This window comes from Caballeronia sp. INML3B (assembly GCF_023631305.1).
Classification (GTDB): Bacteria; Pseudomonadota; Gammaproteobacteria; order Burkholderiales; family Burkholderiaceae; genus Caballeronia; species Caballeronia turbans.
Map to the genome: position 1 here is coordinate 1 of NZ_JALQDI010000050.1, position 57,671 is coordinate 57,671.

At 60.6% G+C, this 57,671-nt stretch carries 47 protein-coding genes and 7 pseudogenes (1 of these 54 running past the window's edge); 22 read left to right on the forward strand and 32 right to left on the reverse strand.

The genetic code is table 11. From position 1 onward, the window contains the following. Window positions 1-564: 564 nt before the first annotated feature. The 5 genes from NCS58_RS22445 to NCS58_RS22465 all read right to left on the reverse strand — a co-directional run bounded on the left by NCS58_RS22445 (window position 565) and on the right by NCS58_RS22465 (window position 7,703). Entirely contained in the window at window positions 565-2,343 is a 1,779-nt protein-coding gene (locus NCS58_RS22445) for a GGDEF domain-containing protein (RefSeq protein ID WP_250538883.1), read from the reverse strand. Then, window positions 2,340-3,476 carry an extracellular solute-binding protein gene (locus tag NCS58_RS22450; RefSeq protein ID WP_086961656.1) on the reverse strand — a complete coding sequence of 379 codons (1,137 nt, stop codon included), beginning with the start codon at window positions 3,474-3,476 and terminating at the stop codon, window positions 2,340-2,342. Before NCS58_RS22450 ends, NCS58_RS22445 begins: the two co-directional genes overlap by 4 nt. Before the next feature lie 305 nt (window positions 3,477-3,781). After that, window positions 3,782-4,513: an OmpW/AlkL family protein gene (locus tag NCS58_RS22455; RefSeq protein WP_409219301.1), complete on the reverse strand. Its 732-nt coding sequence runs from the start codon at window positions 4,511-4,513 to the stop codon at window positions 3,782-3,784. A 127-nt stretch (window positions 4,514-4,640) separates the two neighbouring features. Next, window positions 4,641-5,378 (reverse strand): TenA family transcriptional regulator, encoded by a 738-nt coding sequence (locus NCS58_RS22460; protein WP_061121800.1) that lies wholly within the window; start codon window positions 5,376-5,378, stop codon window positions 4,641-4,643. Between the two features lie 6 nt (window positions 5,379-5,384). Continuing rightward, the gene (locus tag NCS58_RS22465) at window positions 5,385-7,703 is read right to left on the reverse strand and encodes an EAL domain-containing protein (protein WP_061121801.1); all 2,319 of its coding nucleotides are present in this window, start codon (window positions 7,701-7,703) and stop codon (window positions 5,385-5,387) included. A gap of 287 nt (window positions 7,704-7,990) precedes the next feature. Here NCS58_RS22465 and NCS58_RS34375 point away from each other — a divergent pair, with 287 nt between their 5' ends. The 4 genes from NCS58_RS34375 to NCS58_RS22485 all read left to right on the forward strand — a co-directional run bounded on the left by NCS58_RS34375 (window position 7,991) and on the right by NCS58_RS22485 (window position 12,120). Continuing rightward, window positions 7,991-8,329 carry a reverse transcriptase domain-containing protein gene (locus NCS58_RS34375; protein WP_250477656.1) on the forward strand — a complete coding sequence of 113 codons (339 nt, stop codon included), beginning with the start codon at window positions 7,991-7,993 and terminating at the stop codon, window positions 8,327-8,329. A gap of 286 nt (window positions 8,330-8,615) precedes the next feature. Then, the gene (locus NCS58_RS22475; RefSeq protein WP_143756454.1) at window positions 8,616-8,882 is read left to right on the forward strand and encodes a hypothetical protein; all 267 of its coding nucleotides are present in this window, start codon (window positions 8,616-8,618) and stop codon (window positions 8,880-8,882) included. A 304-nt stretch (window positions 8,883-9,186) separates the two neighbouring features. Continuing rightward, a complete protein-coding gene (locus tag NCS58_RS22480; protein ID WP_284502353.1) occupies window positions 9,187-10,404 on the forward strand; it encodes an MFS transporter in 1,218 nt (405 codons plus the stop codon). Window positions 10,405-10,566: 162 nt separating this feature from the next. Beyond that, a complete protein-coding gene (locus NCS58_RS22485; RefSeq protein WP_061121804.1) occupies window positions 10,567-12,120 on the forward strand; it encodes a methyl-accepting chemotaxis protein in 1,554 nt (517 codons plus the stop codon). A gap of 441 nt (window positions 12,121-12,561) precedes the next feature. Here NCS58_RS22485 and NCS58_RS22490 read toward each other — a convergent pair whose 3' ends face one another. The 5 genes and pseudogenes from NCS58_RS22490 to NCS58_RS22510 form a co-directional block, all read right to left on the reverse strand. Then, window positions 12,562-14,004: an MFS transporter gene (locus tag NCS58_RS22490; protein WP_061121805.1), complete on the reverse strand. Its 1,443-nt coding sequence runs from the start codon at window positions 14,002-14,004 to the stop codon at window positions 12,562-12,564. Between the two features lie 52 nt (window positions 14,005-14,056). Beyond that, complete coding sequence (locus NCS58_RS22495) at window positions 14,057-16,018, reverse strand: aconitase family protein (RefSeq protein WP_061121806.1); 1,962 nt, start codon at window positions 16,016-16,018, stop codon at window positions 14,057-14,059. 93 nt (window positions 16,019-16,111) lie between these two features. After that, window positions 16,112-17,005, reverse strand: coding sequence for a LysR family transcriptional regulator (locus NCS58_RS22500; RefSeq protein WP_061121807.1), 894 nt, complete (start codon window positions 17,003-17,005; stop codon window positions 16,112-16,114). A gap of 113 nt (window positions 17,006-17,118) precedes the next feature. Next, the gene (locus NCS58_RS22505) at window positions 17,119-18,342 is read right to left on the reverse strand and encodes a glutamine amidotransferase-related protein (protein ID WP_250477658.1); all 1,224 of its coding nucleotides are present in this window, start codon (window positions 18,340-18,342) and stop codon (window positions 17,119-17,121) included. A gap of 781 nt (window positions 18,343-19,123) precedes the next feature. Then, window positions 19,124-19,264: pseudogene (locus NCS58_RS22510) on the reverse strand (aldehyde dehydrogenase family protein); the annotation flags it as partial. A 350-nt stretch (window positions 19,265-19,614) separates the two neighbouring features. Here NCS58_RS22510 and NCS58_RS22515 point away from each other — a divergent pair. From NCS58_RS22515 to NCS58_RS22525, 3 genes are all read left to right on the forward strand, one after another. Next, the gene (locus NCS58_RS22515) at window positions 19,615-19,935 is read left to right on the forward strand and encodes a hypothetical protein (RefSeq protein WP_143756455.1); all 321 of its coding nucleotides are present in this window, start codon (window positions 19,615-19,617) and stop codon (window positions 19,933-19,935) included. Next, entirely contained in the window at window positions 19,910-21,295 is a 1,386-nt protein-coding gene (locus NCS58_RS22520; protein ID WP_250538884.1) for a UbiD family decarboxylase, read from the forward strand. Before NCS58_RS22515 ends, NCS58_RS22520 begins: the two co-directional genes overlap by 26 nt. A gap of 885 nt (window positions 21,296-22,180) precedes the next feature. Beyond that, window positions 22,181-22,333: a hypothetical protein gene (locus tag NCS58_RS22525; protein ID WP_250477660.1), complete on the forward strand. Its 153-nt coding sequence runs from the start codon at window positions 22,181-22,183 to the stop codon at window positions 22,331-22,333. A gap of 587 nt (window positions 22,334-22,920) precedes the next feature. Here NCS58_RS22525 and NCS58_RS22530 read toward each other — a convergent pair. Then, window positions 22,921-23,139 (reverse strand): annotated as a pseudogene (locus tag NCS58_RS22530) (tyrosine-type recombinase/integrase); the annotation flags it as partial. Window positions 23,140-23,147: 8 nt separating this feature from the next. Here NCS58_RS22530 and NCS58_RS22535 point away from each other — a divergent pair. Together NCS58_RS22535 and NCS58_RS22540 are read left to right on the forward strand one after the other, a co-directional pair. Then, a complete protein-coding gene (locus tag NCS58_RS22535; protein ID WP_311394675.1) occupies window positions 23,148-23,684 on the forward strand; it encodes a hypothetical protein in 537 nt (178 codons plus the stop codon). A gap of 83 nt (window positions 23,685-23,767) precedes the next feature. Further along, window positions 23,768-23,905, forward strand: a complete 138-nt coding sequence (locus NCS58_RS22540) for a hypothetical protein (protein WP_250477668.1) — start codon at window positions 23,768-23,770, stop codon at window positions 23,903-23,905. Between the two features lie 325 nt (window positions 23,906-24,230). Here NCS58_RS22540 and NCS58_RS22545 read toward each other — a convergent pair. From NCS58_RS22545 to NCS58_RS22555, 3 genes and pseudogenes are all read right to left on the reverse strand, one after another. Further along, window positions 24,231-25,546: pseudogene (locus tag NCS58_RS22545) on the reverse strand (MFS transporter). Between the two features lie 262 nt (window positions 25,547-25,808). Beyond that, window positions 25,809-26,552, reverse strand: a complete 744-nt coding sequence (locus NCS58_RS22550) for a GntR family transcriptional regulator (RefSeq protein ID WP_061121639.1) — start codon at window positions 26,550-26,552, stop codon at window positions 25,809-25,811. Window positions 26,553-26,675: 123 nt separating this feature from the next. Next, window positions 26,676-27,648: pseudogene (locus NCS58_RS22555) on the reverse strand (LysR family transcriptional regulator). A 106-nt stretch (window positions 27,649-27,754) separates the two neighbouring features. Between NCS58_RS22555 and NCS58_RS22560 the strand changes: the two are divergent. The 3 genes and pseudogenes from NCS58_RS22560 (at window position 27,755) to NCS58_RS22570 (ending at window position 29,593) form a co-directional block, all read left to right on the forward strand. Further along, complete coding sequence (locus tag NCS58_RS22560; protein WP_061121640.1) at window positions 27,755-28,489, forward strand: SDR family NAD(P)-dependent oxidoreductase; 735 nt, start codon at window positions 27,755-27,757, stop codon at window positions 28,487-28,489. A gap of 71 nt (window positions 28,490-28,560) precedes the next feature. Beyond that, a pseudogene (locus NCS58_RS22565) lies at window positions 28,561-29,158 on the forward strand (NADPH-dependent F420 reductase). A gap of 18 nt (window positions 29,159-29,176) precedes the next feature. Further along, window positions 29,177-29,593, forward strand: a pseudogene (locus NCS58_RS22570) (nuclear transport factor 2 family protein). A 27-nt stretch (window positions 29,594-29,620) separates the two neighbouring features. Here NCS58_RS22570 and NCS58_RS22575 read toward each other — a convergent pair. From NCS58_RS22575 to NCS58_RS22595, 5 genes are all read right to left on the reverse strand, one after another. Then, a complete protein-coding gene (locus NCS58_RS22575) occupies window positions 29,621-31,354 on the reverse strand; it encodes an alpha/beta hydrolase (RefSeq protein ID WP_061121641.1) in 1,734 nt (577 codons plus the stop codon). A gap of 95 nt (window positions 31,355-31,449) precedes the next feature. Further along, entirely contained in the window at window positions 31,450-31,851 is a 402-nt protein-coding gene (locus NCS58_RS22580; protein WP_061121642.1) for a phasin family protein, read from the reverse strand. Window positions 31,852-32,184: 333 nt separating this feature from the next. Next, window positions 32,185-32,871 carry a DUF3667 domain-containing protein gene (locus NCS58_RS22585; protein WP_250477661.1) on the reverse strand — a complete coding sequence of 229 codons (687 nt, stop codon included), beginning with the start codon at window positions 32,869-32,871 and terminating at the stop codon, window positions 32,185-32,187. Window positions 32,872-33,072: 201 nt separating this feature from the next. Next, a complete protein-coding gene (locus NCS58_RS22590; protein WP_061121658.1) occupies window positions 33,073-34,470 on the reverse strand; it encodes a mercuric reductase in 1,398 nt (465 codons plus the stop codon). Window positions 34,471-34,538: 68 nt separating this feature from the next. After that, complete coding sequence (locus tag NCS58_RS22595) at window positions 34,539-35,078, reverse strand: carboxymuconolactone decarboxylase family protein (RefSeq protein ID WP_061121643.1); 540 nt, start codon at window positions 35,076-35,078, stop codon at window positions 34,539-34,541. 119 nt (window positions 35,079-35,197) lie between these two features. On the opposite strand from NCS58_RS22595, the gene NCS58_RS22600 reads away from it, so the two are divergent. Further along, a complete protein-coding gene (locus NCS58_RS22600) occupies window positions 35,198-36,169 on the forward strand; it encodes an AraC family transcriptional regulator (protein ID WP_061121659.1) in 972 nt (323 codons plus the stop codon). A gap of 28 nt (window positions 36,170-36,197) precedes the next feature. Here NCS58_RS22600 and NCS58_RS22605 read toward each other — a convergent pair whose 3' ends face one another. Continuing rightward, on the reverse strand, window positions 36,198-37,313 hold the full coding sequence (locus NCS58_RS22605) for an NADH:flavin oxidoreductase (protein ID WP_250538885.1): 1,116 nt from the start codon (window positions 37,311-37,313) through the stop codon (window positions 36,198-36,200). A 105-nt stretch (window positions 37,314-37,418) separates the two neighbouring features. On the opposite strand from NCS58_RS22605, the gene NCS58_RS22610 reads away from it, so the two are divergent. Then, the gene (locus NCS58_RS22610; RefSeq protein ID WP_086961624.1) at window positions 37,419-38,189 is read left to right on the forward strand and encodes a LysR family transcriptional regulator; all 771 of its coding nucleotides are present in this window, start codon (window positions 37,419-37,421) and stop codon (window positions 38,187-38,189) included. A gap of 76 nt (window positions 38,190-38,265) precedes the next feature. On the opposite strand, the gene tnpB is transcribed toward NCS58_RS22610, so the two are convergent. The 7 genes from tnpB to NCS58_RS22645 form a co-directional block, all read right to left on the reverse strand. Beyond that, window positions 38,266-38,619, reverse strand: coding sequence for an IS66 family insertion sequence element accessory protein TnpB (gene tnpB / locus NCS58_RS22615; protein WP_061121645.1), 354 nt, complete (start codon window positions 38,617-38,619; stop codon window positions 38,266-38,268). Beyond that, window positions 38,619-39,059: an IS66-like element accessory protein TnpA gene (gene tnpA, locus NCS58_RS22620; protein WP_086961626.1), complete on the reverse strand. Its 441-nt coding sequence runs from the start codon at window positions 39,057-39,059 to the stop codon at window positions 38,619-38,621. Before tnpA ends, tnpB begins: the two co-directional genes overlap by 1 nt. 287 nt (window positions 39,060-39,346) lie before the next feature. Next, window positions 39,347-39,835 (reverse strand): MaoC family dehydratase, encoded by a 489-nt coding sequence (locus NCS58_RS22625; protein WP_086961628.1) that lies wholly within the window; start codon window positions 39,833-39,835, stop codon window positions 39,347-39,349. Window positions 39,836-39,980: 145 nt separating this feature from the next. Then, complete coding sequence (locus NCS58_RS22630) at window positions 39,981-40,283, reverse strand: hypothetical protein (RefSeq protein ID WP_250477662.1); 303 nt, start codon at window positions 40,281-40,283, stop codon at window positions 39,981-39,983. Between the two features lie 307 nt (window positions 40,284-40,590). After that, a complete protein-coding gene (locus NCS58_RS22635; RefSeq protein WP_250477663.1) occupies window positions 40,591-41,427 on the reverse strand; it encodes a transporter in 837 nt (278 codons plus the stop codon). Between the two features lie 274 nt (window positions 41,428-41,701). Then, a complete protein-coding gene (locus NCS58_RS22640; protein WP_086961630.1) occupies window positions 41,702-41,986 on the reverse strand; it encodes a hypothetical protein in 285 nt (94 codons plus the stop codon). Between the two features lie 593 nt (window positions 41,987-42,579). After that, complete coding sequence (locus tag NCS58_RS22645; RefSeq protein ID WP_250477664.1) at window positions 42,580-43,338, reverse strand: IclR family transcriptional regulator; 759 nt, start codon at window positions 43,336-43,338, stop codon at window positions 42,580-42,582. Between the two features lie 173 nt (window positions 43,339-43,511). Here NCS58_RS22645 and NCS58_RS22650 point away from each other — a divergent pair, with 173 nt between their 5' ends. From NCS58_RS22650 to NCS58_RS22665, 4 genes are all read left to right on the forward strand, one after another. Continuing rightward, entirely contained in the window at window positions 43,512-44,357 is an 846-nt protein-coding gene (locus tag NCS58_RS22650) for a sugar phosphate isomerase/epimerase (protein ID WP_061121648.1), read from the forward strand. A gap of 39 nt (window positions 44,358-44,396) precedes the next feature. Further along, window positions 44,397-45,749 carry an aromatic acid/H+ symport family MFS transporter gene (locus NCS58_RS22655; protein WP_250477665.1) on the forward strand — a complete coding sequence of 451 codons (1,353 nt, stop codon included), beginning with the start codon at window positions 44,397-44,399 and terminating at the stop codon, window positions 45,747-45,749. Window positions 45,750-45,770: 21 nt separating this feature from the next. Next, on the forward strand, window positions 45,771-46,805 hold the full coding sequence (locus NCS58_RS22660; RefSeq protein ID WP_061121650.1) for a Gfo/Idh/MocA family protein: 1,035 nt from the start codon (window positions 45,771-45,773) through the stop codon (window positions 46,803-46,805). 553 nt (window positions 46,806-47,358) lie between these two features. Beyond that, complete coding sequence (locus tag NCS58_RS22665) at window positions 47,359-47,613, forward strand: hypothetical protein (RefSeq protein WP_061121651.1); 255 nt, start codon at window positions 47,359-47,361, stop codon at window positions 47,611-47,613. Window positions 47,614-47,754: 141 nt separating this feature from the next. Here NCS58_RS22665 and NCS58_RS22670 read toward each other — a convergent pair whose 3' ends face one another. Both NCS58_RS22670 and NCS58_RS22675 read right to left on the reverse strand, forming a co-directional pair. Then, on the reverse strand, window positions 47,755-50,259 hold the full coding sequence (locus tag NCS58_RS22670) for a spermidine synthase (protein ID WP_061121652.1): 2,505 nt from the start codon (window positions 50,257-50,259) through the stop codon (window positions 47,755-47,757). Window positions 50,260-50,346: 87 nt separating this feature from the next. Continuing rightward, window positions 50,347-51,078, reverse strand: a complete 732-nt coding sequence (locus NCS58_RS22675; protein ID WP_061121661.1) for a protein-L-isoaspartate(D-aspartate) O-methyltransferase — start codon at window positions 51,076-51,078, stop codon at window positions 50,347-50,349. Window positions 51,079-51,724: 646 nt separating this feature from the next. Here NCS58_RS22675 and NCS58_RS22680 point away from each other — a divergent pair. Both NCS58_RS22680 and NCS58_RS22685 read left to right on the forward strand, forming a co-directional pair. Next, window positions 51,725-52,189 carry a DUF4440 domain-containing protein gene (locus tag NCS58_RS22680; RefSeq protein ID WP_061121653.1) on the forward strand — a complete coding sequence of 155 codons (465 nt, stop codon included), beginning with the start codon at window positions 51,725-51,727 and terminating at the stop codon, window positions 52,187-52,189. Window positions 52,190-52,455: 266 nt separating this feature from the next. Continuing rightward, window positions 52,456-54,315 carry a sulfatase-like hydrolase/transferase gene (locus NCS58_RS22685; RefSeq protein ID WP_061121654.1) on the forward strand — a complete coding sequence of 620 codons (1,860 nt, stop codon included), beginning with the start codon at window positions 52,456-52,458 and terminating at the stop codon, window positions 54,313-54,315. A 338-nt stretch (window positions 54,316-54,653) separates the two neighbouring features. Here the strand turns inward: NCS58_RS22685 and NCS58_RS22690 are convergent. Further along, window positions 54,654-54,908, reverse strand: a pseudogene (locus NCS58_RS22690) (SDR family NAD(P)-dependent oxidoreductase); the annotation flags it as partial. A gap of 419 nt (window positions 54,909-55,327) precedes the next feature. Here NCS58_RS22690 and NCS58_RS22695 point away from each other — a divergent pair. Both NCS58_RS22695 and NCS58_RS22700 read left to right on the forward strand, forming a co-directional pair. Then, window positions 55,328-55,657 carry an FAD-dependent oxidoreductase gene (locus tag NCS58_RS22695; RefSeq protein WP_061121655.1) on the forward strand — a complete coding sequence of 110 codons (330 nt, stop codon included), beginning with the start codon at window positions 55,328-55,330 and terminating at the stop codon, window positions 55,655-55,657. A 284-nt stretch (window positions 55,658-55,941) separates the two neighbouring features. Beyond that, on the forward strand, window positions 55,942-56,541 hold the full coding sequence (locus tag NCS58_RS22700) for a porin (protein WP_061121656.1): 600 nt from the start codon (window positions 55,942-55,944) through the stop codon (window positions 56,539-56,541). Here the strand turns inward: NCS58_RS22700 and istB are convergent. Both istB and istA read right to left on the reverse strand, forming a co-directional pair. Next, entirely contained in the window at window positions 56,466-57,254 is a 789-nt protein-coding gene (gene istB, locus NCS58_RS22705; RefSeq protein ID WP_250478534.1) for an IS21-like element helper ATPase IstB, read from the reverse strand. The genes NCS58_RS22700 and istB overlap by 76 nt on opposite strands. 2 nt (window positions 57,255-57,256) lie before the next feature. Then, on the reverse strand, window positions 57,257-57,671 hold the 3' end of the coding sequence (istA, locus tag NCS58_RS22710; protein WP_061121662.1) for an IS21 family transposase. 1,112 nt of this gene lie beyond the right edge of the window; only the last 415 of its 1,527 coding nucleotides appear in the window; its start codon lies off the right edge, out of view; its stop codon occupies window positions 57,257-57,259.

Below are 57,671 nucleotides of genomic sequence, written 5' to 3' on the forward strand. Positions count from 1 at the left end.
CTCTGGCAGCGATGCTAACCCGCGTCTGATTCCGCGCGCCAGGCCAGCCCCTGCCTCGCGGAGTCATACTGACTAATGGATCGGGCGATCGGCCAAAATCGTCTAGATGTAGCGCGGCGTTCGCTATGTTGCCACTGATCGCAGGCGCTTTTATCGCCATGACCGTGCGCTGTCGACTCCGTGCGAGTCTGCGCGTCCATCAGGGAAGGGGAATGCGTGACTTCTTCGAGACTTGCCTACACCGCAGGGGCAGCACGTGCGGTGTGATCTATTTACACAGGGAGGTTCAGTGACCGCCAATTGAACTCCCGCTGACCACGGTCGATCCCGGACGAACGCCGATGAGACCGTTTTACCGGCGCGAAGTCGGGCCGAGGCGCGAACGTTCGAACGCAGTTGCGGGTCCCGCTGCGGACCTGCGCAAGGCTCTTCGGTGAGTAGCCGCGGGGGCCCCCCAAGCACGCACATTAGGCCCCCCCCGGAAGTCATCGCGTACACGTTTCGGTCTTCAATTCGCGCCCGGATGTTCACGCGGGCGTTTCCACAGCGTCGAACTGCCGAGAACTAGGTCTCGTTGGTAAGCGTGTTCACATATGCGGTCTTGACATGCTGCTCCCCGGACAAGTCACCATAGCGTTGCCAGAATCCGCGCCCTTTCGACTTCGCGACATACATCGCGGTGTCTGCATTGAGAAGTAGATCGCGCGCGGAGATGCCGTCTTGTGGAAACTCGCTGATACCGACACTTGCGCCCACGACCACCTTTCTCCCGCTCACGGGAAGGTCGCTATCGAGTGCTAGCACAATGTCCGCAGCGAGATCCGCCGCCGAATCGGAGGAATACGCGCCTTCCACCAAAACGACGAATTCGTCGCCGCCCAGTCTCGCCACCGTATGTCCCTTCGAAAGCACTTGTTGCAGACGGCCCGCCACGGCCACGAGCACGGTGTCGCCGAATGAATGACCGAACTGGTCGTTGATCTGCTTGAAGCGGTCCAGATCGACGAACAGCACGGCGAGCCTCTCGCCGTTTGCGGTCGCGTCATGCACTGCCGTGTCGAGCTTTTGCATGAACAGCATGCGGTTGGGCAGGCCCGTGAGCACGTCGTGATTGGCCAGATGCGCGAGTTGATGCTGCTTGTCGTGAAGCGCATCCACCTGGGATTTGATTTCGCGCCGCATGTGGTCGAAACAGCGCGCGAGCATGCCGATCTCATCGGTGCGTTTGAGCGGCAATGCTTCGGTCGCGTTGTCGGCAAAGAAATGCGTGGCCGCATGGGTGAGTATCTGCAGCGGCCTCGTCAGCGCGCGCGCAAACAGGATGGCGAGCAGGAGCGCTGCCAAGCTCGAAAATAGGATCATTCGCACGATCTGATCGCCGAGCAAATTGGCGCCGGACAGCACGTCCGAGAGCGGCTTGCCGAGCCCGAGCACGATGAAGCGATTGCCCGCCGACGCGCCGAACGGCCGCCTCACGAATGCGAGCACCTCGTCGTGCGCCTGCTCTGGGTTGGCGAGTCCGTTGATCAGCACGCTGTTTGCCGTGCGCTCGAAGAGCGGCTTTGTCGCGGCGAAGCTGTCCTGCATGAACACGCGGCGCCCTTTGTCGAAGCCGAACGACTGCGAAGAATCGGGATGAACGAGGAAGTCGCCCCATTCGTTGGCGAGATACACCTCATAGTCGGCGGGCAAGTCGGTCCGCAGCAGTTTGAGCAGGACCGCGAGATCCACGTCGAGCACCACCACGCCTACGACGACGCCTGCGGGCGTGGCGATGGGCGCGGCGAGGCGCAGGATGGGCCTGCCTTCGGCGTAGTGCGCGCCGTGTTCGCGATTGATGGTGATCGGGCCGATATAGACGCGTCCGGGCGCCAATGCCAAGGTGTCGAAGACGTACGCGAACTGGCCTTTTTCCTGCAGGTTGCCTTCCCGGACCTCGACGATGCCGTGTCCGTCGCGATCGAATCGTATTCTTTCCAGCCCGAAACGATCGCGCGCAATGAGCCGTGCCTGAAGATACCCAGGATGATGGAGCATGAAGCTCGAGAAGACCTGTGCAAGCCGCGCCCGGTCCTCCTTCGTTTTCAGGTCGTTCGCCGATTGTGCGATGAGCGCCGAGGACGGCATGGTGGCGAGCACGAGCACGTCGGCAGCCATGTCGTCGATGGAAACCGAGAAGCGCTGGCCAAGCAGCTCCGTCGCAGTGAGAAGATTGCGCCCCGCCTCGCCGGCCAGCATTGTGCGATTGGCGCGATACGCGTAGTAGCCGGTCGAGCCCGACGCCAGCACGCCAATCAAAGCAAGCAGCAACGACAACTTCACCATCAGTCCTGGCCGCATCATCGAAAGCGCTCCGGCCGGTCGCCCGACACGATCCGGCTCCAGAGCGACTCGCGCTCCTCGATGTTTTCCACGGGCTGGATCCAGATGAGATGAGCGCTGTCGCTGCTGTGTTCAGGTGGAAGGATCAACGTGTTCGCCAGGCCCTGTCGCTGGGTGAGCAGGGCGCTCACGTCGGGTTCGAGCATGTAGTTGATCCAGGCTAGCGCGAGCGGCCGGTTCGTGGCCGATTGGGTCATGGCCCAGCAATCGAGCCAGGCGAGCGCACCCTCTTCGGGAATGACATAACCCACATCCGCACCGGCCTTGCGCAGCAAGGCGAGTTGCTGGGTACCGTAATTGCCGAACATGAGCGCGGCCTTGTGCTGGATGAAGTACGCCGTGGCTTCCTCGGGCACGGTGTAATAGGTGAGCAGGTTACGGCGCAAGTCGACCAGTTTTCGCGCGATCTCTCGCATCTGTCCGTCGGTGAGCTGGAACGGATGCGGGTAGCCGAGTGCCAGCGCCGCGAACGAAAAGTTGTGTTGCGCGCTGTTAAAGTCGAGCACCTTGCCCTGATAGCGTGGGTTCCAGAGCTCCTTCATGGAGCGAGGCGCAATGGGAATCTGCTTGCGATCGTAGATCAGTCCCATCGACGAATACGTGAACGGGATCGCGTAGATCTTGCCGTTCGCGGTGAGTCCGTCGATCGACGAGACCGCGCGAAACCGCGGCAATTGACGTTGCGTGTTGGGAAGCTCTCCCAGATTGAGCGGAGAGAGCAGATTCTCCAACGTATAGCGGTGTATCTCCGCGGTGTTGGCAGCCAGCACGTCGAACGGCGGCTTGCCGCCTGTGTGCATCTTGTCCGACAAAGCTTCGTCCGAGTCTACGAAGGTCACTTGGACGCGCGCGTTGAAGCGACTTTCGAACTTCTTCACGACGTCGTTGTCGGCATAACCCGGCCACGCGAGCACCCGCAGCACGTTTTCTTGGGCGAAGGTCGGCAGGCCACACAACGTCAGCGTGAAGAAAGTGAGCGCGGCAACGGGGGGGCGCGAAGAAAAACTGACGCGCCGAAATATGCGCTTCGCAATCTCGCATCCCCAAGAGAGCAGGATGCGTCTCCGATTGGGCGGTGAGGAACCAAGGCTCATTTGGTAGACCTTCGAACTGTGACCTGATGCGTCGTTCTAAAGCATCAAGCCCGGCTGGATTCGACAAGGCTGAATGCAACGGCATCCGATATCCTGAAACGGCTCCATTGCGTTAACGGTTTCGTGCAGGCGATCTTTAGCCGCGCCGGCTCGTCCGGACGTTTGCACCGCTCATTTACCGACTGTTGCCCAACCGATGCTGAGTTTCCGAGGGGCCTCTACGAGTCACTCCCGCCCGCACCACTTTGTACCGGAGTATTCGCCCCTACATTGCTGACATAGCCCATAGGCCTGCATTGGAAGACTCAGAACGTGTAGCCGACCGATAAAAACGTCACGATCGGATCCAATTTCAGCTTGGATTCGCTCTTGACTTGCCCCACGGCAGAATTCGTCGTGAGTGTTGCGCGTGCGGACAGCCACATGTACGACACGGAGAATGCCGCCGACCAGTGTTTGGTGAAGTTGTACGAAAGTCCAGCGTTCACAACAGGTGCGAACGAGTTGCTGATATGCACGCTCGTGGGCCCCGTCAATGCCGTGCCTGTCTGTGGCGAATAGAGGAACGCACCGTTGGCCATTTGCTGGCTCAGCTTTACGTCCGAGAACCACACATACGAGGCGCCCGCGCCGACATAAGGGCGGAACTTGCTCTGCGCGCTGAGGAAATAGTATTTGAGCAGTAGCGTCGGGCTCCACTCGCGGGCCGTACCCAGTTCGCCCAGCGGCCCGAGCGTGCCTTCGCCGTTGAGATGAAACTTCGGCGGTACGCCCGTCACCGCTTCGACCGCGATGTGGTCGGTGACGAAATACTGAAGGGTCAGTCCGAATGTATCTGCATCGCTTACTGACGCGCTTGCTCCTTGTTTCGTCACCGTCTGACCGAGCGCGGTGACGTTGAAGGGGCCACTCGAATCCTGCGGTGCGAAGTGCATCCAGCCGGCACTGACCTGGATATCGCCCGCCGACTGCGCGTTCGCGCACGTCACGCCCGCCATGCTCATTGTTGCGAGGGCCGCGCATGTAATGTGTTTCAGCATCATTTCTTCTCTTCTCGTTTCAGATTTCAATCGGTAACAGGCGAGCGCGTTCACATCGCCTCAGCCACCAGGCCCGAGGCGAAGTACGCACAAAAGAAAGCAAGTGAACCGGTAGTCTCTAAACCTACAGACAGCAGTCGAGGCTTACCTTGAAATACTCGTAGCTCATTTCGATGCTGCGCTTCACCGCGTGTACCTCGTCAACGCCGGGCGCGTTGCCGAGCAGTGTCGCGACGATCTCGAGCGCTTCCCACGGATGTGCGTCGTCATAGTGCGCGTGCAGACTGAGCCAGCGCATGGCCTTGCGGCGCATCGAGGTGGGGAAGCTGTTCGCGTAGGTGTCACTGCTGCAAACAAGCGTCGACCATTCGCCCGTGACGCCCTCGATTGCGAAGTTGGTTGCGGCGATGCTCGCGGCAAGCGGGTCCCCGCTGCTGCTCTTCCAGCACCAGTGCGAAAGTGCGTAGGCGAGGGAAGGGCCGCCGCCTTTCATCAATGCGCGCTTATTGACGTCGTGCGCGGCTGCCCAGTCGACCCAGTAGTCCGCGTGGTTTTGCTCGACGCGGATGTTGCGGGTCAAATAGCGCCGCGCCAGATCCTCGCCGCGAGAATGCCCGTAGCGCAGCTTCTGAAGATTCATCGCCATGTACTGCGGAAATTGCTCGACAACCGGCCAGCCGTTGACGAGAAATGCTTCGGCCTGCCGCGACGTCAGCCTTGCTTCGCGCATCGCGGCAAAGATGGGATGGCCGATGATGGTCTGCTTGGTCTGATTTGTTTCGGTCAGCACGTCGCCCAACCAGGCTGGGTAGCTGGCGATGTCCTTCAAGTCGCCAACCCGCTGAAAAGTGGGATCCAACATCTCCTCCTACGTCATTGCAAGAAATTCAACGTTCTGCGCCCAAAGAGCCGGTCGGCCCACATGGAACCCCTGAACGAAATCCACGCCCATCGTGCTTAATGCGCGCAGGATCGCTTCGTTCTCGACGTATTCCGCGATGGTCAGACGCCCCATCGAATGGCCGATGTCGTTGATCGCTGCCACCATGTCCTTGCTAACGGCATCTTTGAGCATGTCCTTGATGAATCCGCCGTCGATCTTGATGTAATCGACCGGCAGGTGCTTCAGATAGCCAAACGAAGACATGCCCGCGCCGAAGTCATCGAGCGAAAACTTGCAGCCGCGCTTCTTCAACGTGCGGATAAAACGCGCGGCGGCTGCGAGATTGGCGATCGCGGTGGTTTCGGTCACTTCGAAGCAGATGGACTCAGGGGCGATGGGGCTGAGTTCGAACTGTTCGGTCAGGAATTGGAGAAAGCGCTCGTCGCCGATCGAGGCACCCGACAGATTGATCGCGTATTGCACGCCCTCGGGATTGCCTATCCTGGCGAGCGTCGTGAACACGGCGCGCACAACCCAGCGGTCGATCGCGGACATTAGTCCGTACCGCTCGGCAGCGGGTAGAAAGGAGAAGGGCGATACGATCTTACCGCCGTCACCGACCATGCGCAGCAGCACCTCTACGTGACGCGGATGCTGCGCGGACTCGTCGATGCCGTCCGCCCGCTGAACCGCGCGGATCTCCTGTGCGTAGAGGCAGAAGCGATTGTTCGCCAACGCGTCCTTGATGCGACCGCACCATGACATGGCGCTCGCATGACGAGTGAGTTCCTTGTCGCCGCGCACGGCCAGATGCACGCGATCGCGCCCGCGCTCCTTGGCGAGATAGCAGGCGATATCGCCGAAGCGCATCGCCGTTTCCATGTCGAGCCCCCGCAAATCGACCAAGCCGATGCTCACGCTCGTCGACAACGTGTGTGTTTCGCACGACCACTGGAACGCGGCGACCTCCTGTCGTAGGCGCTCGGCAATGCCCGTCGCAGTTTGCTCGTCACAATCGGCCATGAGCGCGGCGAACTCATCGCCGCCCAGGCGCGCGACCGAATCCTCCTCGCGAAGACACTGCCTGAAGAGTGCCGCCACCTCGCGCAGCATCGTGTCGCCGGCCGCATGGCCGTACGTGTCATTTACCACCTTGAACTGGTCGAGGTCGAGCACCATCAGCATGCAGGGACGCTGTGTGCTTTTGACGTCCGATTGCGCATCGAGCGAGGCGGACAGACGTCGCTCGAACTCGGTACGATTGAGCAAGCCCGTCAAGCCATCGTGCGACGCCTGCCACGACAGATTCGAGACGTATTCGCGCTCACGGGTCATGTTCCGCAACAGCAGCACGGCACCCGTGATCGTGTCGGACGTATCGTGCACGACGGACGTGATCGCTTGCACAACGGTCTCTGTGCCTTCTCGGTTAGTCAGCACGAGATCGGTACTCGGGTCCCATGGCTCGGTGCCGCGCAGTGCCTGTTCGATCGGGTCAACGGGCCGCCGGTCCCATTCCCGTGCGATGGAGACAAGCGCAGTCAACTCGTGCTTCACGCAACTGCCTGCTTCACGACAGAAGAGGCGCTCTGCGGCGGGGTTAATGAACTCAACGAGGCCCGATGGCCCGACGGAGACGACGGCCTCGCCGATCGAGCCCAGCGTGGCTTTCGCGCGCGCCTCGCTTCGCCTCAACGCGTGCTCCGAGGCGAGTCGCGCGGTAATGAAGCGGCGTGCGTACCACACGGACAGTGAGACCAGGAGCGCCGCGACCACGACGTTGATGGCGAACAGTAACAATGCTGTTTTTCGGAATGCGGAGCCGAGCACGTCGGCGAATGCCCGCGAAATGGGTGCAATCGCCGAATTGATGTTCCAGATTTCGCCCGTCAAAAGCTCCACTTCGACCTGGCCGGACGCGCCAGTGAGCTTGGCGAGGCGCAGTTTTTGGGCGGTCGAGACGAGCTGATCAACGAGCGCATCGCCGCGTGTCCAATATGTCACCGCGTGTTCGAAGTAGCTGACGCGGCGGAAGGTCCGAAAGACCCAGATGACTGAGCTAACGTCAGCCGCGTCGACGCCGCTTTCGAGCAGTGCCATTCGAGCCGAGCCGAGATCGGGATAGGCACCTTCGAGCGCGAGTCGGGCACGCTTCAGATTAAGCGGGTAGGCGATCGCGCTTTCATACTGACGAAAGGAAGCTTCATCGCCGGTCTGCGCATAGCGGATGAGATATAAAACTGCGTCCTTCTGGCCTTTCGACCACGTGCTCTCACCACCGATATACGCGCGAACGGACGACATAATCGAGAGGCTCGTAGCGACAAGAGCCAGCAGCGAGGCAACGACTGCCAAAAAAGGCCACGTAGTCTTCAACAACTGTCGATTGGTCTTCGATGACGCTGGCATACCGAGCCTTGTTATCGGTTTCTCTGTGCATAGCGAAGAAAATACAGTCCCGCCGCAAAGACCGTCGAATTGTTTCGAACGATCGTGTTTTGCGGTGAGATGCTGTCGCTTCGATCTATAACGGCACGAGGAATATGAACTTGAGGCCCTATTCGAAAACCCTCGAGGGTCGAATAGTACTCGTGGTAGCCGCCATCAAAGCGTTTGATAATAAGAAAGAGTGGCAACCGTTGTTTTTATCGCATGAGGCAACCGAGTCGCGACAGAATGCGCTCGCGGCATTGCGGAGTAAGGTCGAGCGGAAGGACTCGTTTCCACACTTACCCCTGTACTTTCTCAAGCAAGACATCATGGAAGACATGACGCGTTGGACGCCGACTTCCGGCATTCCACAAGGGGCGGTTGTCAGCCCCCTGTTGGCAAATCCGTATCTGCACGAGCTTGACGTGGAAATGCGCCAGGCAGGGCTGGTCATGGTGCGTTACGCGGATGACGCCGTGGTGTTATCAGCCGGTGCCTGATAGCCCCAATTTACGACGACGAACTGAGATGTGGGTATCGCGCCGAGCTATTCATCGGAGAGGATTCCGATGAGCCGCAACGCGTTGTGCTGTTCGGACGGCTTACGGGCGCATGAAGACGCTCTTTCCGCGCGTGACACGACGGCTCGCGCAGCGCGCCGGCACGCCAATCGATTCTGTTGCCTAGAGGGCCAGCTCTCGCGACACAGTCGACATGGCAAGCCCAGCCGCCGCCCGTGGCACGCCCATTGCGCATTAATGAGGCCAAAAAGGAAGGAGAATGGTCATGAGCAGCGATCGTCTGGAAGGACCGGGCAGCACCGATAAGCCGCTCGGCGATGCCGGCAGCGGAGCCAGCGGTGGTGGCTCGCTGGGCAACCAGCCAGGACCGGGCGCCGCCACAGGCGGTGATCCCGCCCAAGGAGTGCGTCAACCAACTTCCGGCGAGGCCGAACAGTCTCCTGCACAACACCGGTCGAAACAGGAAGTCTCACCTGAGTCGGGCAACAGTACCGAGTCGCCCCGCAGAGACGCCGCGCTCAAAAGAAAGTGACGATGACCGATCGCTTCGTCATGTTGGCATTGAAAAGGCTCGCGAACGGCTGCTTCCTTGTTAGGAGCGATCCATCGACATGACGAAGCCAGCGCGGCATCGTCTATTTCGATTCCGCCGGCGGCATCATCGTACGATGCACTGCTGCGTAGCCCAGCGGCGCTCGCCGTTTGGCGATCACGACAACGCGTAACAGAACCTCTCGGACCAACGCGACAGGCGCGGCCGCTGCCTGACCGCTTCCAATCAAAACGCTTGAGATGAACATTCTCCATCAGCGAAGGAATGTGGTGTAACGCAATCGATGCACCCGACAAGCGTGATACGCACCAAAGGTTTCTTACCACTCTGGACGGCCGGAGCGGTCTCAACGTCGATGATGTGGCTGGAAATGCTTGCAGCGGCGCTGTTCACCTTCAAGGCGACCAATTCGGCAGTAGAAGTCGCGCTGGTCTCCGCGTGTCGAAGTCTCCCGCTGCTTTTGAGCGGCGCGGTCATGGGCGTCGTCGCCGATGCGATGGATCGCAAGAGAATAGTGCTGCTCGGATTGTTGCTGGCGAGCGCTTCGTCGGCGACAGTAGGAATCTTGTCTTTCCTCGGGGTTCTGTCGACATGGCACCTTTGCGCTGCCGCGCTCGTGAGCGGTGTCGTCTATGCCACCGAGATGCCTGCGCGTCGGCGCATGATCGCAGAGACAGCAGGTTCGGCGATGGCCTCTCGCGCGGTCGCTATCGACAGCATGACCAACTTCGCGACGCGATGCATTGGGCCTCTGCTTGGAGGCCTGATATACGGAGCACTCGGCGTCGCGACATCCTATTTTCTCTCCGCGACGGCGTCGCTTTGCGCCGCGGCGTGCATCTTTCGACTTTCGACCGTGCATGCGCCATCCGGGCGCCTCTCCCTGACGCGGTTCCGCGAGGACCTCAGGGAAGCGTGGCAATACGCGCTCGACAGTAAAACGATCATGGCGCTCTTGATCGTGACGACAATCACGAACTTATGCGGCTATAGCTATAACGTTCTACTGACACCGCTCGGAAGGGACACGTTCGACTTGTCGGCCACGATGATCGGCGTGCTTTCGTCGGCGGAGCCTGCGGGATCTTTTGTCGCGGGCGCGATCATCGGAGGCACTCGCCTGCGAGGGCGTTCCTTTGTCTGGTTGATAGCCGGATCGAGTGTGTTTTTCCTGGCTATTGCGATCGCTGGGTTCGCAAGTTCTTTCCGATGCTCGCTGGCTTCATTGCTCGTCATTCTCTTCATCGGCGGCTTTGGTAGCGCCGCCTACAACATACACCAGACGACTATCGTGATCGAGTCCGTGCCCGGCGTCATGCGCAGTCGTGTGTTCGGTCTGGTCACTGTCGGTATCGGATGCTGGCCGCTCGGAACGCTGCTAGCGGGCCTCTTTGCGACAATACTTGGACCGACGGGAGCCTTGATCGCGCTGGGCGTCACAGGTATCGCCGGCAACAGTGTCCTGACACTTCACGCGGTGAAGGAGAGGTCGCATCGGTAGAAGGGCGAAGGGTCGCTTGTGAGCCAACGCGTCCGCGGAAGGCATGCCGAAAAGCCGCGAAAGTACCATAAAGTAAAGCGAAGGCAGTCCGTAAACAGCATGAAAGCAACGGCTTTCCCATTGGGGAAACCCTTTCGCATCTGTCTACGGAGAATCACAACCATGAAGGTAGTCACCAAACTGGGCCTGGGCTTCGGCATCGTGCTGTCGATGTTGTTCGCGGTGCTCGCCTTCGGTCTCGTCAGCATGTCGCAAATCCAGGCCCGCTTCGATGAAGTCGTCGAAGTCAACAATGCGGAAGCGAAGCTCGCACACGCGCTGAGCCTGTCGGTGAGCGACCGGATGATCGCGCTGCGCAACATCGCGCTCCTGACAGATACCGCCGCAGTCGAGACGGAGAAAGCACGCATCCGCACGCAGGCGCAAGGCTATGCGCAGGCCTACGACGCACTCGGCACGCGCTTCAGGGAAAGCGACCACACCTCTGCAAGCGAGCGCGCCGTTTTCGACAAGCTGCGCGCGAACGAAGCGGCCGCAGCGCCGATCATCGAAAAGGCGATCTCGCTTGCCGAAGCGCGCGAGCAACAGGCCGCGATTCGTGTGCTGATCGACGAGTTGCGACCCGTGCAGCGCGACTGGATGAGCACCACGAAGGACATGATCGCGCTGCAGGATGAACAGAACGATGTCGCCAACCGCGACGCCGACGCCGCCTACGCCCGCGCCAAGGCGATCATGCTCGCGCTCGGCGCGGCAGCCGTGCTCACCGGCATCGTGGCCGCGCTCGTCATCACGCGCGGTCTCACGCGCGCGCTCGGCGGCGAACCGGGCGAAGCGATGGCACTCGCCGCGCGCATCGCGCAAGGCAATCTGCGCGATGGGATCGCCGTCGACGGCCGCAGCCCCGACAGCCTGATGGTCTCGCTCGAAACGATGCGCGCGCGTCTGAACACGATCGTTCTCGGCATTCAGTCATCGAGCGTGGCGATCGCCGAAGCGGCCAGCGAGATCGCGCAAGGCACCGTCGATCTGTCGAAGCGCACGGAGTCGCAGGCCGCATCGCTCGAGGAAACGGCGGCGAGCATGGAAGAACTCGCGAGCACCGTCGCGAAGAATGCCGACAACGCCGCCGAGGGCACGCACGCCGCGACGAAAGCTTGCGGCGACGCGACTCAGGGCGGCGACACGGTCAATAATGTGGTCGCGACCATGCGGAGCATCGCGCAGGCTTCGTCGCACATGGCCGACATCATCGGCGTGATCGAAGGCATCGCGTTTCAGACCAATATCCTCGCGCTCAATGCGGCAGTCGAGGCCGCGCGCGCGGGCGATCAGGGCCGCGGCTTCGCGGTCGTCGCCGGCGAAGTGCGCGCACTCGCGCAACGCAGCGCCGTGGCCGCCAAGGAGATCAAGACGCTCATCGACGATTCGAACGCGCGCGTGTCGAACGGCTCGGCGCTCGTCGAGCATGCGGGCGGCACGATCGAAGGGCTGGTCGCGTCCGTGAGTCGTGTGACGGCCATCATGAGCGAGGTGGCGGCGGCATCCGGCGAGCAGCGCATGGGCATCGATCAGGTGAACGTAGCCGTCGCGCAGATGGATGAGGTCACGCAGCAGAACGCGGCGCTTGTCGAACAGGCGTCAGCCGCCGCGCAATCGCTCGCCGAGCAGGCCGAAACGTTGCGTCAGGCGGTCGCGGTGTTTCAAGTCGAGTGAGCCGCGCGGTCCGAGTCGATCCTCGCCAAGCGCGAAGTTCTTGCTGATGCGTCGCGGCCGGCTACGCTGCGGCGCATAGGCAAACCCGAATGCACGGAGATTTGGGTTAATGATTCGGGCGTCAGTCAGCCACGCGTTCGATCGTGGCCTTGAACGCGTGGGCCTTTGCGAGAGCATCCAGACCCGAAACGAGCTTTCCCGGATTGACCAGCGACTTCGAGCGAGCGGTGGAGCTTGTGGTCGATGCGTTGAAGGCCGGTTATCAGCGTAAGGGGCAGTGACTGGCAACCGGTGCGACGGGCGAGCGCCGCCCGCCAAGGATGCCGGGCGCATCCATGGTCTAGCTTTACGCATGCCATATGGACGTCGAATCCAGTGTGACCTTCGGCGAGCTGCAGTTGCCAATTCACGCCTGCGGCGCCTGACGCACGCGAGACGCACTCAGTGCGAGATGCTTTCGAGCGATCTTCCGAGCGTGCGCGGCCCCATCAATCCGATGGACAGCATCACGAGCAGCATCGCGCCCGCGATGAAGCCGAACACGCCGGTCACGCCCGCTTCCTTGAGCACGAACGCGATCACGAACGAACTGAACACCGCCGATAGCCTGCTCCACGAATACACGAAGCCGACGGCGCGGGCGCGGATTGTCGTCGGATAGAGCTCCTGCTGATACGTGTGATAGGTAAAGGAGATGATATTTCCCGCGAGGGTGAGCAACACGCCGAGCGTGACGATCATCACCGCCGCTGATGCCTGACTGAACAGCAGGCCCGCGACGATGTTCACGCCCGCCATGAACACGATCACATGCTTGCGCTCGAAGCGATCGGCGATCCAGTATCCGAGCAAGGGTCCGATAGGCGCGGCGAGCCCGATCACAGTCGTATAGAGCAGGCTCGATGTAACCGTCACGCCCTGCCTGACGAGCAAGGTCGGTACCCAGTTCGCGAATCCGTAGAAGCCGACCGTCTGGAAGATATGAAAGACGATCAGCATCAGCGTGCGCTTGCGATATGGCGGCTTCCACATGTCCGCGAAGCCTGCCTTCCTCGCGATCGGGTCGGACGGGCCCGGCTCGGGCAAGGGCTTTCCGAACTGGAGCGAGACGTTGTCTTCGAGGCGGCGCAGGACTTTATCGGCTTCGTCGATTCTTCCCTTGCTTGCAAGCCAGCGGGGGCTTTCCGGAAGATTGCGCCGGAAATACCACACGAAGAGCGCGCTCACGCCTCCGGCCAATGCGACCCAGCGCCACCCGTCGAGGCCGAACGGCTCGTGCGGCACGAGCAGATACGAAAGAAACGCGACGACCGGCACGGCTGAAAAGCCGACCGCCTGGCACACCGCGAACGCCCTGCCGCGCAGATGCTTCGGCGCAAGCTCGGACAGGTAAGTCCCGATGGTCACGAGTTCCACGCCGATGCCCAGCCCCGACACGAAGCGCCAGAAATTGAGCCAGAGCGCCGTGTCCTGAAACGCCATCACGGTGTTCGCGGCGACGTACCAGAGCAGCGAATACGTGAAGATCGCGCGACGTCCATAGCGGTCCGCTAGAAAGCCGCAAGCGATCGTGCCGATGAAAAGCCCGCAGAACAACGCCGCTATGAAGCTCGCAACGCCCGTCGTGCCGAAGAGGCCCGCGGTAGTCGCGCTCAGGATGCCGCTCTTCACGAGACCCGGCGCGATATAGCCGGTGAAGAGCAGATCGTAGAGCTCGAAAAAGAAGCCGAGGCTCAAGAGAAAGACGAGCTTCCACACCGCGCGCGTCGCGGGAAGCCGGTCGATGCGCGCCGAGATGCCCGCTGTGTCCGCGATTGCGGGCGCATCCGATAGCGCGTGCCCGGCGGCGTCGTGCAGACCCGAGGTGCCCTGCATGATGGCCATTGTCGTCTCCTGTATGTATTTTGATGCCGCATCGTTGGCGGCTCGATCGTGCTCACTTCGTGAAGCGCTGCTGCAACTCCGCGAACGATGCGATGCGGCCCAGAAGCGCGCTCGCCGCGACCGTCGGCGGGCTTGCGAGCCACACCTTCCCCGGCCCGGACCGGCCCGGAAAATTTCGATTGATCGCGCTGATGGTGACTTGCGTTGCCTGTGTCGATGAACCCGGCCCGCAGTTCGCGCACGCGCCGCACGAGGGCTGAAGCAGAATCGCGCCGACGCGCTCGAACGCATCGACGTAGCCTTGCGCGACGCAATAGTCGCGCACGTCCTGCGTGCCGAACTGCAAATAGAGCTTCACATTATCGGGCACACGCAGGCCGCGCTTTGCCGCCCACGCGAGCACGTCGTGATAGTGATCGAAGTCCTCGCGCTTGCCCGCCGTGCATGAACCGCCGTAAGCGATATCGACGCATGGCCGGTCATCGAGTGCGGCAAGCGCGACGCCGTTGCCCGGATCGCCCGGTGCGGCGAGCATCGGCGAGAGACGCGCGCAATCGATCGCGATGACATCGGCGTAGCGGGCGCGTTCATCGCTCTTCATCCACGGCTCGACCGTGAAATCGATGCCGCGACGTTCCTTCAGGAAGCGCACGGTTTCATCGTCGGGTGCGACGATGCCGGTGAAGCCGCCGAGTTCGGCGGTCATGTTGGTGAGCGTCGTGCGCTCGTCCGTGGACAGGCTCGCGATGGCCATGCCCGCGAATTCGAACACCTTGCCGACACCCGCGCCCGCGCGGATGCGCGCATCGGCAAGCAGGTGAAGCACGATGTCCTTCGCCGTCACGCCCGGGGGAATCGGGCCATGCAGTTCGATACGCAACGATTGCGGCACGGTCATGCGCACCGCGCCGGTGACGAACGCGTTCGCCATGTCCGTCGTGCCGACGCCGAACGCGACGCAGCCCAGCGCGCCGCTATGCGGCGTATGCGAATCCGTTCCGACGACGACCTGTCCAGGCAACGCGTACCGCTCGGCCATCATGGCGTGCGAGATGCCTTCCGAGCCTTCGTCGATAGCGCTGTTCGCTTCGTTCAGATAGCCGTGATTGCGCACATCGTAATCGAGCGCGAAAGCGCGATGTGCCTCGGACAATTCGCGCACGTTCGGCAGCAGGCCGTTACGCACATGCAGGTCGCTGCGATGCGAATACGAAAGATGATCCTCGAACGCGAGCATGCTTTGCGAGTCGTGCAGCGTGAGCGGGCGTCCGAACGTCGCGTGCAGCATGTGCGCGGCCATGCCGGTGTAGTACTCGTGGATGAAACGCCAGTCGGCGCGCACGAAAATGCCGTTGCCCGGTTCCAGCGACGCGCTCGTCACATCGGTCGTCAAGGCATGGCGCGCGAGAATCTTTTCGACGAGCGTGCGCGGCGTATCGTCGTTCGATGGTTCGCCGACGCTCACTCGTTGCATGCGCAGCTTTCCATAGCGCAGCAAGCCGCCGCTCTTCAGGATCGCCGCCGCCAACGGATCGCGATCCGCGACGAGTTCGTCGATATCGATCGCCTCGCCGCGCCGGATGCGCTCGATCAATCCGAAGTCCGAAGACGTGAAAAGCCCGAGATTGTCCGCGTTCTGCCGATAGATTCGCTCGAAGCTGCGCGCAATCACGAGGCGAATCCCTGCGTGATATTCGGCGAGCGGGCTATGCTCGCGCGATGAACCCTTGCCGTAACGCGTGCCCGCCACGGTGACCTGAAATCCGCCCGAACGCACGTCATCGATGCCAATCGGGTTGCGTCCACCCGCATGAAAGCCAACATACGGACATTGGCCGAGACGCTCGTCGAAACGCGTGAGCACATTGATCGGCGTGATTTCGTCGGTGGATACGTCGTCGCGCAGCGCGCCTGCTTCGTCGAGCGTCAGGTCTTCGCCCGCGAGTTGCCGTTCGACCCTCGCCGGGTCTGCGCAAAGAAACAAGATTCGCCCGCTTGGATCAAGATTGGCCATCGCATTCTCCTCCGATGCCAATCTAGCCGCACGCGCGCGCCTGCACCAAGTGCTCGTTCGGCACAGGGGGCGTCGCGAGACGCGACGTCCGTATTAACCCTCGAATTCGACGAGCGTATCGATGAGCGCCTGCACAGCTTTCAGGCGCGAAGACTTTCGCGGCGCATGCACCTGTAGCCGGCGGCCGCGTCCCCAGCTCTCGCGCAGCGGAACACGCACAAAGTTGCGCGAGCCCGCGAACGCAGAGGCCGCGCTCGTCGGCACGATGCCGATGCCGAGTCCCGCCTCGACCATACGGCATTGCGCGTCGAAGCTGTTGACGGTGACGGTCACGTTGAGCGGCACGCGTGCGGCATCGGCGTGCTCCTTCAACGTCTGATCGAGCGATCCGCCCGCCTGCAACGCGACGAGCGGAAAGCGCGTCACTTCGAGGAAGCTCAAGGCCTCTGCCTGCGCGAGCTCGTGACCGGGCGGCAGGACGACCATCAGCGGGTCCTCGGCGAAGTGCCACGAGTCGAGGCCGGCATGCACCTTTGTGCTCGCCGATATGCCCACGTCCGCGCGATCGTCGAGACAGGCGCGAATCACTTCATCGCTGATTTGTTCCGTCAACGCGATCTCGACGAGCGGATAGCGCGTCTTGAACAGCGTCAGGCGTTCGGGTAAAAAGCCCACGATCGCCGAGGCATTCGCATAGAGACGCACGACGCCCGCGATCTGGCCGCTCATCGACCGCACTTCGCGCGCCATGCCTTCGAGCTGGCCGTGAATGGAGCGCGCGCTCGCATAGGCATGCTGCCCCGCCTCGGTCAGTTGCACGCCCGAAGGCGAGCGAATCAAGAGCGCGACCCCGATGGCCGCTTCCAGATCCGCGATGCGCCTGCTCAACGCCGAGGGCGCAATGTGACTGCGGTTCGCGGCGCGTGCGATCGATCCTTCTTCGACGACCGAGATGAAGAGCTCGAGACTGTAGGGATCGATGCGCATGCGTGTGACAAAAGATGGCTAGTGGCGAAGTATGTCACGGGCCACACAAGAGCGAATTACTGCGTGGCATCGGGCGGGGATGTCGATGCCGCGTTGTTCGCGTCGGCGATCAGCTAAGTTTGAGCTTTTGGGTAACCGCCCGCTTGCGAAGCGGGCGCATACGCTTTTGAACGGCGCGCCGCCGCTTTTAGAAACCCGATCAGCAACGGATGCGGCGCGCCATCACGCGACGAAAGTTCGGGATACCCTTGCATGCCCGCAAAGAACGGATGCTTATCGGCCTCGATGGCAACGGCGATCGAGCCGCTCTCGTCGTGCGCGCTGACGGTCACGCCGAGCGACGCGAGCGGCGCTTCGAGCACCGGATTGAGCCTGTAGCGATGGTTGCAGAGAATGCTCGCCTGCGCGCCGAGCATGGCCGCGATACGCGATCCCGGCACGAGGCTTATTGGCCGCAAGCCTGAGCGATGCAACAACGCGCTATCCTCGCCGACAGGAATCGGCTCGAAGCTGGCGACGCGCGCATCGGCCTGCGCCTCCTTCATGCCGATCTCATCGCTCTTCAACGCGAGCCGCGCGATGGCCGTCGCCATTGACTGCATGCCGAGACACAAACCCACAACCGGAATCGACGCCAGCCAGCCGAAACGCGCGGCCTCGATCTGTCCCGCCACGCGCGCCATGTCCGCGCCGCCCGGCAATAGAATGCCGTGTGCATCGGCTAGCAAAGTTTCTGTGTTGTCGCGGTCGATGTCCTGCGCCGCGATGAAGCGCACGTCGAGATCGAAGCCGAGCGCATCGGCGGCGTCACCGAGGGCGGCGAGCGTCGCGGGGTATTGCTGATGCTGGTCGCACTCCCGGCCTATCAGCGCAATCGTCATGGACGGCCCGCTCGCGCGCGATGCGGCGTCTTCCGTGGATCGCCATCTTCCATAGCGATCCCGATGCGCTTGCAATACCACGCCCGAACCATCTTCGACGAGCTGTGCGCTATCGGCTTCATGAACGACGCGCAACATCTCCACGTCTTCGGTGCATTGCGTAGGAAACGCGTCGAACGATTGCACGAGCAGCACGATATCGCGCGTGCGCGCCAACGCAAAAATCTCATGGCATGGTTCGGCAGTGTCGGGCAGGCCCGTGCGCGTGCGCCAGATCAGACCGCTCGCGACTAACCGCCCATCTGCTGTGACGTGCCGATGCGCATCGGGAAACCGCTGTTCGTCGAAATGCACGCCCTCGCAGCGGAGTTCGGCATTCAAAGTCCGGGCGAACAGCGCGGGAAGGGCGCCGAATTGCGCCGGCTCGGGGGTAGCGTCTTCCATGAGATAGAGCATGGAAGGCCATCCGATAAAAAGAAAAACCCGCGACACGGCACACGTGTCGCGGGCATGGCGTCTGGTGCTTCGGCGCTTCGGACCGCGGCGACAGCGGGTGTGAACGCCGCACACGCGGTCTCGATGCGCCGGCACGCGTCGCGCAGCGTGGGCATCGGACCAGCATACGCGATCCGCACATGGTTCTCCACGCCGAACGCGCTGCCGTGCACCACGCCGACATGCGCCGCTTCCAGCAGATTAGTCGGCGAAGTCGAGATCGGTAGCGATGACATCGCCAGAAGGCGCAGTAGCACCTATCGCGCCCGAGCAGTCCACGAAGGCGTATGACGCGCCAACGGGTGCATCGCAACGCAGGCCGGCATGACCCTGCGTGTCTTCGGTCCGATGGCAGCGCGCAGATCGTCAGAGCAGGCCCGGTCACCGACGAAGTAACTGTGCTGCGCGTGTTGATGAACAAAGCAGTCGATCTATAATTTTACATAAACCTAAGCTAACCATTGTTCTGTAGTGGTCCTAGCTTAAATTACATATCAATCTTTCTGGAGTTGCTCCCAGTCTTGCGCACGCATCTCGCGCCTTAGCCGACGCTCATCGGCCATCGGCGGCGCGGCTCCAGCGTACGGCTTCGCTGTCGTTGCAATGGGTTGCGGTCGAACTTCCGCTCCTCGGCACGGCGAACGAGTCATGACGACCCACTACGGACGGTCGGGATGGGCGCCATCCAAACGACCGGTTCCAGAGTACAACAGTCATTTCTTTCCTGTCTGGGAGGACCGGCTAGCCCACCCTCGCAACCGTTCTTGAGCGTCGCGTAGTCGTCGAGGTCATAACGCGAGCCTTCCCGCCCGTAGCCTGACTCTTTGACCCCGCCAAACGGCGCGGCCTCGCTCGATACAACACCCTCGTTCGCGCCCACGATCCTTCTGGTCTCCTGGCCTGTGGGATCCGGGATGCATGACTGACCGTTTTTGGGGGCAGGCGCGCCGCGTAATGCCTTTCGCATGCCGTGTTGACTCGGTGGTCTGGACTTGCCGAGGTGGCTGCCGAGTTCGCCTCGGACAAGACAGATACCGGATCTCTAGTGAGCGATCCGCAATCAGACCTTGCGCAAATCGTCTTTTATGCTGATGTGCCGCCTTGCCTGGGTGAGCAGATAGTCGGCCCCTTGAATACTGAAGACACGCCGTCTATGGTTCAAAGGCTATCGGGGTGAGCGCCGGCGCGCTGCGTGGATAAAGACCTCTGGACTCAACCAAGGATCGAACACTCATGGACGGATTGACCGAAAAGATTGCAGCCATCGTCGAAGAGGCGAACCAGGATGGAGCCTTTCGCCAGCAGTTACTGGACGAACCCCTGGCGTGTCTAAAAGCAAGGGGCTTGGATATATCCGATTCTTCTCTTCTGGCGATTTCATATACGGCCGGTTATGGCGTTTTCCTGGGCATTGATATACGCGCGCTCTCGGATGCACCCAGCCAGCCAAAAGAGCCAAGAGGAAAAGACATCAATTCAGATCATTTCCTGGATTGCCTGAATGTCAACTCACGCAATGGAATTCAGAATGAGCAAAATAAACAATCTTCGTGACTGGCTGGAATTCCTTGACCGCACCAAGCGTTTGATCTGCCTCGAAGACAATATCGCGCTCGAATATGATGTTCTTCGATATATCGAGCATTTCGAAGGGAAGCAGGCCTGCTTTTTTTCGCGACCCGGAGGACATGAGGTACCGATTGCCGGAGGATTGCTTGGGCAGCGGCAATGGGTGGCTGAGTTGCTCGAGCTTCCCATCGATCAGATCCTGCCCGCCTTTCAGAGGGCATTGAAAGCCCCATTGGAGTGGAATGTGGTCGAGCAGGATTCGGCTGCTGTCCACGAAGTAACGCACGACAAGGATATCGATTTAAAAAGGATCCTGCCCATCATTACCTGCCACGAACGCGATGGTGGCCCTTACATCACCAGCGGCCTCGTGCATGGACTGAATCTGGAAACAGGCAAGCAAAACCTCTCGATAAACCGTCTTCAAGTGCAAGGGCCTGACAGGCTGAGCATCCTGATGCTCCCGCGCGATCTGTTCGCTTATTATCAGGCCGCGGAAAAGCTGGATAAGGAATTGCCGGTTACCGTTACCATCGGCCACGATCCGGTGGTCGAATTGGCTTCGCAGGCCATTGCGCCGCGCGACGTGTGCGAACTGACCATTGCAGGCGCACTCAAGCAGCGTCCGATCGATGTCGTAAAATCATACACCAACGATGTCCATATTCCTGCGGACGCCGAGATAGCGATCGAGGGGTTCATCATTCCACATAAACGCGTATTGGAAGGCCCATTTGGAGAATTTCCAAAATACTACACCGGTCAGGACCTGCTTCCCTACATCAGGATTACCTGCATCACCCACCGCCGCAATCCGATTTATCGCGTCAACAATCCCTCCGGGATCGAGAACGTCATTATCGGCGGAATCCCCCGGGAGTCGTCCATTCTGGAGCGAATGCAGCTCAATTTTCCTAATGTGCTGGATGTTCGCCTCACGTCGGGAGGGCTCGGACGTTTTCATTTGATCGTGAAAATAATAAAGAAGCAGTATGGCGAAGCAAAAAACGTTATCGCCTGTGCATTTGGCTGCCATTACGACATCAAAATGGTGACTGTCGTCGATGAAGACATCGATATCAACGACAGCGAGCAAATCGAATGGGCAATCGCAACCCGTTTTCAGGCTTCTCGCGATCTGGTCATCATCCAGCACGGTCTGGGTTCTAAGCTCGATCCTTCGGGAGACAAGCGCGGATTGAATGACAAGATGGGCCTGGACGCGACCAAATATCTGGGCGATGACGAACGATTTTATGTGTCTCGCATCCCGCCTAGCTTGGGCAACGTCTATGACCGACTAGCGAAGGACAGTCAATCACTCGCCAGCTATTTGAGGTCGTAATGTGTACACGATGGGCGAGTTCGCCGGCACTTACATCCCTCCTTTGCGGTCGAGGAGCGCCCGTCGCCTGGCCGTGCGCTGGGCCGCCGCGCTTTTGCTGGTGTGGCGTGCCTGTACGGCGCGAACCGTGTCGGCTGTATGTATTCGGCCAAGCGGTTGCCGAGCGCGGGCCTCGGCGTACAGTACGTCCTGAAACCTGCTCACGGCATCTTTGCCAATATGGAGTTCGCATTCGGAAAGGACGACAAGGCCGCCCTCTTCAAGATGGGATACGCATCCTAAGCCGATCTCGGTCTTCGGCCAGCTTCAATCGTCCCTGCTTCGCCGCTCAGCCGCAATTGCTTCGTTACCCCAGATCATCTATCAATCACTGATTTCAGGCTGTGGCCAGATGACCGGACGTGGACTTGGACAGTCAGTCACGGAAACGCCGAGAGCGTCCTTTGCTGGCCGTGTGGTGAAACCGACTTCATCCGTAATTATGAATTTTCGACCGGAAGCACGAACCATAGCCGGATAAAACAATTTACGAATATATATGACGACTGGGTGATTGATCGGATCGTCTTCCATACCCGTCGCCTGGACAACGCGATATTCGCGTTACACTTATAGATTGATCTGTTACTGCCGTCGCTTTCGATATTAGCAAGAACCGATACAAGTGGGATGTTCGGATTGATACTCGGATTTCTTGCAGCGAGACTGTTCTTCCGCAGCCGTTGATCGATAGGCTTTTCGAGTTCTGTCGGCGGGCTGGGCTTCGATATGCAGCAATTGACTTAAGAGAATTGGCCGATGGGGACCATTGTTGCTTTGAAGTGAATCCTGCGGGACAATTCCTCTATCTCGATCTGATCGCGGGGTACGCAAATCTGCAAGCTCATGGCCGAAGCGCTTCAGGGGGAAACGCCGACAGAATATCCAATCCCGTTCGTCCCGGAGCATCTGAAGGATAGGGAGGCCGCCAAACGCGTGGTGCTGGAACAAACTGTTCCGCTGAACAGTGTGGGCGATTTAGTAACCCATCTGTTTTGATTGCATGAGAGTTCGCGGGCACTGCTGGAAATTGGATAGCGGTCTGCGCCCTCAACCTCGCCGCGAGGCAGCCGTTTTTGCGAGCGCGCCTTGTTAGACGCGGCAGCAAGGCACACGTTGCTCCGCCTTAGCGAACAGTTTGTCTGCCTGGATAAGTTTATGTCAGCATCTGCGGCGCGTCGCTGCTTCGCTGGCCGAGGTGCGTGGCCGGGACTATCCAGTTGACGCTACCTGATAGTGAGACCGCGCAACTGCCCGATCCTATGCGTTTCAAGGTCGAATGAAATGGCCGATATCAGGGAGGGACCAGCCGTCTCGGTGTCTCGGTACGATCGCATACGAATGTCCCTCCATGGCCGAAAGTGTGCATTGCCGCTGACGCTTAACGGACTTACCGTGGTCGGACAGGCAAGTTTCGCCGGTCCCTGGATGCAACTAATCGTCTATGTTTGCATACCCCTGGCATCGCAACGAGCTCTGCAGAGATCTGGGGTTTGGGCACAGGGACTTTCATGAGAGAGTGGCGGTTGGCGAATCGGAATCGGCAGGGTGCGCCGTCGGGATGTGTTGGGTGACCTCGCTTAGTTTCACCAGTCTACGCGATGCTTCTCTTCGGTCTCCTGATGGCGCCGATCGTCGTCGACGTGCAAGTAAATGCTAGTCGTTGTCAGCGAGGCATGTCCGAGGTTGTCGCGCACCGTGCGCAGATCTACCTTGCGGTCGGCCATGTGCGAGCCGGCGCTGTGCCTGAGCCAATGCGCGGACGCCTTCTCAAGCAGATCGGCTCGCGCGCTCGCCGTATCGTCGCCGCGAGTTGGAGTGGCAGCAGGCCGAAGAGGCTGCCACGCGCAAAGCGCTCGAGGCGCAGATCAAGCGTCTCGGCGAGGAGGCCGTCGCACGCGAGCGGGAATTGGAAAAAGTACGTGATATTTTCTCGCGGGATCTGGAGAAGCCGCGCGAGACGGCCAGCCGTGCTGAGGAGCGCTTACGCGCATCGGAAAAGCGGGCGCTCCTGGAGATCGATCGGGAACGCAGCGCCACGGCCAAGGCTCAGAAGGAACTGGCCGAGGTGGCCAAGCGGGCGGAAAAGCGAGAGGCCGAGCATCGTCGCACCGTCGAAGCGCTGCAGACGCAGCAGGGCGACACGCGCCATCAGAACGGGGTGCTTCAGGGCAAGCTCGCCGCGCTCGAAGCGGCGCATCAGTCACTTCAGGAGCAGTTGAAGTCGCTGCGCACCGCGGCGCGGCCGCCTACGCGCCGCGTACCCGCCGCCGAAGTCAGTCCGCCTGCCAGGCGAGCCGCTCGAAAGGCAGTGGCTGGCAAAACGGCGAGAGTGAAAGGTCGCCCTTAGATAATGACCGGATGGCGCGGACGGGTGGTGGTCTACGATCGAAAAGCGCGCTAGCCGCGTCGTCGGCTGACAGGAGCGAACAGATGAGAAGATCAGCAGAGAACAAGTTGCGGGTGGTGGCGGTGCGCATCGACCCCGTCATCGAACAGCGGTTGCGGGTGCTGGCAGAGGCCACGGGGCGAAAGCAGTCGTTCTTTTGTGTGTCACGAACGCAGGCGTGAGCCTGCGGTGCTGTACCGAAGATGGGAGTAGGCCTGACGATGCACCCAGCGAAGTCAAAGATCGTGTATTGCAAGGATAGCAATCGAACTGGCACCTATGCGCCCGCGATCCGCTGCGTCTGCCGCAGCGTAGACGCCATGAGATATGCCACGCGCAACCCCGATAAAGACGCGCTTTCTCTACGGAACATGGGCGTGGCAGAGATCTTCGGACCGGGGACAACCGTACACGAGATCGTCGCGCGGCTCGTGCGGCTGGTCGAAACGAGCCGCTTCGGTGTGTCGGCCTGGTCAAGATGCGTCACTGATCTAGACCGAAAGAGCTCTACGGTTGACTCAGGTCCGCGTGCGCGGTGATCACTGCTGCCTGCCGCCGTGCGCCGACCGACCGTGCGATGGCTGTTCCGATCGCGAGCACTAAAAGACATGCGGTAGGAACAAGCATCGGCGCAGTGTGGCTCTCGCTGATCTTGCCGACATAGGGCATGAGGTTTTGACCGAAGGAACCTCCGAGATTTCCGATGCAGTTGATGGCCGCAACACTCGCTGCGGCTCGAGCACCCGAGAAGAAGCGCGGCGGAAGCGCCAGAAGCACGGATACAGCAAAGGAATACACGCCCCGCCGAGGCACAGTGCAATGAAGCGAAGGGAAACGGTTGGCAATATCAGGCTCGAGGCGAAGCAAACGACTCCAACGCCCGCAACGACGGTCATCGCTCGGAGGACAACGCGCTCTCGTTTGAGCTTGCCCGGCAGCCACAGCAGGAGCAAGGCTGCCAGTGCCCACGGAATCATGTTGAGCAGTCCGTTGACCGTCGACGAGACGCCATAGCTTTTCACCAGTGTAGGCATCCAGTAGGTCACTCCATAGAGTGACGTCGACATCAGCATGTAGGTTGCAGCGAACATGAGAACCTTGGGGTCGATGAATGCAGCCCAGGGATGCGACGCCTTCGCCTCGGTAGGCGCCTCCCTTTGAAAAGCCGCCAGTACAATTTCCTTCTCCGCCTGCGAGAGGAATGGCGCGACTTGAACCGAGTTCGGAAGATACTTCAGCGCGACAAAGGCGATGAGGATGGCCGGAATGCCGGTTGCGATGAACACCCACTGCCAGCCCTGCAAATCCCACGTGCCGCCGAGCGAAAGCAGCAGGCCACCGACAAGCGACCCCAGCATGTTTGCCAGTGCGCTACCCAGGGTGAAGAACCCAAGCACGCGCGTTCGATAGCTCTGCGGGAACCATTGCGTGAGGTAGTAGATCACGCCAGGATAGAAGCCTGCCTCAGCTACTCCGAGCGCGAACCTGTAAAAGTAAAACAGGGGCAGCGACTTCGTAAAGGCGAGCAAGACAGTGATGATGCCCCACGTAATCATGATTCGCGCCAGCCATGTACGCGCTCCAAAGCGGTGGAGCGCCAAAGTGCTCGGCACTTCGAACAGCAGATAACCGATGAAAAACAGTGATGCGCCAAAACCGTAGGCCGCCTCGGTCATCCCCAATGCTTGCACCATTTCAAGCTTTGCGAATCCGACATTTTGCCGGTCGATGAACGCGATGAGGAACATCACGATGAGCAGCGGCATGAGTCGCCACGCCATTTTTCTCATCACATGCTGTTCAGAAATCGGAATCGAATCCATGTACCCCCCAGAAATGTCGCCTGCGACACCGGTCCCTCGTGGAGACGGGCAGTGGCATCCGACACAAGATATAAACATATATATCTTTATATCTCTGGATGACACGGGCGAACTATGAGGTGTTACCCGAACGATGCAGGGAGCAGCCGGAGCGCGAACATAAGTCGGTCGGGGCGCAAAAAGGCACGCGCGGGTTGCGCGTAAAGCCGGGAGAAAGTTGTCTGTCAAGGAGTCCGCGCACGGGCGGGCTAGAGAGGGAGGGTTACCGGATTTCTACTTGATATTGGAACCCTGTCGCGGCGCCTCGCGTTGTGCGCCATTCAATCGGTGTTCCGGCGAAGTCCAGCGCCACTCGATTGACCATAATAACGGGGCTGCCGACGTCAACGTGAAGTGTCGCCGCATCCTCTTGATTGGCCTGTTCGACGGTCAGGGTTTCAGTAGCCGATGCCACTATCTGCCGGCAAGCCCGCTCGTAGAGGGGGTACATGAGGTTCCCGAAATCGTCGAGCGGAAGTGTCGCCAACGCATCGAAGCGGGGTCGGGAGAGCCAGATTTCCTCGCGGAGAACCGGTTTCGAATCGATGAGACGCACTCGGGACAGGTGAATGCTCTTTTCGGTCGGCTCCATTTGGAGCGCATCGCGAATCGCCTTGTTCGGCTTCACGATCTCACGCTTCAAAACTCTGCCGATCGGCTGGACTGCTTGGCCTTCCGCCGATTTGAACCGAAAGAAGCGAAAGAGGGATGAATCGAACCGCGGTCGACGCACAAATGTTCCTTTCCCTTGCGTGCGCGTGACGACGCCTTCTGCTACGAGCAATTCGATGGCTTTCCGTAGCGTACCGATCGAGACGACATAGGCCTCGCAAAGGTCGGCCTCGGTCGGTAGCGCCTGCTCGGGCGTCCATTCCCCATTGGCGATTCGACGCACGAGGTCGTCGCGGATCAGCTGATAGCGCGGAAGCCGTAGGTCGGCATTAGCGTGGAAGGAGGCCGTGTTCATGATTCATATAGTTAACCACAACTCTAGCTCTCCGTGTGGATCACAGCAATCTCTGCGGGTTAATCCCCCGACGGATCAGGACAAGTCCGTGCCATCCAACGCACGATTCGCTGGTTTCGGGGTTTAAGACCGTCGCTTGCGCGTCGCAGGCCTTCGGGCTTTTTTGGTTTTGGGGGAGACGGAGCGCTGGCTGGCATCTTTCGGCAAGCGCCGAGGATCGCCAAGGAGCTCGACCAGCCGTGTCTCGCATTCGGAAAACGAGTACCCGCGCCGCTGCGAGACCACGAAGGTGAGGGGGCGCATGTGCCATGCGCGCCGTTGAAGTTCGACAAGGCTTCCATTCACGAGGTCTTCCGCGACGATGTGATGCGGCATGTGCCCCCAGCACAAGCTTCCCTTTAGCAGATCGTGTTTCGCGCCGAGGTCATTCACTCGCCATTGGCGTTCGCTGGCCCTGTTGTGTCTTTTCTGCATCGGGCTGATTGTCGGTTACGACGAGCTGGATGTGCCGGCCAAATTCCTCCCGCGGGATGGGCCCCGCGGTTGCGGCTAGCGGATGCGATGGCGCGCAGACGGTCACCATTCGCGCCTCACATAAATGCTGCCTTTCTATGGTGCCTGGGCTCAACTCCGGCACGTCGGTGATCGTCACTGCCAACGCGCACGTGCCTTCGAGAACCAGACGCTCGCCGCCTTGCATCGTCGTCATGCGCAGATTGATTGCAACCGTTGGAAAGTCGGCCTGCAGGGTACGCAGGCATTCGATCAAATGCGCACGCGCAAAATAGGTATCCACGGCTATCGAGACCTATGGGGCCCCGGCCTCGGCGATCGACGCCGCGCGCATCTTCATTTCCTCGGTGCGTGAGATCACCCCGCGAGCATCGGGCAAGAGGCTGCGGCCCGCGGCCGAGAGCGTCGCTTTCCGAGTATTGCGCTCGAACGGCACCACATCAAAGGCGCTCTCGAGCGCGTTGATCGCGTGACTGATCGCCGACTGTGCACGCCTCAGTTCCCGTGCAGCCCCGGAAAAGCTTCCCTGGTCGCACACGGCGACGAAGGCCCGAAGCTGATTGATGGTGACGTTGTCGAGCACAGATATCTAAAAAGTAGATGGCATTTATAGATATTCAGTCAATTGGCTTCATGAAACAAGAGTCTCAGAATGGTGTTTGTCACTTTTGTTTCGAAGGAAGCACGACATGAACAGACTGAATGGAAAGACCGCTGTGATCACCGGCGGCGCCACCGGCATCGGCCGCGCCACGGCAAAGCGCTTCATCGAGGAAGGCGCCTTCGTCTTCATCTTCGGCCGCCGGCAGGACGCGCTCGACGCCGCTTTGGCTGACCTTGGGCCCAATGCCCGCGCGGTGAAGGGCTCGGTCTCGGATCCGGCCGACCTCGATCGACTCTATGCGGCGGTGAAGGCCGAGCGCGGAACCCTCGACATCGTCTTCGCCAATGCCGGGGCGGGAAGCCAGCTTCGGCTAGGCGAGATCACCGCCGGGCACATTGACGAAACGTTCGACACCAATGTGAAGGGTTCGATCTTCACGGTCCAACAGGCGCTGCCGCTAATGGGCGAGGGCGGTTCGATCATCCTGACCGGATCGAGCGCCGGCACCACGGGCGCCCCGGGAATGAGCGCCTATAGCGCGAGCAAGGCCGCAGTGCGCAACCTCGCTCGGACCTGGGCGGAGGACCTGAAGGGCACCGGCATCCGCGTAAATGTGCTGTCGCCCGGGGCGACGGCCACCGAACTCGCGAAGGAGGCGCTGGGCGAGGAAGGCCAGAAGGCTTTCGCCGCGATGACGCCGCTCCAGCGGATGGCCGATCCGGCAGAGATCGGAGCGGTGGCCGCCTTTCTCGCGTCGCCGGACAGCAGCTTCATGACCGCCAGCGAGGTCGCCGTCGACGGCGGCCTTGCGCAACTCTGACGCGCTGCGCCCTGCCGGTCACTCCATTCGATACTCGCGGCTCGCAGGGCGTTGCAAACCAAGGAGATTAAATGAGCTACGCAATTATTGGTTTCGGCAAGATTGGCCAGGCGCTTGCCAAGGCGTTTGCCCGAAGCGGCATCGAAGTATGCGTCGCGACCACTCGCGACCCGGAAAGCTTTGCCTCCGCTGCCGCCGCCATCGGACCCACGATCGTTCCAACGAAACTGGCTGAAGCGGTCGAGGCGGACATTGTCTTCTTGGCTGACGTTTCGAGTCGCACCAGGATGTCACGAAGGCGTTGCCGAGCTGGCACGGGAAGACCATCGTCGATGTGACCAATGCATACGGCGTGTCCCCCGAGGAACTGGGAGGACAAGCTTCGTCCAGGTTCGTCGCGCAGGCTTTCGCTGGCGGAAGGCTGGTCAGGGCTTCAATCATCTGGCCGCCGCGGTCCTCGCGTAAGACCCGTCCGTACATGGTGGGAAGCGAGTCGTGTTCCTGGCGAGCGACAATGACGGCGCCGCAGCGGAGATTGGAGCGCTTGCGGAAGATCTCGGTTTCTCGCCGATCGAACTTGGCGGACTTTCGGAAGGTGGACTGCTCGTGCAGGGGCGCGGAAACAGCTGGGGTCAACTGATCTTCAAGGACCTGGTCAAGTTCGACTGATGAAATGGAGAGAACTCGATGAGCACTGGAGAGAATGTCCGGATCGTGAAGGATTTTTTTGCAGCAATCGGTCGCGGCGACGAGCAAGGTCTGCTGGCGTTGGCTGCCGAAGATATCGAGTGGATCATTCCGGGCGAGGACTGGCCGCTGGCTGGCACGCACCGCGGGCACGCGGGATTGGCGAAAGTGCTTCAGAAGGCTTCGAACGAGGTGGAAATGACATACCTGGCGCCCCCCGAATTCGTCGCGTAGGGAGACCGGGTTCTGGTCATCGGCGTCGCTACGGGCAAAATCAAAGCGACGAATAAGACGTTCAAGGACGATTGGGTCTTCGCCATTACCGTTAGAAATGGCAAGCTCGCGAACATCCGGGAATATATCGATACGCAAGCCCTGGCGCGGGCCAGCGAGACGGACGCGACCCCTGGATCCTGACCCGGCTTTCGGCATGGTCATGAATGCTCAGGCGACCGTTGCCTCCGGTGGATGCTTCGCAACATAACGTCCCGGCGCGGGCTCGATCGGCGCGAACTTCGCGCTGCCCAGTTTCTTCGGCGCGGCGACCTGCTCGCCCGCGTACGTTTGCAGCCACTTGCTCCAGTGCGTCCACCAGCTTCCCGGCTGCGAAGTGGCCGATTCGAGCCACGCTTCTGGTTCGTCGCCGAGCTTGCCGTCGATCCAGTAGGAGCGCTTGTTCCTCGATGCAGGATTGATCACGCCCGCGATATGTCCGCTCGCGCCGAGCACGAACTGCGTCTCGCCGCCCAGGAGACGCGTCGACTGGTACGCGCCCTTCCACGGAACGATGTGATCCTCCTGCGTCCCGAAGATATAGCTCGGCATGTCGATGCGCGCGAGATCCACCGGCGTGCCGCACATGGTGAGCCGCCCCGGCTGGCAAAGATTGTTCTCGAGATACATGTTGCGCAGATACCAGGCGTACATCGGCCCGGGCAGGTTGGTGCCGTCGGCATTCCAGTAGAGCAGGTCGAACGCCTGCGGCGCGCCGCCCTTGAGGTAGTTGTCGACGACATACGGCCAGATCAGGTCGTTCGCACGCAGCGTCTGGAACACGAAGCCCAGTTCGCCGCCCGAATAAATGCCGCCGCGCCCGATGGTCTGCTCGCGCTGCGTGACGCCCGCCTCGTCGATGAATACGCCCAGGTCGCCGGGATCGCTGAAATCGAGCATCGTCGTGAGCAGCGTGAGGCTCGCGACCGGATCTTCGCCGCGCGCGCGCAGTACCGCCAGCGCCGACGACAGAATCGTTCCGCCGACGCACCAGCCGACCGCATTGACCTTGTCGGCGCGGCTGATCGCCTGGCCCACTTCGATCGCTTTGATCGCACCGCTCTCGATGTAGTCGTCCCAGGTGATGTGGCCCAGGTCCCTGTCGGGGTTTCGCCACGACACGAGGAACACAGTCTGCCCCTGTTCGCACGCGAAGCGCACGAACGAATTCGCCGGCTGCAGGTCGAGGATATAGAACTTGTTGATGCATGGCGGCACGATGACGAGCGGCCGCTCGGCAACCTTCTCCGTGAGCGGCGCGTACTGGATCAGTTGAAACAGTTCGTTCTCGAATACCACCGATCCCTTCGAGACCGCCACATTGCGCCCGACTTCAAAGGCGCTTTCATCCGTGATGGATATGCGTCCGCGCCTGAGGTCTTCGAGCAGGTTCGCGAACCCCGTGCGCATGCTCTTGCCCTGCGTCTCGATCGCGGTTTGCATCGCCTCCGGATTGGTGACAGCGAAATTGACCGGACTCATCGAGTCGATGAACTGGCGCGCGTAGAAACGCAGCTTGTGCTTCTCCTTCGCGTTGATATCCGCGGCTTCGACCATATCGTTGAGCAGCTTCGAATTGAGCAGATAAGTCTGCTTGAGGAGGCTGTACCACGGATTGTCGTGCCAGGAATCCGACTTGAAGCGGCGGTCGCCGCGCTCTGGCTGAATGGCGGGCTCTGGCTTCTGGCCGGTCGCGCTCGCCATCATGCCCGCATAGAGCGCCATCTGCTGCTGCCAGTAATGCGCCTGAGCCTGCGCGAGCGCCAGCGCGGGCAATGTCCTACCGGACTCCGAACGCGCGTCGGTCGTGTTGCCGGCCACGCCCATATAGGCTTCCAGCAGCGTCTGCCCGGATTTGAAAAACCCCCGGACGAACTCTTCCGGCATGTTGAACGGCGAGGCCATGTTGTCTCCCTGGGGTCATCGTCAAAAGCACGCCGCGCGCCTTGTCATCAGACAGGGCGCGCCGAAGTGCAGCATTCCGACTGGACGAAACCGCGCTATTTTCGCTGCAGCATCTTCTTTATTTCGTCTACGTGTTCGTTGGCGCGCTGCGTGATGTTCGCCATCGTGTCGGCCTGCGACTTGCGTGCGATTTCCGCGAGATCCTTGATGTCTTCGAGCGCTTTCACGCAGGCATTGCGTACGAATTCGTTTTGCTTGCCCGGATCGCTGATGCCGGTTTTCGCCGCTTCCTGAATGTCCTGCATCGCGCGCGTGAGCATGTCGGTCTGCTTCCGGGCGAGTTGGTGCATGGACTCGTACGCGGTCTTGTTCGCTTCGACGATAGCCTCGATGTCCTTCTTGCGCGATTCGACCAGTGCCGACATGTCGACGCCGGGCACCTTGAACTGTTCGAGCATCCTGGTCAGATCTTCGAAGGGATTCTTTGGGTCAGCCATGACTGTCTCCTGGGTTGTTTGTGTGATGCGGAGGGCTCGGATCGCGATGCTGGATTCGCGGAACGCTCGTGCGGTTCGCCGGCTTGGTGGCGCCGTCGAGACCCAGGCCTCGCGGACATCACTTTACGCCGTCCGGGCGCAGCGTGCTCCGTGCTTTGCACAAGATGTTCCGTGATTACGCCGTGTATAGCGTGATTAGAAAGATTGCGAATCGGTAGCCTAGAACGATGAGGCCAGCCGTCAGCGCCAAAGTTGCCGCTTTAACGAGCCTTGTCACACCGTGAGAGCCGAAGACTGGCAACAACGCCAGGAACACATAACCGCCACAGAGGCTCAGATTGATGATCGAAAGAAGGTTGTCGACGACGGGTGAACCGAGTCCGAGGCCGCCGAGACGGACCTCGATGGCCGCGACGCCGAGCGCGAGCGAGAACAGCAACAGCAAGAACGCATAGAGATGGAGCGAGAAAAAGACAATGTGACGAATGGCTTGCGCGCGCGGAGGAAGGTCGTCCACAACAACAGCGTGAACGGAATCACCATGAGAATAATGAGTGACTTGGCATTGAGCACGGCCGCACGATCGAAAATGGACGTGTACTGAGGCAGGTCCGTCCGTAGTTTCGCGACGCGTTCGGCCACCAGCGACCGCGCGAGCGGACTCCGGTCCTGAAGATAAAGATGGGACTGCAGCGTCGAGCCGAAGACCTGGGTGTCGGTCAGCGACTGCATCGCGAAGAAAAACGCGTTGGCGCTGAGAAACAGTTGGAACGGCGGCACATAAGGCATCCGCTTTCCGTTCAAATGCGCGACCGTCAGCTCGCCGGGATGACGCAGCAAAATCCAGATCGTGCGGAGCAGGCGCCCGTCGATGGTCGTTACCGCGTGCAGGACCTTCGCTCCGATCCCGCGCAGGGTAAGGTCGGAAGGCCGGAGCGGGCTCTCGCCGCACATCGGGCAGAACGGTGTGGTGACGCGATTTGCGCACGTCGGACATATCCAGGGTTCGGTCGCAGACATGACGTCCTCCGTTGGACCGCTCGTACACATGGACTAACAGAGTCGATTGTGAGCCCTGCGACCGTATCATCTGCGCGATGCAGCGACGAATCTCACCCGTCAAGTGGGTGCCACGGGCTCTGCGCCATAGAAGCAGTCTAGACGACGAACGGCTCCGCACGGGCGCGGTAGCTCGGACTCCCGAGCTACCGCGTGCCACTACTACACGGCGCGCTCAGGCAACCTGGACAGCAATGGCCCGAGACCTTCTGCAATCGTCAAATGGGAAATCACGGCATCTCGGAGCTTCGGATACGGAAGTTCTGCGATCATCGCCGTCTGCACCGCGGCCAGCACTTCTCCCGCTTCCGAGCCGATCATCGTGAAGCCGAGAATGCGGTCGTCTTCCGCGCCGACGAGCACCTTCATGAAGCCCTGCGTTTCGTCGGTCGCTTCGGTTCGCAGCACACTGCTCATCGGTAGCGTCGCGACGCGCGCGGCGATGCCCTCGCGCCGCGCATCGGTTTCGCTCAGGCCGACGCGCGCGAGCGGCGGATCGGTGAACAGCGTGTATGGAATCAGCCGATCGCCGGTGCTGCGGTGTCCGCCCGCCATGTTGTCGCGCACGATCCGGAAGTCATCGACGGAAACATGCGTGAATTGCGGGCTTCCCGCGACCTCGCCGATCGCCCACACATCGCGCGCCGACGTTTGCAACCGATCGTTCACGCGGATATAGCCGCGCTCGTCCAACTCGATGCCTGCACGCTCCAGGCCGATATCGGCGGTGTTCGGAATGCGCCCGGCTGCGACCAGAATGTCGCTGCCCTCGATGGTCTGCTCGCCCGAAGGCGTGCGCACGACGACGCGCACCTGCGTGCCCGAGTGCCCCTCGACGCGGATCGTCTGCGCGTCCAGCACGACGTCGATCTCTTCCGCGCGAAGTATGCGCAGCATTTCGTCGCCGATGTCCGCGTCTTCGCGGGACATCAGTCGTGCACCGCGCTCGATGATCGTCACGCGGCTGCCGAAGCGCCGATACGCCTGCGCCATCTCGACGCCGATATAGCCGCCGCCCATCACGATCAGATGCGATGGCGCGCGATCGAGATCCAGCGCGCCGATGTGCGTCAACGGATCGGCCGACGCCAGGCCTGGCACATCCGGAATCGCGGCATGCGTGCCGACGTTGACCACCACCTGATCGCCGCCGAGCGTGCGGGTGCCGCCGTCATTGAGCTGCACCTCGATGGTCTTCGGTCCGACGAACCGTCCGACGCCCATGATCAGCTCGGCGCGGCTCGATGCATACGCCTGTACGTGAAACGCGGCTTCCCGTTCGACCATGCCGCGCTTGCGATCGCGAACCTTCGCCATATCCACGGCGACGGGTCCCGTCGCTACGCCGAAATTGGCGGCATGCCGCGTCAGATGCGCCACGCGCGCACTCCAGATTTCATTCTTGCTCGGCAGACACGCGACGGCGGGACACGAGCCGCCTACCCACTGCCGCTCGACCACGGCGACGCGCTGCCCCGAGCGCGCCAGATGCCACGCCAGAAGCTTGCCGCCCTGACCACTACCTAGAATCAACGTATCGAACTGTTCGATCTGAGACATGACCTTCTCCCAATCAGCTAACGGATGAATCGATGTGGAGCGGACGAATCCGCTCGCGAGTGTCTGCATTACTCGACGGGCGGAAAATCGACGTCGGTGTCGTTGATGCGGTTGAACGTGTTGGTGAAGATCGTCATGGCAATCGCCAGCGATATCTCCGCCAGTTGCGAATCGCGATAACCTGCCGCGCGGATGGCGGCGAGTTCGTCAGCGCCGATCGTGCCGCGCGTCGTCTGCAAAAGCCGCACGAAGCGGATCAGCGCATCGCGCTTGAGATCACCGGTCAGCTGGCCGGCGCGAATCTGCCTGAGCGCTTCCGGCGTCAGACCGGTCATCTTGCCGAGCATCACGTGCGCGGCTACGCAGTAGTCGCAACCCGTCTGCTCGCTGATGAGCAGCTTGATGGTTTCCAGATCCTGCTTGCTCAGGCTGCTGGCGGCCAGCGCGCCTTCGGCGTCGAGCGCGGCGTTCAGCGTCGCGGGCGCGAGATGGCCGAGCGCCGCGAACAGATTCGGCACGCTGCCGCCCGCAATCTTGCGAACGCGTGCGTAGACGTCGGCGGTGTCGCCCGTAGCGTTGGCGACGGCGGGAATGGAGATGCGACTCATGGTGGACCTCATTCGGCGGTGGTTGGGAGCCTCCACTTTAGGGTCGCCGGATGAGCTTGTTGAGTCGCTAAATTCTCAATATCATGCTCAAAAGTCTCATCGTTTCATTCGAGGTAAGCATGTCGATGTCGATCGATTGGCTGAGCCGCCTGCTCGGCATGATGACCGTGCGCGGCCAGCTCGAACTTCGTTGTTCGTACGGCGCGCCGTGGGAAGTCATTTACGCCGATTCAGACGCGGGCGAGATGCCGTACCACATGGTTCTCGGCGGATCGGCCGTGCTGGAGACGCCCGGCGGCGGCAGGCCGCAACATCTGCGCGCCGGGGACATCGTGATGCTCACGCACGGTTCGGCGCATACGCTTCGCGATGGCAGCGGGGCGCGGCCGAAACCTGCCCGGCAACGCGCGGCGCTGAACCTGATCATCAGCGAAAACAAGGGCGCCGGCGAGCGTCTGGACATGCTGTGCGGACGGATCGTCCTGGCGCCGCCGCATGACCGCTTCGTTCGTGCATATCTGCCGGCGCGGCTCGTCGTCCGTACGTCGACAGCGAAGGGCAGCGGACAGGGCGCGGCGCTGGAACAATTGAATGGTCTCGTCGCGTTGATGCGCACGGAATCGATCGCCGACAATCTCGGCGGCTACGCGATGATGAACGCGCTGTCGGCGGCGCTTTTCGCGCTGGCGTTGCGTGCGAGCGCAGAGTCCGACGAAGCGCCCGCCGGTCTGCTGACGGTCGCGGGACATTCGCGTCTGTCGCCGGCGCTCGCCGCGATCTTCAACGAGCCGGCGCGCGACTGGACCCTGCCGGAACTGGCGAGTCTATGCAGCATGTCGCGCGCAACATTGATCCGTCATTTTCAGAACAAGGTGGGACGTTCACCCATCGATCTGCTGACCAGCATCCGAATGGCGCTGGCGGCAAATGAGTTGAAGAGGCCAGGCGTATCGACCGAAGTGGTGGCCGAGACCGTCGGCTATCAATCCGTGGCGGCCTTCAGGCGCGCGTTCAGTCAGCACTTCGACATGACGCCGGCGCACTGGCGGCGCTCGAATGTGGACACGCAGCAGGCGCGTGTCGAAGACTGAGGATACGCGCCCGCGCTTACAACCGCGTTCAGGCGGAGAACTGCATCGCCAACTCGTCGTCCTTGATGCTGGCGATGGGTTGCAGTATCGAGCTATTGAACTGCCTCGGTTCGCGCCCGCTCGCGAGCATCATCGGCAGATCGGGATTGGCGAGCGCGCCGCGTCCGACCGTCACGATGTCCGCGCCGGACCCGAGCGCACCGGCGATACGCTCGGCCGTATGCAAGCCGCCGTTCGCGATGATCGTCGCGTTCGGCGCGCAGCGACGCGCTAGCGCGATGAGGCTGTCGCGTGTGCCTTCGAATGCGGGCTGCCACGCTTCGTGCTCGGTCACGTGGATGAAGTTCACGCCTGCGTCGGCGAGCGTGCCGAAGATCACTTCGGCGTCCGCCTCGCGGCCGGGCCACTTCGACGCGAAGTCGTTGACCTTGCCCTGTGAGATGCGGATGCCGACCGGCACTGCATCGCCGACGCCGAGCCGCACCAACTTCATGACATCGACGAGCAGTTGTACTCGCGCTCTCGTGCTGCCACCCCAACGGTCGTTTCTGAGATTCGTTTGTGCGCCCAGAAACTGGTCGAGCAGATAGCCGTTCGCGCCGTGAATTTCCACACCGCTGAATCGCCCGATATTCACCGCGCGCTGTGCCGCCTGCACGAAGCCGCTGATCGCTTCATCGATCTCGGCATCCGTCATCTGTCTGGGCTCGGGATACGGTCCATCGCCGTAATAGAACGCCATCTGTTCGCCTTTGGGCCGAACGGCCGATGGCGCCACCGTGTGCTTGCGATAAACATTGCCCTGACTCAGCGCGCCTGCGTGAATCAGTTGCGCGAACACGCTTGCGCCATGTGCGTGCATGTCGCGATTGAAGGCTGCCCATGCGCGCGCCTGTTCGTCATCGGCCAGGCTAGGCTGAAAACGGTATCCTTGCGAAAACGCCTTGTCGGTATAGATACCTTCTGTCGTTACAAGACCGAAGCCGCCTTTCGCGAACCGACCGTAGTAGTCGAACATCGTCTGTGTCGGATGGCCGTATTCGGTAGCCGTGATGCGCGTCATCGGGGCGACTGCGATGCGGTTGCGCACCGCAATGCCGTTGCCGTCGTACGGGGAAAGGATCTGCGAGGTGAAGTCGTTCATTTCGCGTCTCGTCAAGGAAGGAAAGTGACTTCATCCTAGGCGTTGGGAGGGCAGGAAAACAGACATCGAATGGTGAAGCCGCCGTAACTTTATCGGATATAAACCATGTTCCTTCCAGACGTTCAAACCTTCCTCGCCGTCGCGTCGGCGGGCAGTCTTTCCGCTGCGGCGCGCCAGCTCGACGTCGTTCCCATGCAGGTGTCGCGACGCATCGCCGCGCTGGAAGAAGATCTCGGCGTGCGTCTTTTTCATCGCACGACCCGGTCGCTCACGCTGACTGCCGAAGGCGAAGCGTTCGTCCCGTTCGCTACGGCGATGGTGGATGCGGAATCCGGCGCGCGCGCCGAGCTTAGCCCGTTGCCGGGAAAGGCGTCGGGCGTGCTTCGTCTGACGGCTCCAAGCGGGTTCGGACAATCGGTCGTGCTGCCCATGCTTGCGAGTTTGCTCGAAGCCAATCCGGAGCTTCGCATCGACCTCGATCTTTCGGATCGTCAGGTCGATATCGTCGGGCAGGGCCTCGACGTGGCCTTGCGGATTGCGCCCTTGGAGGACTCCGAGCTGGTGGCGAAGAAGATCGCTCCCAATCCTCGCCTCGTTTGCGCCGCGCCGGCCTATCTGAAGAAACACGGGCGACCCTCGACGGTTGCCGATCTGGACAATCACGCCTGCATCCGACTGAGTGCGGTGCGACGGTGGCCGCTTGTCGTCGACGGAGCATTGATCCGCAAGCGCGTGGATGCTTGTTTCACCACGACCAGTGTCGAAGCGGCGCGAACCGCTGCCGTGCAAGGTCTGGGACTCGCGCAGTTGACGTATTGGGACGTCTTCCGACAGGCAATTGGGAGAATTCGCGTTCATCCATGGTACCCACAGTAGCGAAATGCAACGCTCGATGGGTTTACGGAAATTTGTAACAGCTATCGGGAACGTCGCCTGGAGAAGGCGCGCCGCATCAACTCGTATGATGGTACTGCCGGGCCGGATGACGTCGTACCGCGTCGATGTCGATGCCGTCTAAAAGCCAGTGCAGTTGTTCGGTCGTCAACTCGATCACGGGCTGCTTCCGGGATGGCCACGCGAAATGGTCTGCCTCGAGGCGTTTCAACATCAGCCAGAAGCCCGAGCGTTCGTATAACAACAGCTTGACGCGGTTGCGTTTCCGATTATGGAAAGCGAACACGGCGCGAGCGAAGGGGTCGAGCTGCATCGACTGCTCGACCAGCGCCGTGAGGCTATTGATTCCCGCCCTAAAGTCAATCGGTTCGCGATGCAAATAAACGCGAAGGTCGGAATCAAGGCGGAACATCAATGCTCTCCCAGCGCGGCGATCAACGCCGCGACGAGTGTCGCATCATGCCGTGAGCACTCAAGTTCGACGGTTACCCCGTTCGGGAGATGCGCTGACAGGCGCGCCGTTGGTCGCGACGCAGTCGCTGATTGCTTGTGACTAGACGCCGGCGGCGCAGAGCCCTGTTCAATAGCTAGGACCGGGATGAAGGCCGCCGCTGACGGCTCGACCGTATTTCGTGCTGCACGAGCAGAGTTTGCTCTCTCATGTAGCCTTATCCACTTGTGAAGCTGGTTTGCGTTCACCTGAGCCCTAAGTGCGAGCCCAGCGATTGACGCTCCTGGTCGCAAGCACGCCTCAATCAGTCGGCGCTTCCCGTCAGGGTCGTATCGTCGTTTGCCGTTGGAGCACTCTCGAATGACTCGAAGTGGCAGAAAGTCAAACTCATCGTCGCTCATGGCTTGCGTCCGCAATGTGGGTTGCGGACGCAATCGTCGCTCTTAGAAGCCGACAAAGATAGGTGTGCTCGTTTTAGCGCTTACTCTCAAACAACCAGCAGCATGGCACCTTCCGGCACCGCCTACTACAGGATGACCGAGTGCCGGCTGAACGTTCGCGCCTCTCCAATCGGAAGCACGGTCCGCTCATACTTCGTTGATGACATCGGCAGCAGCGTCGTCTTGGCGGTGTCCTGATATTTCATTTTGTCTCGCGAATTGACACCCAGGGGGAGGGTGATATCCACTTAGGCTGCTATGGCATTGGCTAGAGTTCGGTCTTCTGAGCTATCGCTTCCGCCCTCAGGTCTCGCGGTTTGCCTCGAGGTAGGCATGACCACCGCGTCCCCTTCAATCACCACCTTGTTGAGCACGCGACAGATGGTGGTCAGTGACACGCGCCTCTTCTCAGGCAACAATGCAACCACCGTCACGGTGGCGTGGACGGTATCGCCGGGCTTCACCGGCGCCTTAAAGCGAAGGGTCTGGCTCAGGGTTCCCGGCCCGGGCAACCTGCCGGCGATGGCCGCTGAGATGACGCTCGCGGTCAACATGCCGTGCGCGATTCTGCCCTTGAACCGGGTGGTCTGCGCAAACTCTTCCTTGATGTGCATCGCGTTGTTATCGCCAGAGACCGCGGCGAACAGCACGACGTCCGCCTCGGTGATGGTCTTCGCAAACGTAGCGCTCATCCCCGGTTTCAAATCTTCGTAGTCGTAGCCGTTAAGCTCGTTCATAACTCCTCCGTGGTAGCGGTAGTCAGGCGCGAACCGACGCCTTTCATGACATGACTCGTGGGGCGCTTCCAACCGATCAAGCGCCGACGACTCTCCTACTGCGAGCCGGTACTGGAGGCTGATGACTGTCGAGCAGCGTCACGCCTCAGGCGATCTTTTTAAGGTCGAGGAGGTCCGCCGCTTGCAACGCGCCTTTTCGCTGACCCCCAGCCCCTTTCTGGATGAAACCAAAAGGTTTACCCAGCGGCAGCAGCACCCTGCCAAAGTAGGTGTTCAAGAACACGGCGCCAGCGCAATACAAGCCCAGCAATGAAATGAGCAGCTCCGAATAGGCGGCCAGCAAGGAAAAGAACTCGCGGTGGATACCCAATATCGAAAGCCCCAGCGACGGCAACAGAATATTGATCAGGCGAGCACCGCGTGAGCTTCTAATCTGACAAGGTTTCATCTCGACAAGCCAAAGCCATGAGTGCGTCGCGCACGCCGGGTCGACGATCTACGCAATAGACGTGTCGTTCGCCCAATCGGCGGAGATGGACGTGAAGCCTATCTAAATGAACTCCACACGAGTTTTTTGCTGCCGCACAAGGCGGTTGACTGTTGTCGCTGCCCCGGGACGGATCATCATGCGTCCCCTGATTTCCAGCGCCTGATCGACATCGGAGGCAAGCTCGAGGTGGATCTGCCGCCGGCAAGCCGGGAAGCCGCCGGCCGTGGCGCGAAATAGTGGCGAGCACACGTGTTTCCACGTTCAGTCAGCGATTGAACCAGCGGTATTGGAGCGCGACCGCGATGGTCTGGAAATTTCCGCCGATGCGTGTCGTTAACCCACGCGACCATGCGAGTTTGGTTGACCATTGTGCAGCAAGAGGAACCGACAACGTGATCCCATAGCGAGTACTGCTTTGCAGATCCGCGTTCTGGGCGCCGTTGATGCTTGTCCGGCCGCCCGTGAGATACGTAATGTCTGCGGCAATCCACAGTCCGGGCCGCCACGTGTAGCCTCCATGCCATTGGAACACGGCCAGCGGAGCCTGACTTCGTCGCTTGCCACCAAAAAAGTCTGTATTGTCGGTGAACACCCACACCCCAGCGGCGCCTTCTACAAACCAGTTGCCGACTGGCTGAGACAATCCGAGCTCAGGTTTAAACGCCCATCGGTTCGAACCCACATTAATGATACGGGCTGGCTGATATTGACCGGTCGGCGCCACCATGCTCAGGCTGGCGCCCAGTATGGTGCTCGGGCTACGCTGGGCAAATTCCTCTGGCGTGAGCGCGGGACCACCCAGCAGATTCGCGGCAAGCCGGAACCGTACATCGCCTAGCCCCGAACGCCAGGCCTGGCCTGGCACGCCTGCTACATTCCCCGTCAGGTTCGCATTGGCATAAGGAAGCAACACAGCAGCGCTGGCGACATGTCCCGCGACGCCAAAGCTGTGAGAATAGCCCAGTGAGTACGTATTGATTCGGGCTTGAAGATCGGTGATGGGCAGCGACGGGTCCAGCGAAACGTCGCCGGTTGATCGAGCATAGCCCGCCACCACGAAGTTCGTTCCAACCGGGACGGCCGAATAGCTGCGCGGCTCCATTTCCTGCGCGGACGCTAGTATGGACCACACAAGCAGTATTCCCGCCCACCGAACTGGAAGCGCCAAATATTTCTTTTTGTCGAACCGCAATCCGCAGGGCGTCCGACACGGACTGCGCAATGCGAGTCGATCGACGCTCCCGGCATTGTCATAAGTTGCTCGCGCCCGCTTGCAAACTGAGCGACGTACGGAGCGACCAGGCTCGATGCGCGAGCCGGATGCGCGCGTTTGACGTCCGAGAAAATCTCGGTGGTCGAGGAGTAGCAATATCTGTTTAATTACATCCCTGATTGTTCGCGGTCTTAACGCATGTCTTGCCGCTTGGGCTCTTGTATACGCCCTTGCCATTTTTGGTCTTCGCTTCTCCGCCCTTGCTCGTCTGGGTTGTGGTTACACCGTCCGAATCCTTCTCAGACTTCCAGGCGGTGCCGGTGTTGCGGTCATAGCCGCCGGCTTTCTGCCCGTTATCGCAGACTGTGCGCCCGGTGGCACTTGTTCTGCACTCGGCGAATGCATTAGAAGAGAGGACTACACATGCCAATATCACCATGATTTTCATCGTCGTCTCCGGACATTTTCGGCACAAGACCGTCGCTTTGGCGTGTGCGTGATTGAATGGTAGTGCATCGCTAACGTTATCCGGGCAATTGAATGGAGGGACGACGGTAGAGCCACGACTGCGAACATCATCGGCTCGCACTGTTCCGCAGTGGCAATCCTCGCATGGCAAGCTCCGCCGACACGGGTCAGTCGCGGTGTTGAAAGTCGGTGCGAACGGTTCGTTCGATACGACAACGGCGACCGCACCAGTCAATGCGATCGTGCTGACAATGCTGGTCTGTGGGAGATTTGTCGCTCTCGGGAACGAAGGTCTCGTGACTCAAAATTTGAGTGCGGCGATGGCCGCATTCGTTTCGCGAGGTCTCGGGGCCGGTTGCTGAAATCGCAGTTGGCGCGCCGTGCAACCGCAGCTCGAACTTCAGCACCGACCCTCAACGGCCATATGTCGGCCGCTCGCGACTGACCGCTCCTGCGATGCCTTCAGACACCGGGAGATGATCGCAGACAGTTTTTGCGTCGGAGCGTCCTGTGCCGTCGGTGCACCGAGGAATGTGTAGGCACGCCCATGACGATGACTGGCTGATCGCTTCCTCACCGACGGCCAAACATGGGCGAACTGCGGCTCGCGAGCGCAAGTGCCTCCGCGCATTGCAGAACCTTAGGCCCGAAGGCGTCCATACGCTCGCGGGTCATCCGTATGGACGGCCCGGCAATACTGACAGTGCCAATCGGCTCGCTTTTTTCGTCGATGCGGATTGCAGCCGCAACCGCGCTGGTCCCTGCCTCATAGGCATCGAAGACGACGGCAAAGCCGCGTGCTTTTGTCTGCGCTATTTGTTCCATCAACGCTCGCAAAGTCTGCGGCGCGCCTGGGCCCATCTCGCGAGCGCGGTCCATTCCTTGACGCGACACGAGTGCCAGCGCCCGGTCTTCATCGACGGCCGCGAGAAACGCAAGCCCGTTCGCCGTCGCAGGAAGGTAAATCTCCAGACCGGCATCTGGATCATAGCGCAACCCGGTTCGCGCACCTTGCGCTTTCGCCACCCAAATCAGATCGTCGCCTTCCACGACCGCGAGGCGAACCAGTTCTCCGCTCACTTGTGCCAGATCGTCGAGCAAGGGCTGCGCGGCGTCGGTGATGCCGGTCGCAGCGAGATAGCTCAAACCGAGCGACGCCAGCTTCACAGTCAGCATGTATTGCGAGCTGTTCGGGTCCTGCTTGACGTATCCGCTCTCTTTCAAATCCGCCAGCACTCGATGCGCGGCCGTCCTTGGAATGCCCAGACGGTCGCCCACTTCTGACATTGGCAGGCCGTGCACGTTGTGCGCCAGAAGCTCGACGATGGCCAAGGCTCGGTCTCGGACTGCGGTCATATGCACCTTAAGCGTGATGACGATGGATCGAAATTTTAACCCATGTGGCTTTGCGATTCATCTGGAACGACAATCCGGGTTTACGCTCGATGTGGATTGATAATCCACTTGGTAAAGTAATCCAAATAACAAACCGCGAAGGCTGCCCCGTGAAACTTGCCATCGATTCATACAGCTATCACCGTTATTTCGGCGAGGTCTATGCCGGCCTCGAGCAGGATCCCGGAACGCGGATAACTATGCGGGGCTTCCTCGACCGGGCGAAGGCACTGGGCGTCGCGGGTGTTTCTCTGGAGTCGTGCTTCATGCCGAATCCGTCGCCCGAAGAAATCGCCACGTTGCGCGCCGACCTAGACGAACTGAGACTCGAGCCCGCGTGGGCATGGGGCCACCCGTCCGGCCTCCGCTCGGGCGACGCACCCGAGGAAGTTGCCGACCTGAAGCGCCATACGGAAATAGCCGCTGCTGTGGGCGCGACGGTCATGCGGATCTGCTGCGGCGGCCGCCGCACCCGCCCCGACAACTGGAGCGACCACAAGGCAAAGCTCGTCCCACTTCTGACCGACGCCGCCGCGCATGCGAAGGGGCACGGCGTCGTGCTCGCCATCGAAAATCACATCGACATGCTCGCGGACGAACTGGTGGAGCTGATTGATACGATCGATTCGCCGTGGCTCGGCGTGTGCCTGGATACCGCGAATAACCTGCGCATGCTCGAAGACCCGGCCGTCGCGATTGAAAAGCTCGCGCCCTACGCCCGGGCGACCCACGTTAAGGACATTGCTGCCAAGGGTGGCGATCCGCGCGATTTTGCGTTCTGGCCGAGCGTGCCGGTCGGCCGAGGAATTATCGACATGCCACGCGCCTTCGCCGAACTACGCAAACACGGTTACGCAGGACTGCTCGCGCTGGAAATCGACTATCTACATCCCGCTTACGAGAGCGATGAGCAAGCCATCGCCGAAAGCATTCACTACATGCGAAGCCTGCTCTGAGCATGCCCGTCGCTCGCCAGAAATCCACAGGAGACAACCATGCCATTCGAGAAACAACTCAACATTCAGGAATTCCTGGATTCCCGGTCTTTTGGGCCCTTTCACTGGAAGATACTGTTATTGGGCCTCGTGGTCCTGATTCTCGACGGATTTGATGTTGTCGCGATGGGTTTCATCGCGCCCGCAGTCGTCGCCGACTGGAAGCTCACACGCGCCGCGCTCGGGCCGGTGCTGAGCATGGGCTTGTTCGGGCTCGCGATCGGCGCGTTGACCGGCGGTCCGCTGGCGGACCGGTTCGGCCGTCGCAAGGTCATCATCGGCGCAATTTTCTTCTTCGGGCTGATGAGTCTCGCTTCCGCATGGTCGCCGAACGTCGAGGTGCTTTCGATCATGCGCTTTCTCACGGGACTTGGACTTGGCGCCTCTCAGCCCAATGCCGCGACGCTTGCCTCCGAGTACGCGCCCAAGAAGTATCGTGCGCTGATGGTGACGGTGATCTATTGCGGATTCACGTTTGGTGCGGCCGGTGGCGGCTTCCTTTCGAGTTATTTGATCCCGACTCACGGCTGGGCATCGATTCTGGTTGTCGGCGGCGTTGTGCCGATCCTGTTTGCGCTCGTCCTGTGCTTCATCCTGCCGGAATCCGCGAAGTTTCTCGCAGTCAAACACGGTGGCCGACGCGCGCTCGAACGTATCGTCAACCAGATCGAACCCAACGCGGTCGATGCCTCGACGAGATTGATCACCGCGGAACGCGAGCACGCCGGCAAAGGCGCGATCAGACTTATCGTTGCCAAGCCGCACACGACTGTGACGCTCGCTCTTTGGGTCGGCCTCTTCATGAACCTGATGACGGTCTACTTCCTCAATAGCTGGCTGCCGATCATCGTGAAGGACAACAACTTTTCGCTTGCCGATGCCGCGCTGGTAGGCGCCATGCTTCAAGTGGGCGGAACGCTTGGCAACATCATCATCGGTTGGGAAATGGATCGCTTCAACCCGCACAAGGTGATGATCGGCACGCTCCTCGCTGCAGGCATCTTCACCGTTGCGCTGGCGAAGATGAGTCCGGGCCTCTACGGCCTCATGACCCTGGTTTTTCTGTTGGGCTATTGCATCAACTCAACGAACACTGGCTGGACCGCAATGGCCGCCGGTTACTATCCGACCGAGATGCGCGCCACCGGTACGAGCTGGATGACTGGCATTGGTCGCTTCGGCGCGATCTCGGGCGCGTCGATCGGCGCGGTTTTGCTCAGTTTCAAGTGGAATTTCGGGCAGTTGTTCCTTGCCTTGACCGTGCCAATCGCGATCGCCATCGTCGCGGCGTACATCAAGGGCCGCCGCAGCGCGGGCGCAGCGCCGGTGTTGCGCAACGCCACTACTCACTGATTCTCGGAGACCCTTTTTCTCATGTCTGATTCGAAGATTGGTCTTATTGGTGCAGGCGCGATTGGTCGTGCGCATCTTGTTGGCGCAGCGGGCGCCGAGGGGCTCGAAATCGTCGGCATCGCCGACCCGAATCCGGCGGCGCAGGCGCTCGCCGAGGAGTTCTCGATCCCGTGGTTCAAGGACCATCGCGCGCTCATCGACGAGACGAAGCCTGACGGCGCAATTGTTGCCACGCCGAACGCGCTGCATGTTCCCATGGCGCTGGAGTTGATCGCCGCCGGCACGGCAGTGCTCGTCGAAAAGCCGATCACCGATACGGTCGACGAAGGCTTGCGTCTCGGGCGCGCGGCTGCCGACGCCGATGTTCCTCTGCTCGTCGGCCATCACCGGCGGCACAATCCGATCGTCCGCACCGCGCGGGCTTTGGTTCAGGGAGGACAACTCGGGCGGCTCGTCTCTGCATCGGTGCTAGCGACTTTCCTCAAACACGACGCCTACTTCAACGAAGCTTGGCGCCGCACGCCTGCTGCGGGACCCGTCCTCATCAACCTGATTCACGAGATCGACCTGTTGCGCTTCGTATGCGGCGAGATCGAAAGCCTGCAGGCTGTTACGTCGAATGCGATTCGCGGATTCGAAGTCGAGGACACGGCGGCCACGCTGCTGTGTTTCAAGAGCGGAGCAATCGCAACGATTACCCTGTCAGACAGCAGTGCTGCGCCGTGGAGTTGGGATCTGTCGTCGGGCGAGAACCCGGCCTTTCCGAAGACTCCGGTCGAGAGTCATTTTTTGTGCGGAACTGAGGCGTCTGTCGCCTTGCCGACGTTGCGGATGTGGCGTTATCCGGGCGAGCGCGGCTGGTTGCAGCCGCTGCAGGACGAAGAGGTGCACTTCGACGCGGCCAATCCGTACATCGAGCAGATGCGACACTTCGGCGCGGTGATTCGGCGAAAAGAGCAACCGCTGACCGATGCGTTTGACGCGACCAGAACCCTCGAAGTCACACTGGCAGTTCGCGACGCCGCGCGTTCCGGTACGACGATCCGCTTTGGGTGATGCTAACGCATCGACAATCGGGAAGAGCCGCGATTAAGACGCGGTAACAAGAATGAACCCGGTGCAAAGGCTCGAAATGCATAAGTTCTATTCGACTGTCTGATCGGCTATCGCTGGTTGTTCGTGCTGACGGCGGTCGTTCGTGAAAGGCGAATGGCCGCATTCGCCCCGTCTCAAGTTATCGGCGGCAACGATTCGAACGTCGGCAGATGGCCGTTTGTTCGCGTTCCGACTCGCCACCGAAAAGCTGACACGGGCAACCCTAACGACAGCCCTGTAGAAGGTTCATCGAGCTGGCGCTCTCGGCCAGTGAGCGACGTTCGACGGGGATCTCGCTTGGTCACTCCGACGTCGGCTTGCCCCCTGGCAGCAGACGTTCCATTTGCGAAGGCGACCAGACTCCTGCCTCTTGCGGGAAAGGGGTAGTTGCCCGCTTGCTCACTTTCGTTGTGATGTGTTTTGATTCACGCATTCGCGTTGAAGGCAGCGACGAAGAATCCATCGCGCGCGGGGCCGGCTACCGCTTTCGCGCAGCGGACTCGCGAAACGCGTATTGCGTCATCCGATCCTGACGTTCGGGCGCGGGACGGCACCGCATCGCGCGCTGGAGGACATCGTCGACAAGCTCGCGCTCGCCAACGGCGTGCCGCTCGCAGATACGCGCATCACCGGTTGGACGTCGATTTCGGTGATCGTGCAACTCGTGCGCGATGGCCTCGGCGTGGCGGCAACCGACGCGCGGATGCGCCGCTTTTCGTGCTCGGCGCGGCGAACGCGACATGGCGGCTGTCACGAATACTGCGAGTAGTCGGATCGACGCTTGATCGAGCGGCCAAGACACTCCGCCTGGCAAGAATGTCGCGTCGCTCGAGCGGACGCTCGCCGGGCTGGTCGCCCTTTGAGCGCGATCCCGCTCAAAGGGGCGCCCGGTCAAGTTGGATTGGGCGGATCAGGGATAGGCAGCCGCCGCGGCGAAATAGAGCACGACCGCTGTCACGACCACCGCAGTAAAGCCTAGATGAATCGCCACTATCGTCGCCAGGACTGCAGCCACGACGGACGTGCATGCGTTGACGCCCCACGCCCAGGGCACGAGCGTTTCGGCACAGCCGGCAACGCGGTTGAGCCCAAGCGGAAAGGGCATGCCCATCGCAAAGCCGAGCGGCGCGATGAGCAGCACGGCAATCGCTATTCTGACCGGGTCGGATAGAGGTATCAGGAACGAGAACAGATGGGGCAGCACGAGCAGGTAGCACAGCGAGATGGCAGAAAGGGCCACGATGGCGGTCGCCGCAGTCGACCGGTGCTTTCTGATCGTGCGCGGCCGTGTCGCGGAACGGGCGACCGGCACCTCGCGACCCTGCAGGCGCTGCGCGTACCGGCTTCCAAGTCCCGCGAACGAGAGGAACGCACACAGCACGACCGCCACAGCGTAGAGCGGGTGGCTCAGGAGCAGAACGAACTTCTGGATGAACGCGATCTCGATGAACATGAAAGCGAAGCCGATCGCGACGAAATAGATCGCGACTCTGCTTTCCGATATCGCCGCCACCGAAGCTGTGGCGTCATTGCGGGAAGTGGCGTCCAAACGCGATGAACCGTGAGCCGTGCCCGTCCGGCGCTTCATCACCCACAGAGGAAAGAGGATCAACACGAAGGCCATGAATGTCGCCTGCAGCAGGGTGGCGATCAGTACCGGGTATCCCCATTCCAGCAAGGTCATGCCGCCTCGCCCTTTCAACGCGAGAAACTCGGGCAGCGATCGCCATTTGAAGAAGTGCAAGAAGTACGGCTTGTCGTCCGTGGCGGGGCGGATATCGAACTTGTAGCGCGCCCAGAACGTTTCTCGCCCGGGACTCAGCAGAGCGTGCGCGGCTTCGAAGAAGTAGGGCCTTTCAAGTACGTTGTAGCGATTCGCTTCTGCGGCCTGCATCCCCGGGTAGTATTCGACGTCGAACGAACGGGCATGGCAGAAGCTGCGCAGCGCGGCGATGTCCCTGTCATCGAATTCCCCGTTTTTGACCAGCAGCGTCGCGGTTTTCCATCCGCGGATCAGCATGAGCCGTCGATATGGTTGTCTTACACCGGCGTTCTCCATCGCCAGTACGGCCGTCGCAAACAGCTTGAGGACGTCGCGCGGGGGCAGCGTGACCCAGCGAGTGATCGCCAGTATGCCGCCTACGTTGAGATGACGCAGATAGTCCTGAAATGCTTCCACCGTGTAGAGGTAACTCTCGGAAAGGGAGTAAAGCCCGGCCGAGGTGGCACTGAAGGAGTCTAGCAGCGCGACCTGGATCAGGTCGTAGCGCTCACCGCGCGCAGCGACGAAACCACGCGCTTCGCCGGCGAATAGGCGAACGTTCGGTGCGCTGTACGGCTTGCCGGAAAAGTCGGCAAAGCGGTGCTGAACCGCTTCGACGATCTGTGGATTCAGTTCGACCGCGTCGATTGCGCTCGCTTCGTGATACAGCGCCTGCAATACGTCGCCTCCTGCCCCGCTGCCGAGCACGAGGACTTTGGGCCGCCGCAGCAGGTGATAGGGGAGCGCGGAGGTCATAGAGTCCAGATAACCGAGCGGCTCGCGCCGCCCGTCATAGCGATTGAGCGCGGACAGTCCGTCGCCGTCGGTGAATACGCCGAGTTGCGGCGGCGGTTCCATCGTCGCGTTGAGGCTAAGCCCGGGCGCATGTCGGAAGGGAATCGAGGGGCTTTCCACCACCGTGACGACACCCAGCGGGCTTGAGCTTTCGGCGACCACGTGCGCATCCTTTATGCGCAGAGCCTGGCTCAGTTCCTTGTACTCCGATGGCCGCAATACGATCCAGTCTCGCGGCAGGCCGGTGGCCAGCATGGCTGCGGCGCCGAGCAACAGGATCGGCAACCACTTCCGGTGCCAGCGGCATTCGACGCATGCCAGCGCCGCTGCCGTGATGCCTGCAGCGCCCAGTACCCGCAGCGCATCCAGCGGACGAAGCACGAACAGCGCGCCGATGATCGCGACGCTGCCCACGCCCGCTCCGCCAATGTCGAAACTGTAGATACGCGGGATCTGGTCATTAAAACGTGTGAAGGTGAGACAGAGGCTGGTCGCGGCGCAGAAGAAAGGAACGAAAAGGAGCACGTAGATCAACAGCAGGCGCAAAGGTTCGCGCGGATTCCAGAGAATCTCCAGCGGGTTGAACGCAATGCGCTGCGCGAACGCGAACGAGGTGACCGCAAAGACGCCGAACAGGATTGCACCGGCTACAAACACGGCTGCGAACCGTGGCACGAGCCAGCGCTGCGCAAGCGAGACCATCGCGCCGGCTGCTCCGTAGCCCAGCAGCGCCGCGCTGATCATCATGTACGCGAAGTGATGCCATTGAATGATCGAAAAGAGCCGCATCAACAGCAGCTCGTAACCGAGGGCAGCGGCTGAAAGCAGCGAGACGGAGAGCAACGGCACGGCAGGCATGATGGCATGAACCTGAAGGGGATGCGGAGGGCGCGCGCTCAGCCATGCTGCGATGCGGGTTCGCGCGATCTCGTTGGGTCGCTCGTTTCAATGCCCGACGAGAGGCACGAAGCGGACGGGCAGTATCTGTCGGGTGGAGACGGTCCCGTCGTTCGCCTTCGTGATCAGCAGCAGGTATTGCGTCAGAAACTGCGCGCCTACGGGAATGACAATCCTGCCGCCGGGCTTCAACTGCCGCACGAGAGGAGGGGGGACGTGGCTCGAGGCGGCGGTGACGATGATGGCATCGTAGGGCGCGTGGGCTTCCCATCCGTAATAGCCGTCTCCTACCTTGGTTTCTACGCGCTTGTACGCAAGCCGTTGCAAGCGCTCCTGAGCCGCTTGGCCCAGAGGCTCGATGATTTCGATCGTATAGACCGCTCGCGCGAGGGTCGAGAGAATCGCCGCCTGATACCCTGAGCCGGTGCCGACTTCCAGCACGACGTCAGTGGGCTTGATCATCATCAGGTCGGTCATCAACGCGACGATATAGGGCTGGGAAATGGTCTGGCCATAGCCGATGGGAAGAGGCCGGTTCTCATAGGCGTTGCGCTCGTCGTCGGGTGGCACGAACTGGTGGCGAGGCACTTGGTTCATCGCGGCGAGCACGCGCGGATCGATTGCGGCTCTGCCGGTTGCGACGGAGGTTTCGGTCGCAAGCTCCGAGATGTTCCTGATCATCGTCGCACGAAGGGACGCGAAGTCATCGGCGGCGTGAATGCCAGAAGGCATCCACGCCAGTGTGATTGCGGGAATCAGGATACGCAGCCAGCGCAGCATGACTCGTTTCACCGTCCGGCCCCAGTTGGCTGTCTGCTGAAATTCTACGCCCGCGCACGCGAGGTCGGGCAGGGCGCGTCCGGCCGTTTGTCGTATGTTTAGCGCAGACTTCGAGCGCGTCGTCGTGTCGCCGCCAAAGGCCACATTGCCTCTGGAAAGGCAAAGGTCCGCATTCGAGTGGTAGAGCAGATCGGGACGGGAGTGAGGGGCGTCGACTTGGCAAGGGTGAAGAACGGCGTAGGCGTGCCGGAGCGCGACAACGAACCCGTTCCTCCAGCGAATAGTCGGGCGTGGTGTACCTCGAACTCGAGGGCATCGACGTTGACTCGTTCGCGCGTGAGGCTTGCTCGCGTGTACGCGGCGGTTGTATTGCGATTGCCCATCAAAACGGCGACTCAGGCCAGGCGGTCGCACAGTTGGACCACCTGGATAGTTGCGGGAGCGCGGGACTGTCTGAACGGTTCCGAACGACTCCGGTTGACCAAAGTCGGGACTACGTGCGCTAACGCACATTGCTTGCACGGCGGAAAAGCGCGAACCAAATGTTGTTGGTGTTGTGCGAATTTTCAACTATAAAAGGTCTCGGGAGTCTCAGCGAAAGGACGGCGTTCGTGCCACCACGTTCGACGGGCAGAGGGGTGCTTTCATGGTAAATCACCTACCGAAACGATTCGCAATTGCGGCAGTGCTGTTCGTTCTAAGCGGCAGTGCCCTCGCGAAGACTGAAACCTGCCATCCGGCATCAGAAAAGCAGATTGCTGCGTTGTTTGATCGCTGGAACGATTCGCTTAAAACGGGTGATCCTCAGAAAGTGGTGGCGAACTCCGCTCCACGCTCGGTTCTATTGCCGACCGTCTCGAACAAGCCGCGCGTGTCTGTCGATGAGAAATTAGACTATTCCAAGCATTTTCTCGAGAGCGAGCCCGATGGCACCATCGACTTCCGCGAAATCATGATCGAGTGCAATACCGCGATCGACGCCGGAACCTACACCTTCAAGTTCCGGGACGGTTCGATCGTCAAAGCGCGCTACACGTTCACCCACGTCTGGGACGGGCACAAATGGGTGATTACTAGCCATTATTCTTCCAAAATGCCGGAGAACCAATAAGCGGCGCCGGTGCGATTTGCCCTCGTGAACCACTGTGTCGAAACAGACACCGCCAGCATCACGCCGAGGCCGCCGTCCCCTTGCGGTGGTGACATCGTATGAAATTAATTCTTCGCTGGGGCGACGGGCGGTTTCGCCTATCCTTCGTTTGGCCCAACACCGCTTGCGATAGCTAAACAACGGCGCCGGCTGAATTAATCGTATCAAAGTCGGGCAACGCCCGGACAAAAGCGTATCCCCACTAGGTTTTCTAAGGAGTACTACTTATGGATAGGCGAGATTTTATCAAAAAGACCTCCGCGGTTGGCGCAGCCATTGCGACGACGAACGCCGCCGCCCAGGGCGCCGGGGACGGCCCAAGCGGCAAGCCCAACATCTTGTTCATTCTCCTGGATGAAATGCGCTTTCCCCGGGTGTTTCCGAAAGGGGTTCAGGACGCACGCGAGTTTCTCAAGGCCTATATGCCCCGAACGTTCGATTTGTGGAAGAGGGGAGTCAAATTTTCGGGCCACTACACCGCAGCCTCGGCGTGCAGTCCCGCGCGCGCCGCGCTCGTCACCGGGCTGTACACCCACCAGAATTGGTTGCTCACGACCATTTTGGATTCACCCGACACCAAGGTTTCGATCCAGCCGGTGCTGAACCGGCAGTTTCCAACCTACGGCAAGGTCCTGCAGTCGCTCGGCTATATCACGCCCTATATAGGGAAGTGGCATCTGTCGATCGTGCACAAAGGGCAAAGGCCGCTCGGGCTCTACGGCTTCGAAGGGATGACGTACCCGGATCCGACGGGCAGCAACCTTCAAGGCACAATTGGCGACCCGGGACAAGGCTACCTGAGCGACACGAACATCGCGGACCAGGCAACGCAGTGGTTGCAGCGGCGCAGGCCGGCCGACCCGCCCTGGTGTTTGACCGTCGGCTTCATCAATCCGCACGACAAGGAGTTCTTCCCCGCGGGCACGGAGTTCAAGCGCTTTACGGAGCTTTTTGCTTCGAACAACTACAACCCGAATGGCTATTCCCAGTGGATCGATTACACCGCAGGGCCCCCGACGTACAACTGGGAGTTCAACCCGCTGCGCAATCCGCCGCAGTACGGGTATCCGGCAACTGCGCCGAACTGGGAGTCTGCCTCGCAACTGTCGGCCAACAAACCGCCGATGCAGACCTTCAACCGCACGCTGCAGGAAGCCGTCTGGGGTGGCGTGCAGGACACGCGAGGTACGGATTTCGAAATCTCGGCTTATCCAGTCAATCCGAACCTGCCGCCGCCCTCCGAGACGAAGGGGGTTGCCAAGGCGCCTTTCAACTATTGGAAGCGCGGGCTCGATTCCTACACACAGATCATGTCGATAGTAGATTCAAAAATTGGCGCGGTCGTTGACTCATTGCCGCCTGCGGTCGCGAAGAAGACGATCATCGTGCTGACCTCGGACCATGGCGACTATGCAGGCGCTCATGGCTTGATTTCGGGTAAGACCGGGACGTGCTACGAAGAGGCGTTTAACGTCCCGCTCATCGTGATGGATCCGACCGGGCAGTACAACGGGGATCTTGACGTCGTTCGCAGCGGCCTGACCTCGTCAGTTGATATCCTGCCGATGTTGGCAACCTTTGCCAACGGCGGCACGCGAAGCTGGATGACTGGAGATTATGCGCAGCTGTACGGGAACCGACACGACTTGCTTCCAATGCTGAAGAGCGCGAGCGCGCCAGGCCGGCCGTATGTGGTCTTTGCATCCGACGAGATCGTGCCAGAGGTCTACAACTTCAATTCTTCGGCATCGCACATCATTGGCGTGAGAACCGAGGCGGGCAAACTCGGAACGTACTCGTACTGGGCGCCGTCGACGACCACCATCAGCGGATCGAGCGATCTTGAGTATTACGACTACGCTACCGAGCACGGCAGGCTCGAACTGGACAATCGGTCTAGTTCTCACGCGGCGCAGGAAATGTATCAGAAGCTAATAAACGAGATCCTTCCGAACGAGCTGCAAGCCCCGATCCCGGGGAAGTTCGTCGCCGCGCAGAATACGGCGCAGTCGCGATATCTCGAGTACATCAGCCTCATCAACAGCGGAGGGAACTTCGAGCTGCCGTTCAAGATCGGGGACATCTGAAGCATCAGCGGTGCATCGAGGAAGGCCCGCATCGCCGGCGACGACAGAGTTCGTTCTGCGTGGACGTCGACACCGGCAAATTGGCGTGCTCCTCGATGCGTTTTTAACTGCAGGAAGCCGCGCCGCCGACTCCGCGCTCGCGCGTCATATGCGTTCTCGCAGATGCGCGTGGCGGTCTCCGCTCCTGAAGCGGTCCGCGTGAGAACCACGCTAACCTGGGCTTTCGAGATTCCCGACGGCGACAACGGGACCCCATTGAGCGCGCACCGGTACCACGCGATTGACGCCGATCTTTGTCGCCTTATCTCCCCCGGCATGAAGGCGAGGTTACCCGCTCGCTTCACAGGAGTAATCCCTGCAAGGACGTCCTTGGTCATGCCGTAATCAGCAAGTCGGTCAAACATCGGGGACTCGGTTGGAGCTGGGGCGACCGCGTTCACTCGAATGCCCAAAAACGCAACCTCAAGCGCCGCCGATTTGGTCAATCCTTCGACAGCATGCTTGCTCGCCGCGTAAATTGCGCTGGTGGGGAATCCGACCTGTCCGCCGATGGAGGACAGGTTCACAATGCCTCCAAAGCCTTGGCGTCTCATCGCTCTGAGCTCGGTGATTCATGTCCCACACCATCCAATCAAGCAGATGGACCAGTTCGTGACTGGGAATTTCGGTCAGTTCCGCGCGGGTCATGACTTTTGCCCTCGTTGGCAGCGTTATGCGTTCCGGATGCGACCCGCCGAAACCGTCTGAGCAACATCCGCGTGCTCCATTGAACAAGCATCGAGAGCACAAGCGCGACGCCGAAAGTAATGCTAGTTCCTTGGAGAGGAAGCAGCATGGCGAGCGTCATACAGAATGCAGCAAATGAGAAGCGACCGACAACCATCCCTCGCAGCAACGAAACGACAAATTCTGAACCGCAAGCCCGATCTGATGCACCATTCTGCCATCGCGCTAACATCGGATGGTAAGGTATCGGCCTTCAACACTTATTGCTTAACACGTGAGGGAAGCCGTGAGCCGTACTTCATTTGACGTTATCGTTGTCGGCCTCGGTGCGTTCGGGAGCGCGACGCTTTATCAGCTGGCGAAACGAGGCGCGAGCGTCCTCGGTATCGACCAGTTTGCACCGCCACACAACAAAGGGTCGAGTCACGGCAACACGCGAATCACACGGCTCGCGGCAGGCGAAGGTGCAGACTACATTCCGTTCATCAAGCGCTCCCATGACATCTGGCAGGAGCTCGAAGCGCAGACGGGCAAACGGCTTTACCACCGTACCGGCTGCTCGTCGCAACGGCCATCGGCGACGCCATCCGCCGCCGCCACGCCTACGCGGCATTGAGCATCGAAGTGAAGTGAATGAGTGTGCGATATCTATCGATTAGCATGACGAATCGATAGCCTCGACATGCGTGAGTTTCAAGACCGACCTACACGAGGAGGGCGATGACACCGCCGATCCTCGATGCACAAATTTAACGATGTCAACTGGAGGAGAAATGGTGAGAAGTGGAATGAGACGGTCGCTGACCGCATTGACGTTGGTGGGGCTGTCGAGCGGCGCCGCGTACGGACAAAACAGCGTCACGCTGTACGGTTCCGCTTGACGGCGGTCTGCGCAATCTGGTGAACGGCACCAAGGCAGGCGGCGCGGCGCTGACGATGGCCTCGAACGGGATGTACAAATCGAACCGTTGGGGCTTTGTCGGCACGGAGGACCTGGGCGGCGGATACTACGTTCGCTTCAACCTGGAGGCGGGCTACGTTCTCTCGACCGGCGCGAACAGCAGCACGACCAACCAGATGTTCCAGCGTAATTCGACGATCGGTGTCGGCGGGGCGTTCGGACGGGTCGATATCGGCCATCAATTCACGTTGCAGCACAGGCTGATCAAGGAGTTCGAGCCGTTCGATCTCGACTATCTTTCTGTCACCGAAGCGGCGGCGATCGCCGGAGGCACGAGCGGACGGGACGACAACGCGATCTACTACCACGGCGACTTCGGTCCGTGGACGGCACGCGCGGACTACGCGCCGGGCGGCGTGCCCGGCAGTCTCGCCAGCGGTGTTGCCTTTCGCCGTAAAGGAGCCGGGTGTTTTCGGCGTAATGGCGCCAGAGAAAGGCGCCTGTTTCGGGGCTCGAACGGGGATCAAGAATCCTTGTTTTTACCTCCTTTCGCAAGTGCTGATTTGTTGCTCTCGGGCATCGGACGAGGGACGCGATAGCTTTCACCGTCGAGCACGACGCGGTATGCCGCATGTCGCAGGCGATCGAGCGTTGCGGCGCCGAGCATTTTGTTGGTCGCGAACGCGTCGCCCCATTCCGTAAAATCCAAATTACTCGTTAAGACAGTCGATGTACGCTCGTACCTCTCGGCAATGAGATCGTGGAAGTCTTCGTCTTCGGGCGTGCGCATGGGTTTCAGTCCAAAGTCGTCAATGATGAGCAACGGCACCTTGGCAAGCGCCTGGAATCGCCGTTCGTAGGAGCCCACGGCTTGCGCGTTGCGTAGCGTGCTGAGAAGCCGGGTCTGGGTCATGAACAGGACATCGTGACCTTGCCGGGCGGTCGCATGGCCCAGTGCCTGCGCCAGATGGCTTTTGCCCGTTCCGCACGGACCGGCGATCAGCACGCTGACCCTCTCATCGATGAACCGGCAGGTCGCGAGATCATGGACGACGGCGCGATTGAGGTTGGGTAGCCGGTCGAAGTCGAAACCCTCGAGTGTCTTCTGTCCACGGAAGTTGGCGCGGCGCATGCGGGCGTCGAGCTTTCGATGATCGCGCCGTGCGATCTCGTCCTGGATGAGCAACGTCAGGAAGTCTGTATAGGCAAGCTTGCGGTCGATGGCTTCACGGTTGCGTGCTTCGAGCGTGTCGAGGATGCCGGATAGTCGCAATTGCTTAAGAGAAGACGTGAGTTCGGGAATTGGATTCATGTTCAATGGATCAGGAGAGTCTGGGTATCGCGGCAGAAGCGGCCGCCGTGGGTGTAGGTGGTCGCGCCCGATTCAACAGGTTCGTTCGACAGCCAGGTCTGATCGAGGCCTTTCTGCAAGATCAGCTTGACGGCTTTGTAGCTTGGATTGCCGAAGTGATTCGCGCGACGGCAGGCCGCCTCCAGGCGAGATGCGCCGAACTGCTGGGCGAAGCGCAGCACGCCCTGTACGGCGCGCAGCTTGATGAGAACCCGATCGCCAAAGAGCGCGTGAACAAGCGCGTAGCAGGACGGCCCGATGCGTTGCGCTTCTCTCAGGCACCATTGGGTGTCGTGCATTTGCCAGGCCTGTGCTGCTGGCGGCATGTGATCGGCCACAGTGATACGCGTTCCTGGCGCAGTTTGGCGGACATGCGAT

Excerpts from the sequence above, each read along its gene's own strand:
- tnpB (WP_061121645.1), bottom strand. The coding sequence starts at position 38,619 with ATGTTCCGCCTTGATTCCGACCTTCGCGTTTATTTGCATCGCGAACCG.
- NCS58_RS22655 (WP_250477665.1), top strand. The coding sequence starts at position 44,397 with ATGCCATTCGAGAAACAACTCAACATTCAGGAATTCCTGGATTCCCGG.
- NCS58_RS22595 (WP_061121643.1), bottom strand. The coding sequence starts at position 35,078 with ATGAGTCGCATCTCCATTCCCGCCGTCGCCAACGCTACGGGCGACACC.
- NCS58_RS22540 (WP_250477668.1), top strand. The coding sequence starts at position 23,768 with ATGAGAAGATCAGCAGAGAACAAGTTGCGGGTGGTGGCGGTGCGCATC.
- NCS58_RS22575 (WP_061121641.1), bottom strand. The coding sequence starts at position 31,354 with ATGGCCTCGCCGTTCAACATGCCGGAAGAGTTCGTCCGGGGGTTTTTC.
- NCS58_RS22625 (WP_086961628.1), bottom strand. The coding sequence starts at position 39,835 with ATGAACGAGCTTAACGGCTACGACTACGAAGATTTGAAACCGGGGATG.
- NCS58_RS22500 (WP_061121807.1), bottom strand. The coding sequence starts at position 17,005 with ATGCGCATCGATCCCTACAGTCTCGAGCTCTTCATCTCGGTCGTCGAA.
- NCS58_RS22460 (WP_061121800.1), bottom strand. The coding sequence starts at position 5,378 with ATGTTGGATCCCACTTTTCAGCGGGTTGGCGACTTGAAGGACATCGCC.
- NCS58_RS22465 (WP_061121801.1), bottom strand. The coding sequence starts at position 7,703 with ATGTCGTCCGTTCGCGCGTATATCGGTGGTGAGAGCACGTGGTCGAAA.
- NCS58_RS22550 (WP_061121639.1), bottom strand. The coding sequence starts at position 26,552 with ATGAACACGGCCTCCTTCCACGCTAATGCCGACCTACGGCTTCCGCGC.
- NCS58_RS22585 (WP_250477661.1), bottom strand. The coding sequence starts at position 32,871 with ATGTCTGCGACCGAACCCTGGATATGTCCGACGTGCGCAAATCGCGTC.
- NCS58_RS22580 (WP_061121642.1), bottom strand. The coding sequence starts at position 31,851 with ATGGCTGACCCAAAGAATCCCTTCGAAGATCTGACCAGGATGCTCGAA.
- NCS58_RS22660 (WP_061121650.1), top strand. The coding sequence starts at position 45,771 with ATGTCTGATTCGAAGATTGGTCTTATTGGTGCAGGCGCGATTGGTCGT.
- NCS58_RS22590 (WP_061121658.1), bottom strand. The coding sequence starts at position 34,470 with ATGTCTCAGATCGAACAGTTCGATACGTTGATTCTAGGTAGTGGTCAG.
- NCS58_RS22630 (WP_250477662.1), bottom strand. The coding sequence starts at position 40,283 with ATGAAACCTTGTCAGATTAGAAGCTCACGCGGTGCTCGCCTGATCAAT.
- NCS58_RS22485 (WP_061121804.1), top strand. The coding sequence starts at position 10,567 with ATGAAGGTAGTCACCAAACTGGGCCTGGGCTTCGGCATCGTGCTGTCG.
- NCS58_RS22495 (WP_061121806.1), bottom strand. The coding sequence starts at position 16,018 with ATGGCCAATCTTGATCCAAGCGGGCGAATCTTGTTTCTTTGCGCAGAC.
- NCS58_RS22515 (WP_143756455.1), top strand. The coding sequence starts at position 19,615 with ATGGACGGATTGACCGAAAAGATTGCAGCCATCGTCGAAGAGGCGAAC.
- NCS58_RS22480 (WP_284502353.1), top strand. The coding sequence starts at position 9,187 with ATGCACCCGACAAGCGTGATACGCACCAAAGGTTTCTTACCACTCTGG.
- NCS58_RS22605 (WP_250538885.1), bottom strand. The coding sequence starts at position 37,313 with ATGAACGACTTCACCTCGCAGATCCTTTCCCCGTACGACGGCAACGGC.
- NCS58_RS22675 (WP_061121661.1), bottom strand. The coding sequence starts at position 51,078 with ATGCTGCGCTGGCTGCGTATCCTGATTCCCGCAATCACACTGGCGTGG.
- NCS58_RS22475 (WP_143756454.1), top strand. The coding sequence starts at position 8,616 with ATGAGCAGCGATCGTCTGGAAGGACCGGGCAGCACCGATAAGCCGCTC.
- istB (WP_250478534.1), bottom strand. The coding sequence starts at position 57,254 with ATGAATCCAATTCCCGAACTCACGTCTTCTCTTAAGCAATTGCGACTA.
- NCS58_RS22560 (WP_061121640.1), top strand. The coding sequence starts at position 27,755 with ATGAACAGACTGAATGGAAAGACCGCTGTGATCACCGGCGGCGCCACC.
- NCS58_RS22610 (WP_086961624.1), top strand. The coding sequence starts at position 37,419 with ATGTTCCTTCCAGACGTTCAAACCTTCCTCGCCGTCGCGTCGGCGGGC.
- NCS58_RS22490 (WP_061121805.1), bottom strand. The coding sequence starts at position 14,004 with ATGGCCATCATGCAGGGCACCTCGGGTCTGCACGACGCCGCCGGGCAC.
- NCS58_RS22600 (WP_061121659.1), top strand. The coding sequence starts at position 35,198 with ATGTCGATGTCGATCGATTGGCTGAGCCGCCTGCTCGGCATGATGACC.
- NCS58_RS22635 (WP_250477663.1), bottom strand. The coding sequence starts at position 41,427 with ATGGAGCCGCGCAGCTATTCGGCCGTCCCGGTTGGAACGAACTTCGTG.
- NCS58_RS22450 (WP_086961656.1), bottom strand. The coding sequence starts at position 3,476 with ATGAGCCTTGGTTCCTCACCGCCCAATCGGAGACGCATCCTGCTCTCT.
- NCS58_RS22640 (WP_086961630.1), bottom strand. The coding sequence starts at position 41,986 with ATGAAAATCATGGTGATATTGGCATGTGTAGTCCTCTCTTCTAATGCA.
- NCS58_RS22520 (WP_250538884.1), top strand. The coding sequence starts at position 19,910 with ATGAGCAAAATAAACAATCTTCGTGACTGGCTGGAATTCCTTGACCGC.
- NCS58_RS22525 (WP_250477660.1), top strand. The coding sequence starts at position 22,181 with ATGGCCGAAGCGCTTCAGGGGGAAACGCCGACAGAATATCCAATCCCG.
- NCS58_RS22685 (WP_061121654.1), top strand. The coding sequence starts at position 52,456 with ATGGATAGGCGAGATTTTATCAAAAAGACCTCCGCGGTTGGCGCAGCC.
- NCS58_RS22670 (WP_061121652.1), bottom strand. The coding sequence starts at position 50,259 with ATGCCTGCCGTGCCGTTGCTCTCCGTCTCGCTGCTTTCAGCCGCTGCC.
- NCS58_RS22445 (WP_250538883.1), bottom strand. The coding sequence starts at position 2,343 with ATGATGCGGCCAGGACTGATGGTGAAGTTGTCGTTGCTGCTTGCTTTG.
- NCS58_RS22680 (WP_061121653.1), top strand. The coding sequence starts at position 51,725 with ATGGTAAATCACCTACCGAAACGATTCGCAATTGCGGCAGTGCTGTTC.
- tnpA (WP_086961626.1), bottom strand. The coding sequence starts at position 39,059 with ATGAGCGACGATGAGTTTGACTTTCTGCCACTTCGAGTCATTCGAGAG.
- NCS58_RS22505 (WP_250477658.1), bottom strand. The coding sequence starts at position 18,342 with ATGCTCTATCTCATGGAAGACGCTACCCCCGAGCCGGCGCAATTCGGC.